The organism is Collimonas rhizosphaerae (assembly GCF_038896935.1).
Taxonomy (GTDB): Bacteria; Pseudomonadota; Gammaproteobacteria; order Burkholderiales; family Burkholderiaceae_D; genus Collimonas; species Collimonas rhizosphaerae.
In genome coordinates this window covers 1-57,671 of the sequence record NZ_JBANDC010000008.1, presented here as the reverse complement: position 1 = coordinate 57,671, position 57,671 = coordinate 1, and the positions used below count along the sequence as shown (strand labels likewise).

The 57,671-nt window shown below is 60.1% G+C and carries 46 protein-coding genes (1 of these 46 running past the window's edge); 29 read left to right on the top strand and 17 right to left on the bottom strand.

What is annotated here, in order from left to right:
• Nucleotides 1–3 carry the start of an alkyl hydroperoxide reductase subunit C gene (ahpC, locus tag V8G57_RS12900; RefSeq protein WP_092396014.1) on the bottom strand. 561 nt of this gene lie to the left of the window's left edge, so only the first 3 of its 564 coding nucleotides appear in the window; it begins with the start codon at nucleotides 1–3; its stop codon lies off the left edge, out of view.
• A gap of 447 nt (nucleotides 4–450) precedes the next feature.
• Here ahpC and V8G57_RS12895 point away from each other — a divergent pair, with 447 nt between their 5' ends.
• From V8G57_RS12895 to V8G57_RS12865, 7 genes are all read left to right on the top strand, one after another.
• Nucleotides 451–2,535: a bifunctional 2',3'-cyclic-nucleotide 2'-phosphodiesterase/3'-nucleotidase gene (locus tag V8G57_RS12895; protein ID WP_342829734.1), complete on the top strand. Its 2,085-nt coding sequence runs from the start codon at nucleotides 451–453 to the stop codon at nucleotides 2,533–2,535.
• A complete protein-coding gene (locus V8G57_RS12890) occupies nucleotides 2,532–3,275 on the top strand; it encodes a tetratricopeptide repeat protein (protein WP_342829733.1) in 744 nt (247 codons plus the stop codon). Before V8G57_RS12895 ends, V8G57_RS12890 begins: the two co-directional genes overlap by 4 nt.
• Before the next feature lie 171 nt (nucleotides 3,276–3,446).
• Nucleotides 3,447–4,262 carry a creatininase family protein gene (locus V8G57_RS12885; protein WP_092396016.1) on the top strand — a complete coding sequence of 272 codons (816 nt, stop codon included), beginning with the start codon at nucleotides 3,447–3,449 and terminating at the stop codon, nucleotides 4,260–4,262.
• A 55-nt stretch (nucleotides 4,263–4,317) separates the two neighbouring features.
• Nucleotides 4,318–5,490 carry a YncE family protein gene (locus V8G57_RS12880; protein ID WP_342829732.1) on the top strand — a complete coding sequence of 391 codons (1,173 nt, stop codon included), beginning with the start codon at nucleotides 4,318–4,320 and terminating at the stop codon, nucleotides 5,488–5,490.
• A gap of 68 nt (nucleotides 5,491–5,558) precedes the next feature.
• The gene (locus V8G57_RS12875) at nucleotides 5,559–6,275 is read left to right on the top strand and encodes an alpha/beta fold hydrolase (protein ID WP_342829731.1); all 717 of its coding nucleotides are present in this window, start codon (nucleotides 5,559–5,561) and stop codon (nucleotides 6,273–6,275) included.
• 133 nt (nucleotides 6,276–6,408) lie between these two features.
• Nucleotides 6,409–7,521 (top strand): alpha/beta hydrolase, encoded by a 1,113-nt coding sequence (locus V8G57_RS12870; protein WP_342829730.1) that lies wholly within the window; start codon nucleotides 6,409–6,411, stop codon nucleotides 7,519–7,521.
• A 98-nt stretch (nucleotides 7,522–7,619) separates the two neighbouring features.
• Nucleotides 7,620–8,414, top strand: a complete 795-nt coding sequence (locus tag V8G57_RS12865; protein WP_092396023.1) for an SDR family NAD(P)-dependent oxidoreductase — start codon at nucleotides 7,620–7,622, stop codon at nucleotides 8,412–8,414.
• 176 nt (nucleotides 8,415–8,590) lie between these two features.
• Here V8G57_RS12865 and gstA read toward each other — a convergent pair whose 3' ends face one another.
• Nucleotides 8,591–9,196 carry a glutathione transferase GstA gene (gene gstA / locus V8G57_RS12860; RefSeq protein WP_342829904.1) on the bottom strand — a complete coding sequence of 202 codons (606 nt, stop codon included), beginning with the start codon at nucleotides 9,194–9,196 and terminating at the stop codon, nucleotides 8,591–8,593.
• 127 nt (nucleotides 9,197–9,323) lie between these two features.
• Between gstA and V8G57_RS12855 the strand changes: the two genes are divergently transcribed.
• Genes V8G57_RS12855 through V8G57_RS12845 form a run of 3 tightly spaced genes read left to right on the top strand, consistent with a single transcriptional unit; the run spans nucleotide 9,324 to nucleotide 10,491 of the window.
• Nucleotides 9,324–9,674: a winged helix-turn-helix transcriptional regulator gene (locus V8G57_RS12855; protein WP_092396025.1), complete on the top strand. Its 351-nt coding sequence runs from the start codon at nucleotides 9,324–9,326 to the stop codon at nucleotides 9,672–9,674.
• 60 nt (nucleotides 9,675–9,734) lie between these two features.
• Nucleotides 9,735–9,872 (top strand): hypothetical protein, encoded by a 138-nt coding sequence (locus V8G57_RS12850; RefSeq protein ID WP_342829728.1) that lies wholly within the window; start codon nucleotides 9,735–9,737, stop codon nucleotides 9,870–9,872.
• A gap of 16 nt (nucleotides 9,873–9,888) precedes the next feature.
• Nucleotides 9,889–10,491, top strand: a complete 603-nt coding sequence (locus V8G57_RS12845) for an SIS domain-containing protein (protein ID WP_342829727.1) — start codon at nucleotides 9,889–9,891, stop codon at nucleotides 10,489–10,491.
• 57 nt (nucleotides 10,492–10,548) lie between these two features.
• Here V8G57_RS12845 and V8G57_RS12840 read toward each other — a convergent pair whose 3' ends face one another.
• The gene (locus tag V8G57_RS12840; protein WP_342829726.1) at nucleotides 10,549–11,265 is read right to left on the bottom strand and encodes a GntR family transcriptional regulator; all 717 of its coding nucleotides are present in this window, start codon (nucleotides 11,263–11,265) and stop codon (nucleotides 10,549–10,551) included.
• A 259-nt stretch (nucleotides 11,266–11,524) separates the two neighbouring features.
• Between V8G57_RS12840 and V8G57_RS12835 the strand changes: the two genes are divergently transcribed.
• The 4 genes from V8G57_RS12835 (at nucleotide 11,525) to V8G57_RS12820 (ending at nucleotide 17,992) form a co-directional block, all read left to right on the top strand.
• Nucleotides 11,525–12,742: a pyridoxal-phosphate-dependent aminotransferase family protein gene (locus tag V8G57_RS12835; protein ID WP_092396031.1), complete on the top strand. Its 1,218-nt coding sequence runs from the start codon at nucleotides 11,525–11,527 to the stop codon at nucleotides 12,740–12,742.
• Between the two features lie 108 nt (nucleotides 12,743–12,850).
• Nucleotides 12,851–14,134, top strand: a complete 1,284-nt coding sequence (locus tag V8G57_RS12830) for an MFS transporter (protein ID WP_342829725.1) — start codon at nucleotides 12,851–12,853, stop codon at nucleotides 14,132–14,134.
• 49 nt (nucleotides 14,135–14,183) lie between these two features.
• Nucleotides 14,184–14,960, top strand: a complete 777-nt coding sequence (locus V8G57_RS12825) for a 2-keto-4-pentenoate hydratase (protein WP_342829724.1) — start codon at nucleotides 14,184–14,186, stop codon at nucleotides 14,958–14,960.
• Between the two features lie 44 nt (nucleotides 14,961–15,004).
• The gene (locus V8G57_RS12820; RefSeq protein WP_342829723.1) at nucleotides 15,005–17,992 is read left to right on the top strand and encodes an FAD-binding and (Fe-S)-binding domain-containing protein; all 2,988 of its coding nucleotides are present in this window, start codon (nucleotides 15,005–15,007) and stop codon (nucleotides 17,990–17,992) included.
• 110 nt (nucleotides 17,993–18,102) lie between these two features.
• Here the strand turns inward: V8G57_RS12820 and V8G57_RS12815 are convergent, their stop codons facing one another.
• Both V8G57_RS12815 and V8G57_RS12810 read right to left on the bottom strand, forming a co-directional pair.
• On the bottom strand, nucleotides 18,103–18,279 hold the full coding sequence (locus V8G57_RS12815) for a hypothetical protein (RefSeq protein WP_254785014.1): 177 nt from the start codon (nucleotides 18,277–18,279) through the stop codon (nucleotides 18,103–18,105).
• Between the two features lie 386 nt (nucleotides 18,280–18,665).
• Nucleotides 18,666–19,238, bottom strand: a complete 573-nt coding sequence (locus tag V8G57_RS12810; protein ID WP_175500942.1) for an HNH endonuclease — start codon at nucleotides 19,236–19,238, stop codon at nucleotides 18,666–18,668.
• Between the two features lie 312 nt (nucleotides 19,239–19,550).
• Between V8G57_RS12810 and V8G57_RS12805 the strand changes: the two genes are divergently transcribed.
• From V8G57_RS12805 to loiP, 3 genes are all read left to right on the top strand, one after another.
• Nucleotides 19,551–22,325: a DUF2339 domain-containing protein gene (locus tag V8G57_RS12805; protein ID WP_342829722.1), complete on the top strand. Its 2,775-nt coding sequence runs from the start codon at nucleotides 19,551–19,553 to the stop codon at nucleotides 22,323–22,325.
• A gap of 2 nt (nucleotides 22,326–22,327) precedes the next feature.
• Nucleotides 22,328–23,719, top strand: coding sequence for a DUF3999 domain-containing protein (locus V8G57_RS12800; protein WP_342829721.1), 1,392 nt, complete (start codon nucleotides 22,328–22,330; stop codon nucleotides 23,717–23,719).
• A 182-nt stretch (nucleotides 23,720–23,901) separates the two neighbouring features.
• Complete coding sequence (loiP, locus tag V8G57_RS12795) at nucleotides 23,902–24,678, top strand: metalloprotease LoiP (protein WP_342829720.1); 777 nt, start codon at nucleotides 23,902–23,904, stop codon at nucleotides 24,676–24,678.
• A 42-nt stretch (nucleotides 24,679–24,720) separates the two neighbouring features.
• On the opposite strand, the gene V8G57_RS12790 is transcribed toward loiP, so the two are convergent.
• Entirely contained in the window at nucleotides 24,721–25,581 is an 861-nt protein-coding gene (locus V8G57_RS12790) for a CPBP family intramembrane glutamic endopeptidase (RefSeq protein ID WP_342829719.1), read from the bottom strand.
• Nucleotides 25,582–25,639: 58 nt separating this feature from the next.
• Nucleotides 25,640–26,557 carry a hypothetical protein gene (locus tag V8G57_RS12785; protein ID WP_342829718.1) on the bottom strand — a complete coding sequence of 306 codons (918 nt, stop codon included), beginning with the start codon at nucleotides 26,555–26,557 and terminating at the stop codon, nucleotides 25,640–25,642.
• A gap of 151 nt (nucleotides 26,558–26,708) precedes the next feature.
• On the opposite strand from V8G57_RS12785, the gene V8G57_RS12780 reads away from it, so the two are divergent.
• The 4 genes from V8G57_RS12780 (at nucleotide 26,709) to V8G57_RS12765 (ending at nucleotide 33,531) form a co-directional block, all read left to right on the top strand.
• Nucleotides 26,709–27,548, top strand: a complete 840-nt coding sequence (locus V8G57_RS12780) for a M15 family metallopeptidase (RefSeq protein ID WP_144740974.1) — start codon at nucleotides 26,709–26,711, stop codon at nucleotides 27,546–27,548.
• A gap of 302 nt (nucleotides 27,549–27,850) precedes the next feature.
• On the top strand, nucleotides 27,851–31,762 hold the full coding sequence (tssM, locus tag V8G57_RS12775; RefSeq protein WP_342829717.1) for a type VI secretion system membrane subunit TssM: 3,912 nt from the start codon (nucleotides 27,851–27,853) through the stop codon (nucleotides 31,760–31,762).
• Entirely contained in the window at nucleotides 31,759–32,745 is a 987-nt protein-coding gene (gene tagF / locus V8G57_RS12770) for a type VI secretion system-associated protein TagF (RefSeq protein ID WP_342829716.1), read from the top strand. Before tssM ends, tagF begins: the two co-directional genes overlap by 4 nt.
• A 3-nt stretch (nucleotides 32,746–32,748) precedes the next feature.
• On the top strand, nucleotides 32,749–33,531 hold the full coding sequence (locus V8G57_RS12765) for an OmpA family protein (RefSeq protein WP_342829715.1): 783 nt from the start codon (nucleotides 32,749–32,751) through the stop codon (nucleotides 33,529–33,531).
• Nucleotides 33,532–33,546: 15 nt separating this feature from the next.
• Here the strand turns inward: V8G57_RS12765 and tssA are convergent, their stop codons facing one another.
• Nucleotides 33,547–34,638 carry a type VI secretion system protein TssA gene (tssA, locus tag V8G57_RS12760; protein WP_342829714.1) on the bottom strand — a complete coding sequence of 364 codons (1,092 nt, stop codon included), beginning with the start codon at nucleotides 34,636–34,638 and terminating at the stop codon, nucleotides 33,547–33,549.
• A gap of 395 nt (nucleotides 34,639–35,033) precedes the next feature.
• Here tssA and V8G57_RS12755 point away from each other — a divergent pair, with 395 nt between their 5' ends.
• The 5 genes from V8G57_RS12755 to V8G57_RS12735 all read left to right on the top strand — a co-directional run bounded on the left by V8G57_RS12755 (nucleotide 35,034) and on the right by V8G57_RS12735 (nucleotide 44,716).
• Complete coding sequence (locus V8G57_RS12755) at nucleotides 35,034–35,537, top strand: hypothetical protein (RefSeq protein ID WP_342829713.1); 504 nt, start codon at nucleotides 35,034–35,036, stop codon at nucleotides 35,535–35,537.
• A 294-nt stretch (nucleotides 35,538–35,831) separates the two neighbouring features.
• Nucleotides 35,832–38,075 (top strand): type VI secretion system Vgr family protein, encoded by a 2,244-nt coding sequence (locus tag V8G57_RS12750; protein WP_342829712.1) that lies wholly within the window; start codon nucleotides 35,832–35,834, stop codon nucleotides 38,073–38,075.
• Nucleotides 38,076–38,098: 23 nt separating this feature from the next.
• Nucleotides 38,099–39,727, top strand: a complete 1,629-nt coding sequence (locus tag V8G57_RS12745) for a tetratricopeptide repeat protein (protein ID WP_342829711.1) — start codon at nucleotides 38,099–38,101, stop codon at nucleotides 39,725–39,727.
• A 13-nt stretch (nucleotides 39,728–39,740) separates the two neighbouring features.
• Complete coding sequence (locus V8G57_RS12740; RefSeq protein ID WP_342829710.1) at nucleotides 39,741–44,330, top strand: RHS repeat-associated core domain-containing protein; 4,590 nt, start codon at nucleotides 39,741–39,743, stop codon at nucleotides 44,328–44,330.
• A 2-nt stretch (nucleotides 44,331–44,332) separates the two neighbouring features.
• Complete coding sequence (locus tag V8G57_RS12735) at nucleotides 44,333–44,716, top strand: SMI1/KNR4 family protein (protein WP_342829709.1); 384 nt, start codon at nucleotides 44,333–44,335, stop codon at nucleotides 44,714–44,716.
• Nucleotides 44,717–44,769: 53 nt separating this feature from the next.
• On the opposite strand, the gene V8G57_RS12730 is transcribed toward V8G57_RS12735, so the two are convergent.
• From V8G57_RS12730 to V8G57_RS12690, 9 genes are all read right to left on the bottom strand, one after another.
• On the bottom strand, nucleotides 44,770–45,138 hold the full coding sequence (locus V8G57_RS12730; protein ID WP_342829708.1) for a hypothetical protein: 369 nt from the start codon (nucleotides 45,136–45,138) through the stop codon (nucleotides 44,770–44,772).
• A gap of 12 nt (nucleotides 45,139–45,150) precedes the next feature.
• Nucleotides 45,151–47,853, bottom strand: coding sequence for a type VI secretion system ATPase TssH (tssH, locus tag V8G57_RS12725; RefSeq protein WP_342829707.1), 2,703 nt, complete (start codon nucleotides 47,851–47,853; stop codon nucleotides 45,151–45,153).
• Nucleotides 47,854–47,877: 24 nt separating this feature from the next.
• Nucleotides 47,878–48,960, bottom strand: coding sequence for a type VI secretion system baseplate subunit TssG (gene tssG, locus V8G57_RS12720; protein ID WP_342829706.1), 1,083 nt, complete (start codon nucleotides 48,958–48,960; stop codon nucleotides 47,878–47,880).
• On the bottom strand, nucleotides 48,924–50,768 hold the full coding sequence (gene tssF, locus V8G57_RS12715) for a type VI secretion system baseplate subunit TssF (RefSeq protein WP_092396086.1): 1,845 nt from the start codon (nucleotides 50,766–50,768) through the stop codon (nucleotides 48,924–48,926). Before tssF ends, tssG begins: the two co-directional genes overlap by 37 nt.
• A gap of 1 nt (nucleotide 50,769) precedes the next feature.
• The gene (gene tssE / locus V8G57_RS12710) at nucleotides 50,770–51,261 is read right to left on the bottom strand and encodes a type VI secretion system baseplate subunit TssE (RefSeq protein ID WP_092396088.1); all 492 of its coding nucleotides are present in this window, start codon (nucleotides 51,259–51,261) and stop codon (nucleotides 50,770–50,772) included.
• A gap of 62 nt (nucleotides 51,262–51,323) precedes the next feature.
• Nucleotides 51,324–51,815 carry an Hcp family type VI secretion system effector gene (locus V8G57_RS12705; RefSeq protein ID WP_092396090.1) on the bottom strand — a complete coding sequence of 164 codons (492 nt, stop codon included), beginning with the start codon at nucleotides 51,813–51,815 and terminating at the stop codon, nucleotides 51,324–51,326.
• Nucleotides 51,816–51,838: 23 nt separating this feature from the next.
• On the bottom strand, nucleotides 51,839–53,326 hold the full coding sequence (gene tssC, locus V8G57_RS12700; protein ID WP_342829705.1) for a type VI secretion system contractile sheath large subunit: 1,488 nt from the start codon (nucleotides 53,324–53,326) through the stop codon (nucleotides 51,839–51,841).
• A 1-nt stretch (nucleotide 53,327) separates the two neighbouring features.
• A complete protein-coding gene (gene tssB / locus V8G57_RS12695; protein WP_014004068.1) occupies nucleotides 53,328–53,837 on the bottom strand; it encodes a type VI secretion system contractile sheath small subunit in 510 nt (169 codons plus the stop codon).
• Between the two features lie 66 nt (nucleotides 53,838–53,903).
• Nucleotides 53,904–54,494 carry a tetratricopeptide repeat protein gene (locus V8G57_RS12690; protein WP_144741013.1) on the bottom strand — a complete coding sequence of 197 codons (591 nt, stop codon included), beginning with the start codon at nucleotides 54,492–54,494 and terminating at the stop codon, nucleotides 53,904–53,906.
• A 261-nt stretch (nucleotides 54,495–54,755) separates the two neighbouring features.
• On the opposite strand from V8G57_RS12690, the gene tssJ reads away from it, so the two are divergent.
• The 3 genes from tssJ (at nucleotide 54,756) to icmH (ending at nucleotide 57,542) form a co-directional block, all read left to right on the top strand.
• The gene (gene tssJ, locus V8G57_RS12685) at nucleotides 54,756–55,355 is read left to right on the top strand and encodes a type VI secretion system lipoprotein TssJ (RefSeq protein WP_092396096.1); all 600 of its coding nucleotides are present in this window, start codon (nucleotides 54,756–54,758) and stop codon (nucleotides 55,353–55,355) included.
• A gap of 67 nt (nucleotides 55,356–55,422) precedes the next feature.
• The gene (tssK, locus tag V8G57_RS12680) at nucleotides 55,423–56,769 is read left to right on the top strand and encodes a type VI secretion system baseplate subunit TssK (protein WP_092396098.1); all 1,347 of its coding nucleotides are present in this window, start codon (nucleotides 55,423–55,425) and stop codon (nucleotides 56,767–56,769) included.
• Nucleotides 56,766–57,542: a type IVB secretion system protein IcmH/DotU gene (gene icmH, locus V8G57_RS12675; protein ID WP_092396100.1), complete on the top strand. Its 777-nt coding sequence runs from the start codon at nucleotides 56,766–56,768 to the stop codon at nucleotides 57,540–57,542. The genes tssK and icmH overlap by 4 nt, the downstream gene beginning before the upstream one ends.
• The last annotated feature ends 129 nt before the right edge of the window (nucleotides 57,543–57,671 follow it).

The following is a 57,671-nucleotide window of genomic DNA, read 5'->3' as shown; positions in this document are numbered from 1 at the left end:
CATAGGGTTTTCCTTACTAAGGCTGGGGTTGAAGAAATCTAGGTAGCAACGATAAACCAGGTTGGTTCATTTGTATAATTGATTTAATTTTGTGTTTCGATCCAAAATAACTATCGATAACGGGTGAAATCCTCCTTTGGATACGGTTTTGCCCTGGTAGAAATCATACTTTCAAGGCAATCAATAGAAAAGCGCCAGAAATGAATGGACGTTTTACCGGGCAATAAGTTTAAGCATCTTGCCCGGATTCGTCATGCCGAGATCACGGTTGTGGAACAAAACCCTGCCGCCGCGCAAGGTGCCGGCGTATGTAACGTAATGTAATGATCAGGAAATATTTCCAAAATATAATTTCCGCCCGGAACGCCTCAAAAAGCGCGTAACAGTGGCGCCAGCTTCTTATCAAGACAAGCCCCGACAATATTTCCGAAAGTTCCCATGCATAAAAAGATGTGTCTGACCGCCCTCGCTGCCTTGGCAGTTTCCGCCTGCGGCAGCAACGGCAGCAGCAACCTCGGCGTCAATAATCCCGACAATGCGATTCCCGAAGGCACGGTGCTCAAGCTGGGACTGCTGGAGACTACCGACATTCACCAGAACGTGCTGAGCTACGACTATTACGGCTTGAAGGCCGACACCAGCCTCGGCCTCGAGCGCACCGCAACCCTGATCAAGGGCGCGCGCCAGGAAAATCCCAACAACCTGCTGCTGGACGACGGCGATGTCATCCAGGGCACGCTGCTCGGCGATTACCAGGCGGTTGCCGCGCCGGTGACCTGCAGCGGCACGCTGGCGGTGCACAAGGTGATGAACGCCCTGAAGTACGACGGCGCCGGCATGGGCAACCACGAATTCAACTACGGCCTGGATTTCCTGAGCCAGATCACCAATACCGACTTCGGCGTGCCGGGCGTGCAAAAAGGCAGCAGCTGCGGCGCGCCCAACTTCCCGCTGGTGTTGTCCAACGTGGTCGGGGTGTCGTCCGACAAGCCGATCTTCAATCCCTATGCCTTGATCGCCAAGCAGTTCACCGCCACCAAGCCTGACGGCGGCAGCATGAACGTGGCGCTGAACGTCGGCATCATCAGCTTCGTGCCGCCGCAGATCATGGACTGGGACCAGAAAAACCTGGCCGGCAAGGTGATGGTCAACGGCGTGCAGGAATCGGCGCTCAAATATGTGCCGGAGATGCGCAGCAAGGGCGCCGACCTGGTGGTCGCCCTGTCGCACGGCGGGCTGGATGCTTCGCCTTACAGCCCGAAGATGGAAAACGGCAGCCTGTACCTGGCTACTACCGGCATCGACGCCTTGATGCTGGGCCATTCACACCTGATTTTCCCGCAAGCGCGTGAAACCGGCGCGCCGGCCATCGACGCTTCGCTGGCAGCCCTGCCGAGCACCCTGGTGGATACCGGCAAAGGCTTGGTCAACGGCATTCCGGCAGTGATGGCGCAAAGCTGGGGCCGGCGCCTGGGCATCATCAAGATGGTATTGAAATACCAGGGCGGCAAATGGGTGGTGCAGAAAGACCAGACCAGCGTCGAAGCGCGCGGCTTCAAATATGCCGACGGCAAGACCAATATCGACGCCGATCCTACGATTGCACCGCTGGTCGCCGCTGAACACCAGGCTACCCTGTCTTATGCCACGCAGCCGCTGGGCACCACGACCGATTTCGAGATGTCCGCCTACTTTTCGCTGGTGGGCGATGTCAGCGCGATCCAGATCGTCAACCAGGCCCAGATCGACTATGTGAAAACCTTCCTCGCCAGCTCCACCGATCCGGTGCTGGCGAGCTACAAGTCGATCCCGGTGATTTCCTGCAGCGCGCCGTTCAAGGCCGGCCGCAACGGTCCGACCGACTTTACCGACGTCGCTCCGGGCGCGTCCGCAGCAGCCCCGTTTGGCCTGCAGGTACGCAATCCAGGCGATCTGTACTTGTACGGCAACAACAACCTGCAGGCAGTGAAGATCAAGGGCTCCGATTTGAAAAACTGGCTGGAAACCGCGGCCAAGCAGTTCGCCACGATCAATCCGGCCAGCACCGGCGAGCAAGACCTGGTGCCGTCCTACTCGACGATTTTCAACTACGACGTGTTCTATGCCGAAAACAACGCGATGCAGTACCAGATCGACGTCACCAAACCGGCCGGCAGCCGCATCGTCAACCTGACGTACGCCGGCAAGGCAGTCGCCGATACCGACGATTTCATCGTCGCCACCAATGACTACCGCGCGGGCGGCGGCGGCAACGTGCCGGGCATAGACGGCAGCAAGACCATCATCAAATCGCCGGACGCCAACCAGGCGGTGGTCAGCGCTTACCTGAAAAAACAGGGCAAGGTCACCAATGCGGCCAACGGCAGCGGACAAAGCTGGAGTTTCGTCAAGGTGAGCACGCAGGGGCCGGTGATCTTGCGCTCTGCGCCGGGCAAGCTGGCGGTGGCGCAAGCGCTGGGTTTGGGCCGGGTAACGGCGGAAGGCGCGCTGGACGCCAGCGGTTTTGCCAAATACGCCATCGACCTGAGCAAATGATGGTTATCAAAAAACCGTTGGCGATAACGCTCTTGCTGCTGGCCGCGTCGCTGGGCGCATGTACCAGCGAGGTAGTGCCGGACAATGCACGGATCGAATCGGTCGGCATGCTTGCCCTGCACGGCCGCCAGCCCGGCGCGATTGCCCAGCTGCAGGCCTGGGCCGCGGCTGGCCGGCCGGTGGCGCAGCGTGAACTGGCGCTGGCGTTGGCGTCTATGCCCGACCAGTCCGCGCAAGCGGGCGCATGGCTGCAGAAAGCGGCGGTAGCCGGCGACCCGGAAGCCCGGTTCCAGCTGGCCCAGGCTTTTTACCAAGGCAACCTGGGACTCAAGCTTGACCAAGCCCAAGCCTGGAGCTGGTATGAGCGTGCCGCCGCGTCGGGCAATGCAAAAGCCAGCTTCATGCTGGCCCGCATGGCGAAATACGGCGAAGGCGTGCCGCGCAACCTGCAACTTTCGGCCACATGGCTGCTGGAAGCCAGCAAGCAGGGCAACGCGCAAGCGATGTTCCTGCTGTCGAACGCCTATGCCGCGGGCGAAGGCGTAGAGCAGAATCCGCAGCTGGCCCGCGTATGGCTGGAACGTTCGGCCGAGGGCGATTTCCCGGTGGCGATCCAGGCCCTGGCCATGAGCCTGGAGAGCGGCGGCGACCAGCACGGCGAGCGCGATCCCGTGCGGGCGCGCCACTTGATCAAGGAAGCCACCGACGAGCGCAGCATGCGCTGGAATAATTACCAGTAACCGCTGCAGGCCGGGCGCTCCAGGACGCCCGGATTTCTCCCGTACCTATCCTCATATCCGGCAGAGTAGAATTAGCCAGGAACCTGTGTGCCGATCCGGCGTCATATGCCGGTTGCCAGCCTTGCGCCGGCAGCGCACACACCTGCCCCGGATTTTTCATGAGGAATGTTCATGCTCTTGTCACCACGACGGATTTTCGTTGCCGCCCTTTTCCTCACCGCCGCACAGATTGCCTTTGCACAAACGCCGAAAACCGTCTTCCTTGAAGAGCTGACCTGGACCGAGCTGCGCAGCCAGGTCCAGGCCGGCAAGACCACCATCCTGATTCCCATCGGCGCGACCGAGCAAAGCGGCCCCGATGTTGCGCTCGGCAAACACAACGTGCGCGTGAAGATCCTGTCGCAGCGGATCGCGGAAGGATTGGGCAATGCGCTGGTGGCGCCGGTGATCGCTTACGTGCCGGAAGGCAATTTCGCGCCGCCGACGTCGCATATGCGCTTCCCCGGCACCATCACGATCCCGGACGACGTCTTCCAGAAGACCCTGGAATCGGCCGCCAACAGTTTCAAGGTCCACGGTTTCAAGAACATCGTGTTCCTGGGCGACCACGGCGGCTACCAGAACGATGTCAAGAAAGCCGTGGCGCAGCTGAACAAGAGCTGGGCCGGTTCGCCGGCGCGCGCCATCCTGCCGCCGGAATATTACGCCGCCAGTTCGGACGGCTACGCCGAGATACTGCGCAAGCGCGGCTATCGCGACGATGAAATCGGCACCCACGCCGGACTGGCCGACACCTCGCTGCAGCTGGCCGTGGCGCCGCAGATGGTGCGCCAGGACAGCCTGCGCAGCGGCCCCAGGCTCGGCCTGGCCGACGGCGTGTACGGCGGCGATCCGCGCCGCTCCAGCGCTGAAATCGGCCAGCTCGGCATCGACAACATCGTGACCCAGACCGTCAAGGCGCTCAAGGCCGAGACGGCTGCACGCTAAACCATCACTTCAATCACCGACATTACTTTGCTGCTTATTTAATCAAGGAACCATCATGCAATTTCGTTCTTGCCGTCTGTCGCGCCTCGCAATCTCTGTCAGCGGTGCCCTGGCCATGCTGTCCCTCGCCGCCGGCGCCTCCGCCGCGCCCGCCATCGCCACCGTGGCCGGCATGCCGCCCGTGGTCAATCCCGCCAACCTGTACAGCGAAGCCGGCGCCGGCCACCTCAGTCCAGTAGTAGCTGACGCGCTGCCGCGCATTTATGTGCCTAACCTGCGTTCCAACGATGTCTACGTGATCGATCCGGCGACCTTCAAGGTGGTCGAGAAATTCCGCGTCGGCTACAGCCCGCAGCACGTGGTGCCGGCCTGGGACCTGAAGACCCTGTGGGTAGCGAACAATGCCGAAGGCCGGCCCGACGGCAGCCTGACGCCGATCGATCCCAAGACTGCGAAGCCGGGCAAGGAAGTGGCGGTGGACGATCCCTACAATATGTATTTCACGCCCGACGGCAAGGAAGCCATCGTGGTGGTGGAAGCCCATGCCCAGCTGGATTTCCGCGATGCGCATACGATGGCGCTGAAGTCGAGCCTGCCGGTGCCGGAATGCAAGGGCATCAACCACGCCGATTTTTCGATCGACGGCAAATACGCCCTGTTCACCTGCGAGTTCGGCGGCAAGCTGGCGAAGATCGACATGGTCAACCGCAAGGTGCTCGGCTACCTGCTGCTCGACAAGAAAGGCATGCCGCAGGACATCCGTATTTCGCCGGACGGCAAGGCGTTTTTTGTGGCTGACATGATGGCTGACGGCGTTTATGTAATTGACGGCGACAGTTTCACCAAGACCGGTTTCATCAAGACCGGCACCGGCACCCATGGCCTGTACCCGAGCCGCGACGGCAGCAAGCTGTACGTCTCCAACCGCGGCTCGAACAAGGTCCACGGCGGCCGCCGCGGCAAGGGCAGCATCTCGGTGATCGACTTCGCCACGCGCCAGGTGGTGGCGAACTGGCCGATCCCGGGCGGCGGCAGCCCTGACATGGGCAATGTCAGCGCGGACGGCAAGATGCTGTGGCTGTCCGGCCGTTTCGACGATGTCGTGTATGCCATCGACACCACCAGCGGCGCGGTCAAGTCGATCCCCGTCGGCATGGAGCCGCACGGCCTCACCGTCTGGCCGCAGCCGGGCCGTTATTCGCTGGGCCACACCGGCAACATGCGCTGATTTTTCTCGACCGCTGCCCGGGCTCCCGGTCCGGGCAGCCTGCGCCTGACACTTATTTTCCGCCGATCATGCAAGCCATAGAATCCTTTGAAGTTCCCTACGAAAATTTCTTGCTGAAAGGCGATTTCCATCCCGCCGCTTCGTCTTGCCATGCCTTGATATTGCACGGCGCCGGCGCCAGTTCGCGCGCCACCGCCAGCCGCTCGGGTTTGCGGCCGGCGCTGCAGGCGCGCGGCGTGGCCAGCACCTCGTTCGATTGCATCGGCCATGGCGATACCGGCGGCTTGCTGGAATATTCTTCGGTGGCCAGCCGCACGCGCCAGGCCGAAGCGGTGATTGCGGCCCGCAAGTTGGCGCAGCCGCTGGTGATATTCGGCAGCAGCATGGGCGCTTACAACGCCATCAAGCTGACGCAAACGCAGCAGGTCGCCGCCTTGGTCCTGATCGTGCCCGGGGTGTATGAACCCGCCGCCTACGCGCTGCCGTTCGGCCCGCGGTTCTCAGAGATCATCCGGCGCCGCCGCAGCTGGGCCGACAGCGACGCCTGGGCAATCCTGGCCGGATTCACCGGCAACTTGCTGATTATCGCGGCCGAGCACGATGCCGTGATTCCCCTGGAAATACCGGAACGGCTGCTGCAGTCGGCGCAAAAAGCGCGTTCGCGCCAGCTGCGGATAATCGCCGGGACCGACCACCAGCACCTGTTTCCGCTGTTGAGCGCAGAACGCCCGGATGAATTTGACGAACTGATGCGCCTGATTGTCGATTGCGCCAAGGGTTCCTAGCGTTGTCCGGATGCTTCACAGACGACGCCGCTGGGAATACAGGGCGTTGCTGATATATCCCCTGTCGGGATGGAAGTTAATTTGCTAGCATCCTGCTGCTGCTCTTACATCCACCCCCATCAGGAGGATTTGCATGAAGATTGTATGGTTAGGGTGCCTTATCCTGGCTTTGACTTCCACCCACGCTAGCGCGCAACAACCTGCCGACGCGGCAGCCTACAAGAAGGCAAAAGAAGTGGTCCGCGACCTGGAGCGCATCGTCGCGCCGTCCGGCATCCAGGAGTCCTATAAAACCGGCATTGGCGGCATAGACCAATGGCTCAATGTCCGGGGCCAGGACCAGGCCAACCCTATCATCCTGTTTATCCACGGCGGCCCGGCCTCGCCCTTGACACCCACCATCTGGCAGTTCCAGCGGCCGCTGGAAGAATATTTCACCGTGGTCAACTGGGACCAGCGCGGGGCCGGCAAGACCTATGGCGAGGCCTATGGCGAGGCCGATCCGCAAGCCATCGGCGACAGCATCCATATCCCGCGCTACGTCGACGACGCCATCGAAGTAGCCGAATACGTCCGTAAGCGATACCACAAGAAAAAAATCATCCTGATGGGACACAGCTGGGGTACGGTCATCGGCATGAGTGCCGCGCTGAAGCGCCCCGATCTTTTTTATGCCTACGTTGGCATCGGACAGGTCATCAGCACCAGGGAAAACGAGCGCATCAGCTTTGAATACGCGCTGCAGCAGGCAAAAGCGCATGACAATGCGCCTGCCCTGAAGGAACTGGAGTCGATTGCGCCTTACCCGGGCGACCAGCCTATCACGCGCGAGCGCATCATTGTCGCCAGGAAGTGGCCCCAGTTCTACGGCGGCTTGAGCGCATTCCGCGATACATCCACCTATTATTTCGACGCGCCGCTGCTATCGCCCGAGTATGACGAGGCCGATATCCGCGCCATAGACCAGGGCAGCCTGCTTACTTTGGACAAGATCCTGCCCGAGTTCGTCAATGTCGACTTTTCGAATGTCCACGCCTTTCCCATACCTGTAGTGATGTTCATGGGGCGCCATGACTACACGACCCCAACCTCGCCTACCGCCGCCTGGCTGGACCAGGTGCGCGCACCCTACAAGCAAGGCGTCTGGTTTGAGCATTCGGCGCACATGATTCCGTGGGAAGAGCCCGGCAAAACGCTGGTCAGCCTGCTGAAATATGTGCGGCCGCTGGCGGAGGGCGCCAACTAGGAGCCGCGATCGGGTGGGCGAAAATGCCGATCCAGGATTTCCTCTATGATTCCAGTGCAGCGGCAAGTGTGCATTGCGTAACTTACGGGGAGAATTCCATGAAAATCGATCTAAGCGACAAACATGCAGTAGTGAGCGGCTCGACCGCCGGCATCGGCCTGGCGATTGCGCTCGGCCTGGCGCAGGCGGGGGCGACGGTGGTAGTGAACGGCCGCACCCAGGAACGGGTCGACCAGGCCCTGGAGCAGATCCGCGGCAAAGTTCCTGCCGCCCGCCTGCAAGGCATCGCCGCCGACCTCGGCACCGCGGACGGCGCCGCCCTGCTGTTCAAGCAAGTGCTGGAAACCGACATCCTGATCAACAACCTGGGCATCTTCGAAGCCAAGCCTTTCTTCGATATTACCGATGAAGATTGGCAGCGTTTCTTCGACGTCAACGTGATGAGCGCGGTGCGCCTGTCGCGCCACTACGCGCCGGGCATGGTCAAACGCGGCTGGGGCCGGGTGCAGTTCCTGTCGAGCGAATCGGGTTTGCAGATTCCCAAGGAAATGGTTCATTACGGCATGACCAAGACAGCCTTGCTGGCAGTTTCGCGCGGCTTGGCGGAAACCCTGGCCGGCAGCGGCGTCACCGTCAACGCGGTGTTGCCGGGGCCGACCCGCTCCGAAGGCGTAGGCGATTTCTTCGCTTCGATGGCGCGCGACCAGGGCATCGCAAGCGAAGAGTTGGAACGCGACTTCCTGAAAGAACACCGCCCCAGCTCGCTGATCCAGCGCCTCGCTACGGTGGAGGAAGTCGCCAACATGGTGGTCTATCTCGCTTCGGTACAGGCTTCGGCTACCACCGGCGCCGCCTTGCGTGTGGATGGCGGCGTGGTGCGTTCGATTTCCTGATTTGCCTGGGCTCTAGCAGCCTGTCGGACTTAGGATGATCGGCTGCAAAAATACCTGGACGGACCATATTTCACCGGCTTCTTGGTCAATAGCTAGGCTATTGACACTGCGAATCCGGCAAAATCTGTCCTCGCCCAGCTATTTTTTCGCTTCGATCCCCTAAGTCCGACAGGCTGCTAGGCAGCAGTTTCCGCCGCCAGCGCCGATTTCACCGTAGCGCGGGAGCCGATGTTTTCCATATAACGGGCGATGGCCGGCCACTCGGCCAGGTCGATCGAAAACAATGCCGTCCAGCGCAGCACCGTGAACAGGTAAGCATCGGCCACGCCGAACTGCGCGCCGAGCAGGTAGTCGTGCTGCTCCAGGGTCGATGCGACCTGGTCCAGGCGCCGCCGCAGCTTGTCCTTGAAGACGGTCTTGACGCCATCCGGGAGCGTCGCGTTGAACAGCGGGCTCAGTCCCGCATGGATTTCGCTGGTGATGAAATTCAGCGATTCCTGCAGGCGCACCCGCTGCCAGCTGCCGTTGGCCGGCGCCAGTTTTGCTTCCGGCCTGAGATCGGCGAGATACTGCACGATTGCCGGCCCCTCCGTCAGCACTTCGCCGTTTTCCAGCTGCAGCGCCGCCACGTAGCCTTTCGGATTGACGGCCAGGAAATTCTGGCCGTCGGCGGTGCGCTTGGTCTTGTTGTCGACCTTCACCAGTTCAAACGGCAAGCCCAGTTCGCGCAGCACGATGTGCGGCGACAGCGAACAAGTCTCGGGGGCAAAATACAGTTTCATCATCCGCTTCTCCTGTGGGATCGCAGCCGTACGCTGCAGGTGCAGGAGAGTATGGTGATGGTAGTTACTATTGTAAAGAAGGGAGATTTTTGTTATATAGGTACATAAATTATACTTAGGTGGCTGCATGAAAACGAATGTCTCGGGCTGCTCGGTGGAGGAAGCCATGCTGCTGCTGGGCGGGCGCTGGCGCATGCTGCTGGTGTCTTACCTGCTGGATGGCCCCAAGCGCTTCAACGACTTGCGGCGCGACGTGCCGAATATCTCCCAGCGCATGCTGACGCTAGACCTGCGCGCCCTGGAAGCGGCGGGACTGGTGCAACGCACGGTTTACGCCGAAGTGCCGGTGAAAGTGGAGTACTGCCTTACCGCCGACGGCCAGCGCTTGCGCAAGGTGGTGGAGGTGCTGAAGGAGTTCGGGCTGTGGCTGAAACAGGAACAGCAGCAAAACCCGGAACAGGCTAAGCTGGCGCCCTGACCGGAACATTTCACTGCACGGCAGGTCTGTTAGAGCTACCATTCACCCCTTGAGACGACGATGCACCTACTGTTTCCCCTGATGACAATCCTGCTGCTGGCAGCCTGCGGCCATGTCACATCGCCTTCCGGCGACAGCGGCACCACCATCACCCCCTACGGCGTGATCGATGCCGGCGTCACGCGCAGCAATCGTTAACTAATCCGAACGGAGTATGCAATTGAAGCAACACATTAACGCCAGCCTGGCCGAAGCGCAGCAAGCGCTGGAAGCCCTGCTCGCCAACGACACGGCGCTGCAATCGATCGAACGGGCGGCTGCGCTGCTGATCGATGTGTTTGAACGCAAGGGCCGCGTGTATTCGTGCGGCAATGGCGGTTCGATGTGCGACGCCATGCACTTCGCCGAAGAACTGACCGGCCGCTACCGGCTGGACCGGGCGGCGCTGGGCGCTACCGCGATCAGCGACGCCGGCCACCTGACCTGCGTCGGCAACGACCATGGTTATGAACAAGTGTTTTCGCGCTATATCGAAGGACACGGCCGCGCCGGCGATTGCCTGGTCGCGCTGAGCACCAGCGGCACCAGCAAGAACATCATCCGCGCGGCGCAAACCGCACGCGACCTCGGCATGCATGTGATTATCCTGTCCGGCAAGCAGGCGGAGCTGCTGTCGTCCCTGAGCGATGTCTATATCTGCACGCCGGGCGGCACGTTCGCCGATCGCGTGCAGGAATTGCACATCAAGGTGCTGCACATCCTGATCGAACTGATCGAACGTCATTTTTTCCCGGAGAATTACGCCGATAAGGCTTGATGCCTGTCGCGCCGCGCTCGGTAAGCGAGCGCGTGGCTGGCCGTCTCCCCGCGCACATCAAGCCAGCGGTTCGGCGCCCGGCACAGCGGCAGCGCTGAGCACCGCGTCGCGCTTGTCCAGCAAGTGCTGGCGCAATATTGCCGCCAGCCGTTTGCCGTCGCGCGCTTCCAGCGCTTTCACCATTTCGTCGTGATCATGCGCGGCGCTATCCCACTTGGTCGGCTGGAAATTCGACTTGAAGCGCAGCGCCTTCAGGCGCCGGTTCAAGCCCAGGTAAGTCTGGCGCAGCACTGAATTGCGGGCGGCGTCGTTGATCTTGTCGTGTATCGCCTGGTTGCGACTGTAGTAGCCAGGCAAATCGTTCTGCGCCTTGCACGCCAGCATCGCATAGTGCAGGGCCTTGATCTCGGCCAGTTCGACCGGCGTGATGCGCTCGCAGGCCAGCTCGCCCGACATCGCTTCCAGGCCGCTCATCAGTTCGAAGGTTTCCCAGATTTCCGTTTCCGACATCTTGGAGACTGAGGCGCCCCGGTTCGGCGATATCTCTATCAAGCCTTCGGCCGCCAGCACCTTCAGCGCTTCGCGCAAGGGAGTGCGCGAAATGCCCAGCGTTTCGCACAACTCCCGTTCGTTGAGTTTGGTCCCTGGTGTCAACACCGCTTCGACGATCAGGTTGCGCAAATGGTCAACCACCGTGTCATGCAGGCGCTGGCGCTCCAGTTTGGGCACCAGGGGAGCGGCTTTTTCTTTCTGTCCAATTATCGCATTTTGCATTCAAAATCCTTTTCCACGCATTTGTCTGTATTTTAACATCAAATACCAGGCGCAATAATCGATGGCTGTGGTTATCCGAAGTGAATGTAAAAAAGAATAAATCAGCTAAAAATCACTATATTTCATTGATTATTAAGGGTTTGAAGCGGTTTTAAGCCGATTCCGCCAGTCAGGTATTGTTAAAAATCCCTTTACGGCTGAGATTTGGACTGATAAAGTATTTTGAATGCAAAATACAATTTGTTCAAAGGAGGCATACATGTTGACACTAGATTTCCATCCGGCCGGCCGTCATTTCCTGCAGATCCCGGGTCCCAGCCCGGTGCCTGACCGGATCCTGCGCGCCATGAGTTATCCCACCATCGACCACCGCGGCCCGGAATTCGGCGCGCTGGGCCTGCAGGTGCTGGCAGGCATCAAGAAAATCTTCAAGACCGTGCAGCCGGTAGTGATCTATCCGGCCTCCGGCACCGGCGCCTGGGAAGCGGCACTGACCAATACCCTGAGTCCGGGCGATACGGTGCTGATGTACGAAACCGGGCATTTCGCCACGCTCTGGAAAAAAATGGCGGAGGCCTTGGGATTGAAGCCGGAGTTCCTCGGCTTGCCCGGCACCGAAGGCTGGCGCCAAGGGGTGCAGGCCGACCGCATCGAACAGCGCTTGCGCCAGGATCGCGAACATCAGATCAAGGCGGTGTGCGTGGTCCACAATGAAACTTCAACCGGCGTCACTTCGGATATCGCCGCCGTACGAAGGGCGATAGACGCCGCCGGCCATCCGGCCTTGCTGATCGTCGACACGATTTCCGGCCTGGCCTCGGCGGATTATCGCCACGATGAGTGGGGTGTCGACGTTACCGTGTCCGGATCGCAAAAAGGTTTGATGCTGCCGCCCGGCATCAGCTTCAACGCGGTATCGCAGAAAGCCATCGCAGCCGGCAAGAACGCCAGGTTGCCAAAAGCATTCTGGGACTGGACCGACATCATCGAGATGAACCAGGCCGGCTACTGGCCCTACACGCCCAACACCAACCTGCTGTACGGATTGTCGGAAGCGCTCGACATGATCCTGGGCGAAGGCCTGGAGCAGGTGTTCCTGCGCCACCAGCGGCTGGCAAGCGCCTGCCGCGCCGCGGTGCGTGCCTGGGGCCTGGAAATCCAGTGCGCCGATCCGGCGCTGTACTCACCGGTGCTGACCGGCGTCATGACGCCACCCGGCTTTGATGCCGATGCGATCCGCAAGACCATCTATGAAAACTTCAACATGTCGCTCGGCACCGGCCTCGGGAAAATGAAAGGCGGCATGTTCCGCATCGGCCACCTGGGCGAAGCCAACGACCTGACGCTGATGGCGACCCTGGCCGGCTGCGAAATGGGCCTGAAGCTGGCCGGCGTGCCCCTGGCCGGCAGCGGCGTAGTGGCGGCGATGGAAAACCTGGCGGCGCAGAAGAGCAAACCGGTATTGAAGGCGGCGTAGAGAGCGAAACAGCGAAAACAGCTCCGGCACCGTCCCGCAGAGGACGGGGGGAGCAAGGATAAAGATGTCCTGCGGCGCTTGCCGACCACCATGATATTGGAGACAACAATGAAACACCTGCGTTTGCGCGCGACCACGGTCGTGCTCATCATGTTATGCCTGATGTATTTCATTACCTACCTGGATCGCGTCAACGTCAGCACCGCCGCGGCCGGCTTTGCGAAAGAATTCGATCTGTCGAAAACGCAGATCGGCCTGGTGTTCTCGGCCTTCGCCTATCCCTACCTGGTGTTCCAGATCATCGGCGGCTGGGTCAGCGACAAGTTCGGCGCCAAACGCACCCTGATCTATTGCGGCATCTTGTGGGGCATCGCCACCATCCTGACCGGTTTTGCCGGCGGCCTGTTTTCGCTGCTGCTTGCCCGGCTGCTGCTCGGGCTGGGCGAGGGCGCCACCTTTCCGGCAGCCACCAGCGCCATGTCGCGCTGGGTCGCCAAGGAAAACCGCGGGATTGCCCAAGGTGTCACCCATGCCTTCGCCCGTATCGGCAATGCGGTCGCGCCGACACTGGTGGTGTTCATCATGGCGACCCATGGCTGGCGCGAATCGTTCTATATCTGCGGGGTGATCAGCCTGGTCTGGGTACTGGTGTGGGCATTCGTGTTTACGGAACATCCGGAGAAACATCCGCGCATTACCCAGGAAGAGCTGGCAGTGCTGCCGGCCGTCAAGAAAAACACGCCGAAGATTCCATGGGGACCGCTGTTCAAGCGCATGCTGCCGGTGACCATCGTGTATTTCTGCTATGGCTGGACGCTGTGGCTGTTCCTGAGCTGGATCCCGCAATATTTCCTGCACAGCTACGACCTGGACATCAAGAAATCCGCCCTGTTCGCTTCCAGCGTGTTCTTCGCCGGCGTGGTCGGCGATACGCTGGGCGGCATCGTCAGCGACAGGATCCTGAAACGCACCGGCAACCTGAAGCGGGCGCGCAGCCAGATGGTGTCGGTCTGCATGCTGCTGACGTTGCTGTCGCTGCTGCCGCTGCTGGTCACGCACAACGTCTACGTCTCGATACTTTGCCTGAGCGCCGGTTTCTTTTTCGCCGAAATGACGATCGGCCCGATGTGGGCGATTCCGATGGATATCGCTCCGCAATATTCAGGCACCGCCAGCGGCATGATGAATACCGGTTCGGCGCTGGCGGCGATCATCTCGCCGGTGCTGTCCGGTTACCTGATCGACCGCTTCGGCAGCTGGGAACTGCCGTTCGTCGGCAGCATGATCCTGATGGGATTCGGCGTGCTGCTGGCGTTCCGCATGCAGCCCGACAGCAAGTTCGAGCATAGCGTGGGCGACGGCGCGGCCAACCCGGTGAAGGCCGGCGCCTAGAAGCGCCTGCCGATCCGGCCATGCAGACATGGTTATAACCAGGGGTTTTATGAATTCTTCGCAATCTCCGCAATCTTCACAGCAGCGGCTGGCGCATCTGCTGAGCAGGGCATACGGCAATCATGCGACAGTCGAATGCATTCCGCAGGAACTGGAGCCGGTTAGCGCCGACGCTGCCTACCTGGTGCAGCACGCGTTCCTGCAGCACCGGCAGGCCAGGATCGGCGGCTGGAAGATAGGTGCAAAATCGGCGCAGGGGCCGATACAGGGTGCGCCTTTGCCGGCGGAGCGTATTTATCCCGCCACCACGCTCATCGAGCGCTCCGCTTACCCGGTGCTGGGCATCGAGCTGGAAATCATGTTTTGTTTCGACATCGATTTCCAGCCCGGCGCGGCGCCGATGCCGGAACCGGAGGTAATGCGCCACATCGGCAGCATGGCGGCGTCGATCGAGATCGTTTCCAGCCGCCTTGCCGGCTGGCCGGAAGTGCCCAAGCTGAGCCAGTTGGCGGACCTGCAAAACCACGGCGCCCTGGTCAGCGGCGAGTTCATCGCCTATGACGCCGCTTTTCCTTTCCTGAAGCCGGAGGCGCACCTGACCTTGAACGGCAAGGACATATTCAAGGGCAGCGCCGGCAATCCCGCCGGCGATCCGCGGCGCCTGCTGGGCTGGCTGGTGAACCATTGCAACACGCGCGGCATAACCCTGCCTGCCGGCACGGTAGTCACAACCGGGTCCTATACCGGCATCCACTTTCCGGATGAACCGGGCTTGGTGATCGGCCAGGTTGCGGGTTTGCCGCCGATTCATTTCGAGCTGGCCTAAGCCGGGCATCGGCAATTTTTTCAAGTTTTTGACAGGACTCCATCATGTTGGTCAAGCCTATCCACCTGGTCCCTCGCAGTCCATCGCTGGCGACGCCGCTGGCTGCGCAGCTGCGGCGCGAACTGAAAGGTGAAGTACTATTCGGTCGGGCTGACCGCGGCCGCTATGCCACCGACGCTTCGATCTACCAGATCATGCCGCTTGGCGTGGCGGTGCCGCGCGACCAGGACGACCTGCTGCTGGCGCTGGACATCGCCCGCAGCCACCAGGTCCCGGTGCTGGCGCGCGGCGCCGGCACCAGCCAGTGCGGCCAGACCGTAGGCGAGGCGCTGGTGATCGACAACAGCAAATGGCTGAACCAGGTCATCGATTTCGATCCGGCGGCGCGCACCGTGACGGTGGAGCCAGGCATGGTCCTCGACCACCTCAACGCCTGGCTCAAGCCCCACGGGCTGTGGTTTCCGGTGGACGTATCGACCGCAGCCCAGTGCACGATCGGCGGCATGGCAGGCAATAATTCCTGCGGCTCGCGGTCGATCGAGTACGGCAACATGGTGCACAACGTAGCCGCCATCGATGCGGTGCTGGCTGACGGCACGCAAGGGCGCTTTCAACGCCTGGACCGCATGGAGCAGGGCGGCCGCATCGGCGACATCACCGCCGGACTGCAGCGTATCGCCCAACGCGAACAGGCCGAGATCACGGAACGCGTACCCAAGGTGCTGCGGCGGGTCGGCGGCTACAACATCGATATCTTCGATTGCCAGAATCCGCGCGCCTACACTGACGACGGCATCGCCAACCTGGCGCATATCCTGGTCGGCTCAGAAGGGACGCTGGCGTACAGCAGGCAGCTCACCCTGTCGCTGGCGCCGCTGCCGGCGCACAAGGTCCTGGGCGTGGTCAATTTCCCGACCTTCTACCAGGCGATGGACATGACGCAGCACATCGTCAAGCTCGGTCCGACCGCGGTCGAGCTGGTCGACCGCACCATGATCGACCTGTCCATGAGCAATCCGGCATTCAAGCCGGTCATCGAAAAAGCCCTGGCAGGGCAGCCGCAAGCGATTTTGCTGGTCGAGTTCGCCGGAGACGATCGCGCCGCGCTGCTGAAAAAACTGGCGAGCCTGGACCAATTGATGGCCGACTTGGGCTTACCCGGTTCCGTGGTGCAAATGAGCGGCGCGGCCGACCAGAAAGCATTGTGGGATGTGCGCAAGGCAGGCCTGAACATCATGATGAGCATGAAGGGCGACGGCAAGCCGGTATCCTTCATCGAAGATTGCGCCGTGCCGCTGGAGCACCTGGCCGAATACACCAGCCAGCTGACCGAAGTGTTCCACAAATACGGCACCGAAGGCACCTGGTACGCGCACGCCAGCGTCGGCACCCTGCATGTCAGGCCGATACTCGACATGCGCCGCGGCGGCGCCAAGGACATGCGCGAAATTGCCGAAGCTGCCTCGGCGCTGGTGCGCAGATACAAAGGTGCTTATTCGGGCGAACACGGCGACGGCCTGTGCCGCGGCGAATGGGTGGCTTGGCAATACGGTCCGAAAATCAATGCCGCCTTCACCGAAATCAAGGAACTGTTCGATCCGCAGAATCGCTTCAACCCGGACAAGATCGTGCGCCCGCCCAAGATGGACGATGCCAGCAACTTCCGTTTTGCCCCAGGCTATAGCGAGTTGCCGCATCGTCCTTTGCTGGACTGGTCGTCCTGGAACGTCCGGCGCAATCCGCTGACCGGCGAAGAAACCGCAGCCGGCAGCGGCGGCGACAAGAGCGGCGGCCTGGCCAAGCTGGTTGAAATGTGCAACAACAACGGCCATTGCCGCAAATTCGACGCCGGCACCATGTGCCCCAGCTATCGCATCACCAAAGATGAAAAGCACGTCACGCGCGGCCGCGCCAATACCCTGCGCCTGGCGCTGTCGGGCCAGCTCGGCAGCGAGGGCCTGGCCAGCACCGAGGTCAAGGAAGTGCTGGACCTGTGCGTATCGTGCAAGGGCTGTAAGCGCGACTGCCCGACCGGCGTCGACATGGCCAAGATCAAGATTGAAGCGCGCGCGGCATGGGCCGGCAAGCATGGCCTCAGCTTGCGCGACAGGCTGGTGGGATTTGTGCCGAAGTATGCGCCGTACGCCAGCGCTATCGGCGGCCTGATCGCCTGGGCCGATGGCATTCCTGTGCTGTCCGGCTGGCTGAAAAAGCAGATAGGCCTGGCGCCGCAACGATCTTTCCCGCGCTTCAAGAATGCTTTCCTGAACAATGCAAGATCGGCTGCAGAAGGCGAACGGGAAGTCTTGCTGTTCGTCGATACCTTCAACAATTACATGGAACCCGAAAACGCCCGTGCCGCGCAAGCGGTGCTGGAAGCCGCCGGGTACAAGGTGCACTTCAATGCGGTGGCAGGCCAAAAACCCTTGTGCTGCGGCCGTACCTATCTGTCCGCCGGCCTGGTCGAACAGGCAAAGGCGGAAGCACGCAGGACGCTGGATGCATTGATGCCCTTCGTTGAGCGCGGGATCGCCATTGTCGGGCTGGAGCCTTCGTGCCTGCTGTCCTTGCGCGACGAGTTTCTCAATTATGGTTATGGCGAAGAGGCAAAGAAGCTGGCGGCGTCGGCCTATCTTTTTGAGGAATTCCTGGTGAAAGAAAAAAAGGCCGGCCGTTTCCATCTGGACCTGAAGCCGCTGCCTGGCAACAAAGTCCTGGTGCACGGGCATTGCCATCAAAAAGCCTTCGACGCTTTGCGTCCGGTGCACGCGGTATTGCAATGGATCCCGCACATTGAACTGGACTCGGTGGAATCTTCCTGCTGCGGCATGGCCGGCAGTTTCGGCTATGAAGCCGAGCACTACGATGCGTCGATCGCCATGGCCGAGCTGGCGTTGTTGCCGGCTGTCCGCAAGGCTGGCAAAGACAGCATCATCGTCGCCGACGGTACCAGCTGCCGGCACCAGATTCACGATGGAGCGGATACGGTTGCGCTGCATGTGGCGCGTGTCCTCGCCATGTCGCTACCGTGAATTGAGCTGGGCTTTCGCATTGCTACAGCGATGCACAACCGTAGCAGTCCTGGCTGCTTCCTGCCGGAGCTACGCGCATCTTGCTTTCGCACGTCACCTTAAGCCTGTCGTCACCCATCGTCGCCACCATTCCTGGTTCGCCCTGAAAGCAGCAGGTTCAGGTTTTGTTTTTCGATACGGCGTATCCGGCGCGCGGGATCATGCGCGGCATGCGCCCCTGCTTTCCTTGCCCTGGCCGGCGCAACCAGCGGATTGCGCGGTTTCGGCACTTTGATCGTTATTTTCATCTTCATCCTTTCATGCAGATGACCAGGCGCAGCGTGTGCGCCACTGTTTGTCATGCCGGCATTTCTGCTGCGGGCCGGCCAATGCCTGGCCCGGAAAAGCAAAAACCCCGGCGAGTTTCCTCACCGGGGTTCATGGTTGGAACGACCGGCTCGGGTCGGCAATATCGCCGAAGGCCCCGAGCAGTCATGCGCGGGGCTATTTATTGTTCAAATTGTTGATAGCCGTCCGTGGCATGGCCGTTCCTTTCCTGTAAAAAATGCGTTGGTCAAAATGCTGAGTTGCGATTCTGCGCCCGATGAAAACGCGGTGTCAAACGTTTCGTCGATACACAGCCGTGTTCTGTTGTTTTTTGTGCGGGTGCCCGCGATGGGCATGGCTGCGCGCTTCAGTTCAAGTCGCGCATCCTGCTGTGCTTGGGCAGCCTGGCCGCCAGGTAGTCATGCTGGTCGGCCAGCACATTCCTGCCGCTCAGCAGATAGTGCTCGGCGCGGCATGGCACATAGGGCACGTACAGCAGCGGGCGAAAGCTTTCCAGCGGCTTGTTGCCCTTTTCCTGGTTGCAGTCCTTGCAGGCGGTGACGCAGTTCATCCAGGTGTCTTTGCCGCCGTGGGAGCGTGCATGGATGTGATCGCGCGACAGTTCGTTGTGCGGAAAGCGGCCGCCGCAGTATGCGCAAGTGTAGCGGTCGCGCCTGAACAGCAAGTCGTTGTGATGGCCCAGCGGCAGCTCCATGTGCAGCATGCGCGCCATGATGGCGCTGCCGGCGATGGCGATGATAGGTTTGACGGCGATGCGCGATTGTACGCCGGCGCGGGAATAGCCGCCGCGGAAAACGATGTCGCCATCTCCCAGTTCCCAAGCCACTTTCCCGCTCGCATAATAGAGCACAGCATCTTGCGGCGAGATCCAGTCGAATGGATTGCCTGCGATATCGAGAGTCAGAATATGGGAGATCATTTTCTTCACCTTTGCTGCTGATTATAACCAGCATCTTCAGGTTACGGAAACCCCTTCGCGCCGCCGGGCCGAACCAGGAAATCCTGGCGCCCTACATGCATCGGTCACGCATCTGTCATTTATTTGAGCGTCCGCAAACCTTGTATTACATGCTGGCCAATTCGAATCATTGCATCAGGCAGGCACATAACAGACAATACCAGAGCTAATCACAACAAGCGAGCTAACACTATGATTATGTGGGGAATTTTGTGCGGAGCTGTGCTGGGTTGGCTATGGCCGAGCTCGGGATACGGTGACTTCGGCATCTTTTTGGGCGGCGGTCTCGGTTTGCTGGCGGGATTGGGATTGCAGCATGCGATCCGCAGCGAGATGCGCAAGTCGAACGAAAAATTGCGGCTGCAGATGCTGGAACTGTTGAAATCTCGCGGCGACAGCACAACTGTCCCTGACTCAACGCCGGCCGGCAAGCCCGCGTTGGCAAGCGCACCTGACACTCCGGTAGCGGCAGCAGCGCCGGCTGCAACCGCTGCTCGGCCAGTTACTCCGGATATCCCACCCGCTACGCAACCGGCGGCGCCACCCGCACCTCCCCGCGTCCGTCCACCCGCTGAACCGAATGCCGTCGAGCTGGCTTTCGCCGCGGCCAAGAACTGGCTCCTTGGCGGCAACACCATAGTGCGTATCGGCCTGGTGATCCTGTTCATCGGCCTGTCTTTCCTGTCCAGCTACGCGGCGGCCGCCGGCCTGTTTCCGGTCGAGCTGCGGCTGGCGGCCGTCGCTCTTGCCGGAATTGCGCTGCTGGCTGTCGGTTTCGTCAAGCGCCAGGCCAGGCCGGCTTTTGCACTGGCATTGCAGGGCGGCGGCGTGGCGGTGATCTATCTCACCGTGTTCGCCGCTTTCCGCCGCTTTGACCTGGTTGCGCCCTTGCCTGCTTTCGGCTTGATGATCGTGGTGTGCGCCTTGAGTTGCGCGCTGGCGCTGCTGCAGGATTCGCGCGCGCTCGCGGTGGCGGCTTTTGCCGGTGGTTTTGCGGTGCCGCTGCTGCTTTCCACCGGAGGCGGCAGCAGTGTCGCCCTGTTCAGCTATTACACGCTGCTTAACCTGGCGATCCTGTTCATTGCTTATAAACGTTCCTGGCGCGTGCTGAACATGGTGGGTTTTGCCGCGACCTTTGGCGTGGCTACGTTGTGGGGCGTGCTCAAGTACGAGCCGGCGCATTACATGAGTTCGCAGCTGTTCCTGATCGTATTCGTGCTGATTTATGTGGCGGCGGCGATCCTGTATGCACGCAACACGCCGACCCGGCTTGGCAACGCGGTCGACAGCACGCTGATGTTCGGCACTGCGCTGGTCGGTTTTGGCTTGCAGGCCGGCCTGGCCGACCAGTTCAAGTTCGGCGGCGCCTTTTCGGCGCTGGGATTTGCCGCCTTGTACCTGGTGCTGGCAGCGGTGCTGATGCGCCGCGGACGGGATAGCTATCGCCTGATGATCGAATCCATGATCGCCATCGGCCTCGGTTTTGTAACCCTGGCGGTGCCGCTGGCGCTGGACATGCGCTGGACATCGGCAGTGTGGGCGCTCGAAGGAGCCGGCGCGTTCTGGGTCGGCATGCGGCAGGCGCGCTGGATGCCGCGTGCGTTCGGGCTGTTGCTGCAAGTGGTGGCGGCCGGCGCTTTCCTGGCGGGGATCGAGGACAATGTGTCGGCCTGGCCGCTGGCCAATCCGATGTTCATGGGCGCCATGTTTATCGCCTTGCCTGCATTCGCCATCGCCTGGTGGCTGCGCGGCGTGCTGCCGCACAGCGATTCGCGCTGGGCCAGGGAATTTGCCAAGGCCGAAGCCATGCTGTCGCAGCCGGTCTACCTGTTTGGTTTCGTGTTCTGGTGCCTGGCGTGGATAGTCGAGATAAACCGCGAGCTGCCCGGCAGCGAAACCGGCATGGCAAGCGTGCCCGTTTTCAGCGACGGCACCCAGCAGTTGCTGACGGTGCTGGCGCTGGTGGCGAGCGCATGGCTGTCGCTGCTGCTGGCGCGCAAGAGCAGCTGGACGGTAGCCGCCTGGCCCAGCCGTTTCACCTTGCTGCCGCTGGCGCTCGGGTTTATCGCGCAGGAGCTGTCCGGGGAGCGTGTCCTGTACACACCAGCCTGGATCATCTGGCTGCTGGCCCTTGGCTTGCATTACTGGATGCTCTACAAGAACGACACGCAAACCCAAAACAATATCGCCACCCTCAAGCTGAATCGCGCGACACATGTCGGCAGCGTCTGGCTGCTCACGCTGTTGCTGGCCGACTGCCTGTGGTTCGGCATCGAGCGCGGCAATTTGTGGCAGAGTTCCTGGGCCAGCGTGGTGCTGCTGGTCAGCGCGATTGCGGTATTGCTGTGTTTGTCGGTGTGGGCCGGCAGGGCCAACCGCATTGCGCTGCTGCCGGCGTTCAGGTGGCCGCTCGGCACGCATGCTGTCGCCTACTACTGGTATGCGGCTTTGCCGCTCACAGTGCTGGTGTTTTTCGGCGCGCTGCTGATGGCGCTGCTGTCGTCGGGACATACGGCGCCGCTGCCGTATGTCCCGTTGCTTAATCCTACCGACCTGGCGCTGGCCCTCGCCCTCGGCGCGCTGGTATTCTGGCGCCGCGCGATTGTCGCGGCCCAGCCCTTGCCTGCCGGCGCCGGCTGGGTACCGCGCAAACAGACGCTGCTGGCGCTGGCCGCGTTGGCATTTGTCTTGCTCAATACCGTCTGGCTGCGCACCGTGCATCATTTCTTCGGCGTGAGATGGGACAGCGCGGCGCTGTTTGACAGTTTTGTGGTGCAGACCGGCTACGCCATCTTGTGGACGCTGCTGGCGCTAGGCCTGATGCTGCTGGCGCACCGGCGCGTGCAGCGCGGTTTGTGGCTGGCCGGCGCGGCATTGCTGGGCCTGGTGGTGGTCAAGCTGCTGCTGGTCGACTTGTCGAATGCGGGCGGCGCGGAACGCATCGTCACCTTTATCGCGGTGGGCGCGCTGATGCTGGTGGTTGGTTATTTTGCGCCGCTGCCGCCGAAAGCCGCAGCGGCGGATGCCGGTACTGTGAAGGAAGCGTAGAGATGAAATATTTCCCGATGCACGCTGCCGTGTGCCTGGCTGTCATGACGGCAGCCGGCGCCGCCTGGCCGGCGTCCGACCCGAATGACGCGCAGTCGTATGCGCTGCGCCTGCCGCTTGCCTTTGCCGCGGATGCGCCGTTGCAGCGCTTGGTCCTGCCGGCGCAGGCATTGGTGAGCCTGCAAACCGGCGGCCTGAGCGATGTGCGGGTTTTCAACGCCAAGGGCCAGCCTTTGGCCATGGCCCTGTCCGACAGCGCCAGCCTGCGGCAAACCGAGAAGCGCAAGATCGAGCTGAAGTCGTCGCCAATCATGGGCAGCGCCGACCTTGCCGACATATCGGCATCCTCGCTGCGGATCGAAGAGCAGCAAGGCAAGCGCATTGTGCAAATCGACAGCAACCCGGCAGATGCCGGCGCGCCCCGCAAAAAAGTGCTGGGCGCATTGCTCGACACGCGCGCCATCGACGATCCGGTGGTGGACCTGGTGCTGGACGTGGATTTGCCCGACGCACAGCCGGTGACCTTCGACCTGCAAGCCAGTAAAGACCTCAGATACTGGCGTCCACTGGCGCAGACCGTGCTGTACCGCGCCGAAGCGGGGGCCAGCGGGCTGGGCAGCGACCATGTCGAACTGCCTGCCGCCGATCTCAAGGACCAGTACCTGCGCGTCACCTGGACCGACGCCGCGGGACGGACCGCGCCGGTAACCATGCGCAGCGCGACATTGACTACCGCCCGTGGCGTCACCAGCAGCGCCCGGGTCACGGCCGCGCTGGCCCAGCCGGTGCTGGACAACCCCTATACGCTGCGGTTTTCGCTGCCTTTCGCGACGCCGGTGGCGGCGTTGAAAATCAGGCCGGCGGGCGACAATGTGCTGCTGCCGGTGCGGGTGCTGGGCCGCCAGGAGGCCGGTCAGCCATGGACCTTGATGACGGCCAGCGTCATTTATAAATTGCAGACCGGCGGCAAGCTGCAAACCAGCGCAGCCATCGAACTGCCGCCGACCGCATACCGCGAAATCAAGATCGAAGCAGACAAGAAAACACAGGGATTCTCGGCGCCGCCGGAGATCAGCCTGGAATTCGAACCGATGCAGATCGTGGCGCTGGTCAATGGCCCGGCGCCGTTCACCCTGGCGGCCGGCCTTGCCAACGCCAGCAGTCCTTATCTGCCGATGCAAAGCCTGATGCCAGGTTACCGCCCGGCGCAAGAGAACAGCTTGCCGCTGGCGAAAGTGGACGGCGCGGCGACGCTGGTGGCCGCGCCCGCCGGGCGCGATGGCACGCCGACGCGCAACATCATTCTGTGGGCGGTATTGCTGCTGGCGGCTTCGGCCTTGGGCGCGATGGCCTGGGTCCTGCTCAAGCAAAATGCCAATCCGCCTCGGCAATGAATGTGCAGTTTGTTGTTTTTGGGAAACAGAATTGCCTAAAATTTATTGGCATTCTAGAAAGTAAGTTATTGTGTTATCCGACTGTTATTGGTGATTTTAGTAACGTTCCTTACCAATTAACTTTCTAACTTTCACTTACTTTCGTTATTGACCAAAACAACGATTTCACAGAGGGGATTCAGATGAACATGAAATTTAAGCTGTTGGCGTTAGCTGCGACCACGGCATTGGGCGGTTGCGGAGCGGCAGGTGGCGGCGTCGCCGGCGTGAACGTGGACGGCATGATGGCAGCAGGCGGTACCGCACTCAAGGCAGCGTCCTTGAGCGATACCGATGTCAAGACCATGTCGGACGACGCTTGCGCCGCCAGCGACAAGCAAAACAAGATTGCGGCGCCGAAGAGCAAATACGATGTGCGCCTGAACAAGGTGGTGCAGGGTTTCAGCCCCAGCCTCAACGGCGCGCAGACCAATTACCGTGTCTACATGACGAAAGACGTCAACGCCTGGGCCATGTCGAATGGCTGCATCCGGGTGTATAGCGGCTTGATGGACATGATGAACGACAGTGAATTGCGCGGCGTGATCGGGCATGAAATGGGGCACGTGGCATTGGGCCACACCAAAAAAGCCATGCAAACCGCCTATGCCGTGACGGCTGCGCGTACTGCCGCAGGCGCGACGGGCAACGCAGTGGTCACCAACCTGTCGGCATCGCAGCTGGGCGAGCTGACTGAAAAAATCATCAATGCCCAATTTTCCCAGGTGCAGGAAAGTGCCGCCGACGACTATTCGTTTGACCAGCTGACCAAGATGAACATGGATCGCAAAGGGCTGGTGACAGCATTACAAAAGTTGGCGAAGCTGGACGGCGGCGCCGGCGCCAGCATGCTCAGCTCGCATCCGTCGTCAACCGACCGCGCCCAGCATATCCAGCAACGGATCGATCAGAACAAGTGATCTGAGGCAAGTATCGCAGACGCTGCGCCTGTCCTCATCGGGTCAGTTGAGGTGGGGATAGGTGAAGCCGATGAAGTGGACCGTGTTGACCGCGAAATGGACGATGATCGCAGCCTCGATGCGTTGCGTGACGTAATAAGCATAGGCATAAGCCAGGCCGGCAACCGTAGCCAGCAGCACGTAGGCGCCGCCCCCGGCCACGTGCGCCGCGCCGAACAAGAGCGCCGAGCAGGCGACTGCCAATAGCGGGCCATGACGAAAGCGCGCCAGCGGCAAGGCCAAGCGGTCTTGCAGCAAGCCGCGGAAAAAAGCTTCTTCCGCTACTACCGTAAAGAACAGGTTGGTGAACAAGAACAGTGCGGTCACCTGGCTGAGCTTGAAGTCCGGTTTGACATAGCCGATAGCGGTCGCCAGGCCGAGTACGGCAATGACTGCAACCAGCGCGATGGGCCAGGTTTGCTGCAACAGCTTGCGCCATTCAGCCGCGGAACTGGCGCGGCGGCACAGGAACGCCAGCAGGACCAGGCCGGCGGCGCCTTTGTCGAAGTTGGCATATTGCGTGAAGGGCACGGAGTCGGCAGACAGGCGCAGCTGGGAAATCAGTATCGGATTATTGAACCCAGGCAACCGATGCAAGGCCAGCGCCAGGGCCAGGAGGGCTGCCGCCATGCCGAACAGGAGGCTGGTTTTGCGCTGAGTGACCGCCGCCAGGTAAGCGGCCAGGAAAAACATCGCGAGCGCGAGCACCGCAACGGGACTCAGGACGGCGGCAGCCAAGCCGCTGACCACCGCGCCGGCGGCGATTGCCATCCACGGCGGCAGGAGGAAGCGGTCAGTCAGCCGGAGGGGTTTGAGCCAGGCCGCGGCAATCGCGATGGCGAGCAAGGCAAAGGTAAGCGGCATCAGTCCTGGCGCTCCGCGATGGCAGTCAATCCAGGACCGGTAACGAACGGGAGTGCGCCTACCGGTTTACCTTGCATGCGGTATCGGTATCCCAGCGTCCGGAGCAGATGCGCCAGCGGCACAATTCACCTTCGATCATGCCCAGCTGCTTGCAGCGTTGCAGCAAGCCTGCCGTGTTGTTGTCGCCGGCTTTGCGTTCAACGATGTCAGGTCCGTCGGAGACATTTTGCGCAAGTACAGGCTCTGCCGCTTTCTTCTTGGCTTGTTGCCTGGACTTCGCGGTTTCCTTGGCTTTTGGCGGTTCGTTCACGCTGTCGCCGTGAGAAACCAGCGCCGTCAATATATTGACATCGCTGTCGCTAGGCTGGGCGCCGGCTTTCGGTGCATTCGGCGCTTTTGGCGGGGCGACTTTTTTCTCTGGGACATTGCGATTCACCAGCGGTGCATTCACGCTCTTGGGAGCCGGCTTTGGTTTCGATGCCTTGGGTTCTTCCAGCGCTTTCTTTAGCGCGGTCGAGCTGACCGGCACGCCGGCTTCCAGGGTCTCCGTCAATTTGGCGCGAGGATCGGCCGACGCTTCATCGGCTTTATCGGCATGCGCGGCTGGATCGTTTTCGATCACCGCAGCTTGCGATTCCGTTTTTTCTGCGGATGCGGCATCGTTGGCGGCAAGGGCTGGCGCTGGAGTGCTTGGCGGCAATTCCTTCGGCGCCGGCGCACTGGCCGCGATCGCGGTTTCGGGCTGGCTGCCGCGTTGATTCAAGGCAAAATAACCGCCTGCGCCGATCGCCGCCAGCAAGACGACGACCAGTCCCGCACGCAAGGCGCCGGAGTTTTTTTGTGCGCTGGCCTTTGAAGGCGATTCCTTGCCTTCCAGGGCATTCAGGATGCTGCCGCTGCTGTTTTCTGTCGCCGTCGAGCCCGATAACAAATTCGGTTTTACGGAGCCGCGCGCAGTTTCTTCAGATGGTTGCAAGACACAAATCTCCAAATGTCAGTTATTGAACACAGACCGACGTGACGCCAAGTTTGATAAGGTATACTCTCTGACAACTAAATATGTCAACTGGCAATATATTACCAAAAAAATATAATTTATCTTTGGTAATATTCACGAGAAGGTTTTTGTGTTCGTCTTAGTCGTCGCCCTTTACTTTCTGCTTGCATGCGGCGTCGCCGGGCTGCTGTTGTTCCCGGCCGCCCGCGAGATTGTTTATTTGGCATTGGTCAAGCGCCGGCAGCAGATTGGGGCACAGGTCCAGAACTGGCGAGACCGCCGGTCCGAGACCACAAGATCCCTTTCGCAAAACCTGCAGGCATCCAGGCTCTCAAGCTGGCAGTTCATCAAGCGGCACCAGTGGATCCTACTCGCCGGAATGGCGGTTGTGCTGGTCCCGCCTTTGACTGCGTGGATGTTGAGCGGTAAAACCATGCTGGGTAGCTATGATGATTCCGGGCAAGTAGTTAACCAGCAGATTGCCGCGTTGCTGGAAGGGGAGCAATTAGTACCGCCGCCGCCGCTCCCGCCTGAGGTGTTTACCACGCAGGAAGTAGCGCAAGTGCGGCCTATGCTGGATACCGCCAGCCGTAACTGGCAGGCGCTGGATGCCGATTTCACCCAGCGCTTGCTGATGACTTTCAAGATCATGAAAGAGAAGCACGGTTACGACATGGTCATTATTGAAGGGTATCGTAGCCCGGAACGGCAGAATGCCCTGGCGCAAATGGGCGGCAGCGTGACCAACGCCAAGGCGTTCCAGAGCTACCACCAGTACGGCCTGGCAGCCGATTCTGCGTTCATGCGCAGCGGCAAGCTGGTGATTACAGAGAAAGACCCGTGGGCCATGCGCGGTTACCAGCTGTATGGCGAAGTGGCGGAATCGGTCGGACTGACGTGGGGCGGACGCTGGAAAATGATGGACCTGGGCCACGTGGAATTCCGCAAGCCGGGCGTAATGAAAAGATAAGAGAAAATATAAAATCGTTGTATCTGCGCAAAAAAATCGACAAAAAGAGGGATGGCATGGCGAGGCGATTGATAGTATCGGGCAATAAAATTTCAGGTGGCGGGATCGCCGTCCGGCGGGCGACGCCCCTTTTTTGCAATGCAATCCTGGTCCTTTGTTCAGGCTGACACAGTCATGCAGCACAGCTTGCTCAGCGGCCGAAGCAGTCATTACGCTGTTGTGAACAGGCAACAATTTGTGGCCGTCGGCACACGCCGTTAGCATCCCTTCCAAAAGAATCAACCATTTAATTACTGATACCTATGCAACGAATTTGGCAATTCCTGACGAATACACGAACCTTGATGGTGGTCGGTTTTGTGGCGCTGGCCTGCTTTCTCTTTCTCGCCGCGGATGCTTTGCAAATCGATGGCATCTGGGTCGTGGTTTTCCTGGTTGCGATCCTGCTGATATGGGGACTGGTCGTGCTGTACCGCAAGCAGCGCACCAAGACAGCGTCGCAAAATTTCAGCTCCATGCTGGAAGGCCAGGCCGAGAAGGGCAGCGACAAGACCAGCGCTGTCGGCCGCGATGAAACCGAAACCATCCGCAAGCGGATGCTGGAAGCGATTTCGACCATCAAGAATTCCAAGCTTGGCGAAAAGTCCGGCGCTACTGCTTTATATGAACTGCCGTGGTACATGATCATCGGCAATCCGGCCGCCGGCAAAAGCACCGCGGTCGCCAATTCCGGCCTGCAGTTTCCGCTGGCTGACAAGAACAGCAATATAGTGCAGGGCGTGGGCGGCACCCGCAATTGCGACTGGTTCTTCACTACCGACGGCATCCTGCTGGATACCGCAGGGCGCTATTCGGTGCATGAAGAAGACCGTGCAGAGTGGTTCAGTTTCCTCGGCCTGCTGAAAAAGCACCGCAGCCGCGCGCCGATCAACGGCATCATCATCGCCGTCAGCGTCGCCGAGCTGGCGGGCAACCGGCCGGAGTTCGGCATCAACCTCGCCAAGAACCTGCGCCAGCGCGTGCAGGAACTGACGGAAAAGCTGGAAGTGTTTGCGCCGGTGTATGTCATGTTTACCAAGGCCGACCTGATCACCGGCTTCACCGAATTCTTCGTCGACATGGACCGCGGCGAAAAAGACCGGGTCTGGGGCGCAACCTTGCCTTACAGCAGGAAGACCAGCAGCCAGGATGTGCTGGCGTATTTCGACGAACGCTTCGACGAGCTGTTCGAAGGCCTCAAGGAAATCAGCCTGGCCAACATGGCCTTGAGCCGCGGCGATCGTTTGCCGCCTGGCGTGCTGACTTTCCCGCTCGAGTTCGCCGCGGTAAAGAGTTCCCTGCGCGCGTTCATCGCCACCCTGTTTGAAGAAAATCCGTTCCAGTTCAAGCCGGTATTCCGCGGTTTCTATTTCACCAGCGCCTTGCAGGAAGGCAGCGGACTCAGCACTTCGTCGGAACGGATCGCCGAGCGTTTCGACCTCAAGCTGCAAGCGCTGGAGCGGCCGGAGATCCATTCCAAGCACGGTTTCTTCCTGCTCAACCTGTTCCGTAAAGTCATCTTTGCCGACAAGGACCTGGTTTCGCAATACGCCAGCCGCCACAAGACGCGCTTGCGCTACACCATGTTTTTCGCCGCCACTGCCTTCGTCGGCCTGGCTTTGGCCGGCTGGAGCTGGTCCTACATCGGCAACCGCCAGCTGACCGCCAATGTCCAGGCGGACCTGGACAAGGCCATCAAGCTGCAGGAAAAACGGCTGGACCTGCAATCGCGCTTTGAAGCGATGGAGATCCTGCAAGACCGTATCGAGCAACTGCAGAAATACGATAACCGCCGGCCTTTGTCGCTCGGTTTCGGCCTGTACCAGGGGGAATTGCTGGAGCAGAAACTGCGTGAGGAATACTTCGCGGGCATCAAGGACATCATGCTCAAGCCGGTGACCGCGAATATCGAATCCTTCCTGTCTGAAATGAATGCCCACGCAGGTTCGCTGGAACCGATGTCGCGTCCGGTGCAGCTGGCCGGCGCCGCCCAGCCGGCTGCGGGCGCTGCAGCAGCAAGCGCGGCGGCAGCCGCCGCTCCGGCCGCCAACGCCGGCAGCACCCAGCAATACAAGGATTCGTCGCCGACCAATGTGGAAGACGGCTACAACGCCTTGAAGACTTACCTGATGCTGAGCGACCGCTCGCGCGCCGAGTCCAGCCACCTGAATGACCAGCTGACCCGTTTCTGGCGCGGCTGGCTGGAAAGCAACCGCGGCAACATGACGCGCGAACAGATGATCCGCAGCGCCGAACGCCTGATGAGTTTTTACCTGTCGCAAGTCAACGATCCGTCCTGGCCTACGATTGAAAGCAAGCTGACCCTGGTCGACCAATCGCGCGACAACCTGCGCCGCGTAGTGCGCGGCATGGCGGCCCGCGACCGGGTCTATGCGGACATCAAGGCGCGCGCCTCGACGCGCTTCCCGTCGATTACGGTGGCGAGCATCGTCGGCGACCTGGACAAGGAACTGATTGTCGGCAGCTATGCGATCCCGGGCACATTCACCCGCGACGCCTGGGAAAAATTTGTCCAGGGCGCGTTCAAGGAAGCCGCCAATAAAGAACTGCAAAGCGCCGACTGGGTGCTGAAAACCGCCTCCAGCGACGACCTGACGCTGGAAGGCAGCCCGGAGCAGATCCAGAAAGCCCTGGTTACCCAATACAAGACCGAGTACGCCAAGGAATGGCAGAAGTTCATGCAGGGCGCCAACATCGCCGACCTCGGCGGGTTTGACAACGCGGTCAAGGCGATGAACCGTTTCGGCGATCCGTCCACTTCGCCGATCAACAAGTTCGTCAGCGCGGTCTACCAGCAGACATCCTGGGACAATCCGTCGCTGCTGAACACCGGCCTGGGGCGCGCGCAAAGCGGCTTCATCGCCTGGTTCAAGCAAACCATCCTACGCCAGGCGCCGTCGGGAGTGAACGTCAACGTCAACCTGAACGCCAATACCGATCCAACCGCCGCGCCCATGGGCCCGGTCGGCAAGGAGTTCGCCGGCGTCGCGCGCCTGGTGACGGCCAAGGACAAAGACGCCACGCTGATGCGCGGCTACATGGAAAGCCTGTCGAAACTGCGTACCCGCTTCAACCAGATCAAGAACCAGGGCGATACCGGCCCCGGCGCCAACCAGCTGATGCAGCAGACCCTGAACGGCAGCGGATCGGAATTGGCCGACGCGCTCAAGTATGTCGACGAACAGATGCTGGTCGGCATGAGCGATACGCAGAAACAGGCGATCCGTCCGATCCTGGTGCGGCCGCTGATCCAGGCTTTCGCCGTCACCATCAAGCCGACCGAGGCGGAGATGAACCGCACCTGGCTGGCGCAGGTTTATTCTCCGTTCGAGAAAACCCTGGGCGAAAAATATCCGTTTGCCGCCAATTCGAAAATCGAAGCGACCAGCGCCGAGATCGGCCAGACATTCGGCCCGGACGGCAGCATCGCCAAGTTCGTCAATTCCTCGATGGGGCCGCTGGTGGTGCGCCGCGGCGATACGCTGGCTGCCAAGACCTGGGCCGACATGGGCATCACGCTGTCGCCTACCATGGTGTCGAGTTTCGCACGCTGGGTAGCGCCGCTGGGCGCCAGCAGCGCAGCAGCCGGCGGCAGCGCCGGCGGAGCGGATGCGCAAACCGTGTTCCAGATCCAGGCGCTGCCGGCTGGCGGCACCACGGAATACACCATCGAAATCGATGGCCAGCAGCTGCGTTACCGCAATACCCAGGCGCAATGGACCAACTTCGTGTGGCCTAATCCGCAAGGCGTGGCCGGCGCCCGCATCACGGCCGTCACCTTCGACGGACGTACCGTTGAAATCGCCAACCAGCCTGGCCGTTTCGGGCTTGAGCGCCTGATCAACACGGCGGTGCGCAAGCGCAAGGACGGTAACTTCGAATTGAGCTGGACCAATGAAAACATCACGGTGCCGATCAACCTGAAGATCATCAGCAGCCCGCAAGTCAGCGCCAAGTCGCCTGACGGCGGCGCCCAGCAAGGCCAGGGTTTCCGCGGCATGAGATTGCCGGAAACCATTGTCGGCACGGCGGCGAGTCCGGTCAGCACTCCGGCGGCGGCGCCTGCGGCCGGCACATCGGCCGCTGGTACGCCGGCTGCCGCGCCTGGCGCAACGCCGGTTGCTGCAGCCAGTGCAGGAGGGACCGCACAATGAGCGTAGGAGAAAAATTGGCTAACATCGGCTATTTCGGCAAGATCCCCAGCCGCGGCGATTTCATCAAGGCTACCGACAACATGCCGCTGGTGTCGATCCTCGATGACTGGCTGGCGCAGGCAATGGACCTGCTGTCTGCCGAGCCGCGCTGGAAAATCGCCTACGACGCCGTCAGTCCGCTGCACTTTGCTTTCATCGGCCCGCGCAGCAGGCGCGCCATCGCCGGCCACCTGATTGCCAGCAACGACCAGGCTAACCGCCGTTTTCCATTCCTTGCCGTCAGCACCATGGAAATCGACGAGCCGCAGGATTTTACGGCGAAGAGCCCGATGGCGTTTTCGCGCCTGTGGAACCGGCTGGAAACCCAGGCTTCCGAAGTGATAGCCGCTACCGATCCGGCGATTTCCCTACAGAACCTGACCGCCACCGGCATTCCCTTGCAGCTGGGCAGCGGCGCCTACCACGCGGCTTTCACCGACTTCATGGAAATCCAGACCATAGGCGGGCTGGAAAACATGCTGCACAGCGCCGGTTTCAAGGGCTCCTTGCGGCACCTGGTCCTGGCGCTGGGCATCTTGCTGCAGCCGGTGATGGCGAGTTCGTCGTCGCGCCTGGAAAAGAGCCTGGTGATGCCGTTGCCGGTCGATCCCATGTATCGCAACCTGGTGGCGTCCTACTGGCTGCACCTGATTACGCCATTCCTGCTGCGCGGCAATTTCGAGCTGGCCACTTTTGTTACCAGGATCAACGACCGGCCATCCATGGTGATCGGCTTCAGCGGCGCTTCGCCGCGCACCTTGCAAGCCATCATGGATCCCCAGGTCGCGCTCGAGCACCACATTTCTTTCGAGGACGCCAGCTGGGTCGAAGAACAGGTCAAGTCGGATTACAGCATCACGAAGATCGCCAGCTACCTGGCGCAACCCACCCTATCTTTAAAATCGGCTCATGATTCGTTTCGTGACGCATTTATTGGAGCCTGACGCATGCGTTATCTGAGCATTGCCCTGACATCGTTATTCATGTCGAACCTGGCGCTGGCACAAAATGTCGCGCCGCCCGTGGCTACCCCGAAACCGGGCCAGATCCTGGTCAGCGGCACGGTGCCCGACGAAGCCAGCAAGCAGAGCGCGCTGAGCAAGCTGCAGGAACTGTATGGCGCCGACCGTGTGGTGGACCAGATATCGATCGGTTCGGTGGTGTCGCCGGCCAACTGGAACGGTTATGTGCAGAAGCTGATCAGTCCGAGCCTGAAACAGGTCAGCCGCGGCCAGCTGAAGATCGACGGCAATACCGTCACCATCAACGGCGAAGTCAGCAACGAAGCGCAGCGCCAGCAGATCGCCAGTGAAATCGCCGGCAACCTGAATCCGACTTACACCGTCAAGAACGGCTTGCGGGTTTCTGCTTCGGAGCAAAATATCCTGGACCAGACCCTGGCCAACCGCACCATCGAGTTCGAAAGCGGGCAAGCCACGCTGACGCCTTCCGGCATGCATATCCTGGATGAAATGTCGGCTGCGCTGCTGAAGGTGAAAGACAAGAAAGTGGAAGTCATCGGCCATACCGACAACCAGGGTTTGCGGGCGCGTAACGTTTCGCTGAGCAAGGCGCGCGCCGATGCAGTGAAGGATTACCTGGCGCAGAAGGGCATCAACCCGGACAGCATCGTGACTTCAGGCCAGGGACCGGACCGGCCGATCATGACCAACGACACCGCCGACGGCCGCTCGCGCAACCGCCGTATCGAGTTCCGGGTATCGCAGTAAGCCGGGACGGCGCTTTTAGTTGTTGTCGTTTTGCTGGCTGTCGCCGTGCAGCCCCAGCAGTTCTTCCACGTGGGCCAGCGAGCCTGGATCCTTGATGACCGTGCGCAGCCAGTGGTGCAGCGGCAGGTCGCCCCAGCTGGCGGCCTTGTCCGCCAGGTAGGCGACCGGGCTGTGCGGTTCGGTGCGGCGGAAAAAATCGGCCACATGGCGCAGCTGCGCCAGGGCTTGGGCGCGGTTCTGTATCGGGCCGTTCAGCGTGGTCTGTGCTTGCTCCACCTTGCTTACCTCCTGCTGCACCGTGGGTGCGGTTTGTGTCTCGTTGCTGCCGGCTTTCGGCGCGGCGCCTGTGTTGACTCCGGCTTCCTGTGCGAAGCGGGTGATGACCGCAATCACGTTTTCCAGCGCGTCCTTGGCCGATGAAAATGCCGGTCCATCCTGGCCTACCCGGAAATCGATCGATTTTTCCAATTGCAGCAGCGCTTGCTGGCACAAGTTGGCGTCCGCCAGCAATGTTTCATAAAATTTCGGCGACGATTTGCGTTTTGCCGCTTCGATGTCGGCCAGCTTGACGCCGTCGCTGCTGACGCTCTCGCCGTTGGCCCGGTCCCGTTCTTCACTGGCCGCACGGATGCGCGCCGACTCGAAATCCACGCTGGAAAACGCAGTGCCGCGGCCTTCCGTGATCGGGATCTCGCGGATCAACTGCACTGAGCGCGACAGTAGCCAGCTCAAGTTGCCGACCCGCAATTCCTGGTCGTCATCGTCCGGCACCGGATGCAAGCCTTCCCAATACCTGTCGCTCAGGCCGGCCAGCAACAGGTAGCCGTCGGCCAGGCCGCTGAAATGGCGGATTTTGGCATTGGCCTCCGCCAGCCAGACCGCCAGCCGCAGATCCTTGCTCTGGGTTTCTATCAGCCGCGCGCAATTGTCGACGACGAAACCCCAGTCCGCCTCCTTGAGCTCGGTGACCCATTCGCCCTGGTCCAGCGACGGATCGTCAAAACGCCGGGCGTTGGCGATCGCATCCAGGTCGCTTGAGAAAGACAGGTCGGCGCCGCATGGTGCGGCATCGCTGACGGGATTGAGTAATTGATCGACAGAAAACATAAATGACAAACCCAAATAAAAAGTGGTTCAAGCCGGAAGGCGGCGACGCTCTTGCGAGATATTCATCGGAATTTCCTTGGCACAATCATACCCTAGCGTTTCAAAAAAGGAATCTTAGTTGCACTCCTGATGTCGCGCAAACCAGGCATCGGAGATGCCTGGCGGATATGTCGAAATGTCAAAGGAGATGTTTCCGTAGTAACATGTGTCCTGAATGCATCCCCAAAAAAGCGTCGATATCCCGCATTGGCCACAGTTGATACCTGCTGTGGCGATTGTTATATTTGCAATGGCTGTGCCGTGCCTGCCCAGGTCTTAATATTTTCAGGAAAGTGAGTAAAGCTATGAAGCTTTGGAAAACCAAGTTGGTCTGCAGTGTCGCTTTAACATGTTTGATGGTCCCATTCGCTGCATCTGCTGCTCCTGCCGCTGTGCCGGATACGGCTCAGAAAAGTGCGGCCGACCAGGAAATCCAGGTGCTCAAGGATGTGGCGCAAGCCCGTCCGACCGAAAAAACGCCATGGGTGCGCATGACCCAGATCAAATACGACGCCGGCAGCTATGGCGACGCGGTCGCCTATGCATTGCAGGTATTGCAACGCGATCCGGCCGACAAGTACGCCAAGGGCGTGGTGGCCTTGGGCAGCCTCAAGCTGTCGATCAAGGCCCTGAACGACTTGAGTGCGCAAAGCGACCTGAACGGCGGCGTGCTCAGCGATGCGCAAAACCAGACCAGGTTGCTGCGCGAAAGCCTGGGCGAAACCGTGGTCGACCCGGCCGCAGTGGCCGACACCAAGCCTAAGGCGGCTCGCCCGCTGAAGAAAAAGACGACGCGCGCCGCCAAAGCCGCGACGCCGGATGCCGGCGGCGAGGGCAAGCCTTTCGGTGCTTTGCAGTAAGCCGGGCAAACACCAGATATTGATCTTAAAGTAATGTAAATACCACCGCGGTCCGGCTCAGCACGCCGGACGCCGCCTCGCCGCCGCTGTCACTCGCTGGCAACCCCAGCGCTGTAAATTATTCAGACACGGCGCCGCGACCACCTTAAATACCGATATAATTTCAGATCGGCAATATTTCTTTTGCGTAATTGTTCGCGGTTATCACAGGCAAAGCCGACGTCCTTATCCAGGATCGCGGCTTAAATAGCAGCTCTATGCAAAGCCATTCCTTCTGCAAAACGGAGAGTGCCAATGTATCCAAACCCTTCTGCAATGCTGGCCCGGGTAGGCCGCTTCAACCAGGACCGGCGTCTGGTCCGTATCAAGACACCGCTCGATGCCGATCTGCTGCTGGTGCACCGGATGTACGGCAGCGAAGCCTTGTCCAAGCCGTTCCAATTGACCCTTGAATTGCTGTCGCCCTACGACCAGCTTGAACTCAAGCAGCTGGTCGGGCAGCCGGTGCTGCTGACCATGCTGACCGCAGCCGATGAGCGCCATTTCCACGGTTTTGTCCAGGAGTTCAGCCGTACCGGCAGCGACGGCGGGCTGGCCACTTACCAGGCGCAGCTGGCGCCGTGGTTTTCCTTCCTCGACTATGCCAGCAACTGCCGCGTGTTCCAGGACCTGTCGGTGCTGGAAATCACACAGGAAGTATTCAGCAAGTACGGCCAGCTGGCCGACTACCGTGTCGACCTGGTCTCCGGCCGTTATCCGAAACTGCCGTACTGCGTGCAGTACAACGAATCCGATTTCACCTTCGTCTCGCGCCTGCTGGAGGACGCCGGCATCTACTACAGCTTCGAGCACAGCGAGAGCGGCCACAAGCTGGTGCTGGCCGACGATTCGACCCAGTGCCAGCCGCTGGCAGGCGACGCCACGGTGCGTTTCCAGCCCAACCAGGAATTGCAGGCCAGCGACGTGCTGGACGACTGGCGGCCGCGGCGCCGGGTCGGGCCTTCCGTGCACAGCATCAAGAGTTTCGATTTCAAGCAGCCGCGCAATCCGCTCGCGGTCGAACTGAAGAACGATGCTCCGCGCGGCACCTTGCCCCAATTCGAGCGCTATGCTTACGACGGCGCGGCCAGCTACGGCAACAGCTCGGTCGGCGAGCAGCTGACCGCGGTGCGCGCCGAGGAAGCCGGCTGGCAGACCAAGCTGTTTGAAGGCGCCGGCACTACCCGGGAGCTGGTGGCCGGCCGCTATTTCGACCTGGCCGGCCATTTCGAGCACGAAGGGGACGATCCGACCGAACACCGTTTCATGGCGCTGCGGGTCAGCCACGACGCCCGCAACAATTTTTCCAGCGATTTCGGCGAAGCCCAGGATTGCATGTACCGGGTCGAGGTCAGCGCCCTGCGCCGCAAGATTCCCTACCGGCCCTTGCGCGACACCGCCAGGCCGCGCATGCCGGGGCCGCAGACGGCGACCGTGGTGGGACCGAAAGGCGAGGAGATCTGGCACGACAAATTCGGCCGCGTCAAGTTGCAGTTCCACTGGGACCGGCTGGGCCAGTTCAATGACCAGAGCTCTTGCTGGGTGCGGGTCGCCAGCCCCTGGGCCGGCAGCGGCATGGGCGGCGTCTCGGCGCCGCGCGTGGGGCAGGAAGTGGTGGTCGATTTCCTCGACGGCAATCCGGACCGGCCCATCATCACCGGCCGTGTCTACAACGCCGACAACATGCCGCCGTTCGGCCAGGAAGTGAGCGGCATGCGCTCCAAGACCGTGCGCGGCGGCGGCTTCAACGAAGTCACCATGCACGACACCGGCGGCAGCGAACTGCTCAACATGCATGCCCAGCGCGACATGGCGGTGACGGTGCTGAACGACCATAACAGCACCGTCAACAACAACAAGGCGACCAAGGTTGCCGTTAACCACAGCCTGAATGTCGGCGCCAACCAGGATATCTCGGTGGGCGGCAACCGCGGCGCCACGGTGGCCGGCAACGATACCCGCACCGTCACCGGCACGTCCACCGCCACCGTTACCGGCGCTGTGACGCAGACCTACCAGGCCGGCCAGAAACGGACCATTACCGCTGCGGGTTATAACGAAAACATCACCGGCGATTACGGCAGCAGCCTGGTCGGCAACTATAGCGGCAGCACCAGCGGCAATTGGAAAAGGGATATCACCGGTACGCTCACCCATACCGTTATCGGGGCGGTCAGCGATACCATGCACGCCGGCCGCGAAGTGAGCGTGACCGGCACCGACAAGCGCACGGTCGCCGGTCCGGTGGAAGACGGCAACACGGGCCCGCGCCTGCTGTCGGTGACCGGCAACATGCAGCACGAAGTGTCCGGCACCCACACGGTGTATTCCGGCTCCGACCAGACCATTGCTTCCGGCAGCAAGGTCGACCTTGTCGTCGGCGGCGCCGGCATCAGCATCGACGCCGGCGAAATCACCATCACGGCAGGCGGCTCGATCATCAAGATCAACGGCGGCGGCGTGTCGATCAACGGCAGCAAGATCAACCTGAACAGCTAAGACCTTACCGAAAGGACGCCAGCATGGCGAAGAATCCTGTCGAAAAGCGCGTCGACACCCTGCGCAACCTGTGGCTGGAACACACCGACGATCCGCAAATGCGGGTGCTGGTGTGGCGCATCCCGGGCAATGCCGACCGCATGCTGCAAGCGTTTTTCGAGATGCAGCAACATCCTGGCGACTGGACCACGCCGGACCTGTTCCTGCGCTTCGATGCGCCGTTTGACACTGGCTTTGGCTACAGCCGCGCATTGCGCCAGGCCCTGGCCGACAGCTATATCGACAGCAAGGACAGCCTGCGTGAGCAAGGCGTGGCGGCAGACTGGCCATTCACCCAGTTGCCTCATCACGATTCGGCATCCGGGACCATGGCCGTGCTGGCTTCATTCGCGCAGCATCACCAGGCGCAGCTAGCGCATTTGCGCTACGTGAACGCGGTGCTGGCGCCGAATGGCGTGGCCAGCCAGGACGCCTGGGAAGCCTGGCTGGATGCCGCGCTGCATAGTCCCGGCCTGGCGTCGGATGCGAGCCGAGTACGGCTGACGCTGGTCGACACCTTGTCCGATCGCCGCTGGCAGGCGCTGGCGCAGCGCCATGGCGCCCGTGTCCGCGTAGTGGAAGCGCCGATCGACATGTTCGACATCGCCCGCGAAACGGTGGCGCAAGCTGGCGGTTCAGGACCGACGGTGGCTTACCGCCAGTTGCTCACCGATGTCATCACCCTGGTCGAGAAAGGCAGCGCGGCGCAGACAGCGGCGCGCGCCGAAAAAGCCATGCAGATCGCGCAGCGCGAGCAATGGCCGGATCAGCAGGTAGTGCTGCAGATGGCGGTGGCCGGCGCCTATGTAAAAGAAAAGAACTATGCCGACGCCATCAAGCGCTATCGCGACGCCCGCACATGCGCCATCCAGGCGGAGCAGGACCAACACCCGATGGCGGCCGATCTGATCATGCAGACCTGGTTCGGCGAAGCCGGCGTATGGCTGGTCGCGAAGCAGCCTGAAAAAGCGGCGCAAGCCTACCGCAGCGCCGCGGAACAGGCGCAGCGCGTACCCAATCCCATGTTTGAAATCGAAGGTTTCCGCATGGCCGGCTACTGTTATGCGCAAGCCCGGCAGGAAAAACCGGCGCGCGATCACGGCGCCCTGGCATTGCGCGCCGCAAAATCCATCGACCCGGCCGAGCGTCAGCTCACCACCATGGCGCTGGCTTTGCAGGACCTGCTGCGGCTGCAAGACCCGGGACGCACCGAAAAGCTGGAGCGCTGCGCGGCCGATTACCAAGCCGCCGTCGCCGCAGCGCACCTGCAAGCCGAACAGCAGGCCGGCAAGCTTGGCGCACAGCCTTCGCCGGCCGACCTGGAAAAAATCGAAAGCACCATGCACGCGCGTTTCGAAAGCGGTTTCCAGCGCCAGCGCCAGGAACGCGAACACCTGATCGCAGGCGGCGACGAATTTTTCCGCAAAGTGGTGGCGCTGGCGCGCGAGCTGCTCAATCCGCTCTGGAATGGCCTGCCCGAGGTCAAGCATCCGCTCGACAAGGATGTGCCGGAATGGAGCGAGCCGCCGCAATTCACCAAGCTGCCCGATCCATCGGGTCTGATCAATGATGCCGCTCCAGTACAACCGAGCGCCTCTGCAGTGACAGCTTGAGGAAGACAGGTCCATGACTAACGCCGCCAAGCATTTCGATCCGCAAATCGGGATCGACATCCACATGTACGAACTGGTGCCGGGAACGCCGCCGGTGCCGCTGCCGACCGCGCACATCTCGATGGTGCTCGATCCCTTCGATTACCTGCCATTCATCGGCGCCACGGTGCAGGTAGCCGGCGTCAAGCGCGCCACCGCGGGGACCGGAGGATTGTCGGTGCATATCCCGCTGGCGCTGTGGGTGCCGTTCCTGCGCGCCCCAGGCGGACCGCAGTTCGATGATGAGCTGTTCATGGGCAGCAAGACCGTGCTTGCCGACGATTCGCCGTTCTCGCGCCTGGGCATGCCGGTGCTGGATTGCAGCGTAGTCGGCATGGTGCCGCCGTTCCGCCTGAAAAAGCCATCCAAGCCGCATCTGTCGATGACTTTGCCGACTTCGGTCAACCTGGCGATACCGGATAGCGTGTTTGTCGGCGGGCCGCCGACGATTTCCTTGATGGGGATTGCATCCAAGCTGGGATTTGCAGCCTTGGGCAAAGGTTTGAAGGCTTTACGTCGAACCAAGGGTTTTCAGCGGGTAGGAGAGGCGTTCAAAAAGGCGCGCCAGAAGCTGTTCAAGAATATGGAGCCCGGCTTCCTGAAATGTAAGGTGTTGCGTGCTGAACCGGTCGATATCCGCGATGGCAGCGTCGCGGTTTTCCATGAAGATTTTTCCATACCAGGCCGCCTGCCGTTGATCTGGAGCCGCGGCTACTCCTCGAATAACAGCCATGATGGCATCTGTGGATATGGCTGGCAGACGCCCGCGGATTTTCGATTGGAAATCGAACCGGACGGCATGGTGCTGTTTTTCGCGGCGAGCGGCGCGGCGGTATTTCCTCAATTACCCGAATCCACAGGCTCGAGCCACGCCGTGATGGAATTGGTTGACGGCGCAAAGTTGCATTGGATCAGAAGCGATGATACGGATGAATTACATGTCGTGACCAAAGACGATCTCCGCTACGTCTTCCGCAAACCCGCGCCGAACGTCGCGCCGTTGCGTCAAGCCTTGTACTTGCAGATCGAAAGGATCGAAGATCTGTGCGGCAATCATTGGCACTTTGAACGTGTCGATGGTCATCTGACACGAATCATAGAGAGCGGTATCGGTGAACTTCCTGGCCGTTTTGTCGAAGTGCATGAATACGACGGTAAAATTCATCAGCTCAGCCTGCACGATCCTGGTACCGGACTGAACTATCCGCTGGTGACATACAAGTACCAGAACCGCGATATGGTCGCAGCATTCGACGTGCTTAACGCTGCTCGCACCTTTGATTATGATCATCATCGCTTGGTGCGCCATGCGGACCGCCTCGGCCTCTCCTTCTATTATGCCTATGACGATGAATGGCGCGTTATACGCGCCTGGGGTGAAAACGGCCTGCATGACAGCCGTTTTGCGTACAACACGGTGTTGCGCGAGATTGAAGTCACCGATTCTCTCGGCAATATTTCGTTGATCAAGTTCGACGAAGATAATTTACCTTTGTGCGAAATTGACCCGCTGGGCGGTGTTACGGTATTCGAATACGATGAATTAGGACGGACTACAGCAGTGGTTGATCCTATCGGATCACGTACGGAATTTGAGTATGACGAGCGGGGCAATTTGCTGAAACTGCTGGATGCTGAGGGCAACGCGACCGTCATGGTGTTCGATGACGCTAATCGTATTACCGAAGTGGTCGACCCGCTTGGCAAGCACTGGCGCCGCAGCTGGAGCGAAAACGGTTTGTTGCTCGAACAAAGTACGGCAATGGGCGCGCGTTCGCATTTTACTTACGATGCTTACGGTCAGCTGCTTACCTTGGTGAATCCGCGCGGCGCTGTTACGGCGTTGGCGTTTGACCGTTACGGGAATCTTTCTCATTTGACAGATGCGCTCGGCCGTCTTAGCTATTTCGAGCACGATGCCCTTGGATATCTGAAGCGTATTACAGATCCTGTCGGCGGCGTTACCGAATATCGCTACGATGCCAAAGGACGTTTGTTGCAGACACTTGATGCGGATGGCGCGAGCTCCTTTTGCGACTATGACGCGGAGGACCAGTTGGTCAGCTACACTTCCCAGGACGGCGCGAGAACCATTCTGGACTATGCTGGCACGGGCAGGCTCGCAAAGCGCCTGCATGCAGACGGCCAGACTGTCGAGTATTTGTATGACACTGAGCAGCAATTGGTTGGAGTGGTAAATCAGCGCAAGGAAACTTACCGGCTCAAGCGCGATGCTTTGGGCCGTATTGTAGAAGAGAGCGATTATTGGGAGCAGTCGCGTCAATATCGCTACGACGCCAGGGGCGCTTTGTTGAGTAGTTGCGATCCTTTGGGGCGGACGATCAGTTACGCCACTGACCGATTGGGTCGGATTACCAGGAAAACGCTGCCGGATAACGATGATCTCGCGCGGCAAATGCAGGAAACGTATAGCTACGACAGGAATGGCGCTTTGATCGAGATGCGCAATCCATATCGCCACGTACTGCGTAAATTCGATGCCGACGGCAATCTGAGTGAAGAAAGCCAGGATGGTTTCAAGATCGAGAATCGCTATGATGAAGTCGGCAATCGCTTATCGCGGCAAACTAGCGCCGGCAATAATGTCGTTTGCACCTTCGATTTGTGCGATCAGGTGGCAAGCGTGGCCATCAACTCGGAGCCCCCTATCCTGATTGAACGCGACGCTCTTGGACGCGCTACGAAAGAATACCTGAGCAGCAAGGTCCAGCGTCATCTCAGCTACAACGCGGCCGGCCATTTGAGCGCTCAAACGGTGTTGCGCGACCAGATGCCGCTGTTCGATACCAGTTACGATTACGACCATGCCGGCAACCAGACGCGACGCAGCGACAGCGACCACGGCAGCAGCCTGTATCAATATGACCCGCTAGGCAATCTCTTGCAACATACCGATCCTGCCGGTCGCGTCACGAAATTCCTCTGCGATCCGGCGGGTGATAGCTTGCGTACGCAGATCCGGGAAATCGCAATGCGGCAGGCTGCGGGTGCTGAAAATCAGGCAGAGATAACCTGGAGCCGCGAAGGTGATCACGAGGGACGGCATTATGTATTCGACCGCGTCGGCAACCTGATACGACGCGAAACTGGTTCGGCTGCACCTAGTACCGTATCCCTGCAACTGCGCTGGGATGCTAACCAGCGCTTGATCGAAAGCCGCAATGGCGGCCAGTCGACCCGCTATGGCTATGATCCGCTAGGGCGCCGGGTGTTCAAGCGTAATCAAAACCACACCACCTGGTTCTTCTGGGATGGCGACGCCCTATTGGGAGAAGTCCGGCAGTCTGACGATACCGGCAACTTCGCGGATATATGGTCAGCCGGAAACGTTGCAGATTTTATGGCTGCGCGCCGCCGCCTGAATGCTCTGAAGGAAATGCATAGCCAGGTAAGAGAGTTTGTTTATTATCCTGCCACGTTTGTGCCGTTCGCATTGATTGATCGTCCGGCTAAAGAGAGTACGGCGAGCGGCATTGGTGCAGCGGCAGAGAAAAATATGTCCGGTGCTGCTGCGCGTGCACCTGAAACTTTGAAGGCAGGTGCGCCCGCCGCCGGCGGTTTGGGAGGCTTAGGCAGCGTAAAGCTCGGCGTTTTAGACGGTCCCGTATCGCCAGCGCATGAAAACCGGATCTTGGCCAGCCTCGGCAGCCGGCAGCAGTTGGACAGCACCGGATTGGGAGCGGGAATACAGCTGGGCGGCAACGCGGGCGCGCCATCGCTTGCGCTCATGCCGGCATCTGGAAACACGCCAGCAATTCCGGAAATGGATGCGGGCGCAACAGGATCGAACGGAAGTGCGGCGGCTGGGCATGTGTTTCACTATCACGTTGATCCCAACGGCTGTCCGACAAGGCTGACGGATGCTGACGGAACAGTGGCGTGGTCGGCCGGCTACACGGCAATGGGAGCGGTGCGGCAGATGCATGCGCAGACCGTGGATAATCCGCTCCGGCTGCAAGGTCAGTATTTTGATACTGAAACCGGTATGCATTACAACCGCTATCGGTATTACGACCCGGATATCGGACAATTTATCGGGCAGGATCCAATAGGGCTGGATGGGGGGATAGCCCTGTATTCCTACGCACCCAATACCTTCGCCTGGATAGACCCGCTTGGCTTGACCATTCGTCCTGGTGGGGCCCAGACGCATGATGTCGGATCTCACAGCGAGCTGAGTCCAGGTGTAAATCGTGCTGCTGGACATACCAATACCTTGCCAGACCTACGCGTTCAGTCACATCATCCTGTCCAGGACGCCTGGGCTAAGGCAAACATTGCAAACTACAACAGTGGTGACGCTCCTACGATATTATTGAGATCTTCCAGCGGTTACGAGCATGCTCAGGTCTCGGCGGCGCAAAGAGCGTGGCGGACACGGTTGTCGGCACTGCCGGGAGGAAAATGGGGATCAACTACGCTCAGAGAAGAAATGAATACCGGTTATAAGCAGCTGATTGACGCCGGTGTTCCCGTTGGCCGAGCACGCAGAGCGATTGCCAGTTCTTACAAATATTTCACTTCTTTAGGATGCCGGATTTAACGATGGATATCACAAATATTATTGCTCTGGGCGCAGCCGTGGCGCCTGCCTCGCAGGTAGAAATAGATCAGATGCGGCAACAGCTTGGACGGCAGATTCCAGCGCAGCTGGAGGATTTTTATCGTAGTACGAATGGTTTTATTACACCGCAAGGGGCGACACTTTACGATACCGCATCCATGCTGGAACGTAACACGACATATGAGATAAGCACCTATTGTCCGGAGTATCTGCTGGTCGGCGACGATAGCGGTGGCCGCGGCTTCCTGATCCGGTCAGAGTCGGACGATTTGGCCATCTACAGTTCTGATCTTGGGGACCTGGGGCCGGAGGATTTCGAACAAGAGGCAACTTCGTTGCAGGACTGGATTTCATCGTTGCGCTAAAGCCTTCTGACCGGAAGGGCTCTAGCGCATTGTTTGAGCGGTTTTCGTAGAGGCTATCCGGTAATCTGGATAACATGCAACCCAGGCTGTTCCTTGCAGCGCAAGTGATAGCTCTTGTCCCCCACCTTCAGCGTGATGTGCAGGTTGTTGTCCACGCCGCGCTGATTCCCGGTCCCGCCTTCATGCGCCGTCGCCGACGGCAGCCACGGCCGTCCCTGCATCAGCTGCAGCAGCAGGCGCGCCTGTGAACGCGCCGATGCGGAAGCCGTATCGAGCAGGTCGATGATGTCCGCAGGCGTCAGCTTGACGTAGTTGCGGACATCGGTGGCCTTGTCCTGGTACTGGAATTTGCGGCTGTATTTCTCGTCGAAGCGCTTCGAATAGCACTGCTTCAGGATTTTCTGCTTGGTTGCTGCATCCATGTTTTCTCCGTTCTATTTGATCGCGTATTTGAATTGGCCCTGCTTGTTGGCGGTGACCTTGATCTTGGCGATGCTGCCGCCTTCGGCCATCTTGGCCAGCACGGTTTCGGCAATTTCCGGCAGCAGCGTGCCGTTGAGGATATTGTCGACATTGCGGGCGCCGGAATCGACTTCGGTGCAGCGCGCCAGCACCGCTTCGACCAGCGGCTCGTCGTAGCTGAACTCGGCCTTGTGGTTGACGGCGATGCGTTTCTGGATACGTCCCAGCTTGAGGTTGATGATCTCGACCAGCACGTCGTCCGAAATCGGGTAGTAAGGAATGACTTTCAGGCGTCCCAGGAAAGCCGGCTTGAAGGCTTTCACCAGCTGCGGCCTGATCGCCTGTTCCAGGTCGTCGGTGCTCGGCAGTTCCGCCGCCGCCTTGTTCAGGCAGCTTTGCATGATCAGGCTGGAGGCGACATTGCTGGTGAGGATGATGATGGTGTTCTTGAAGTCGATTTCGCGGCCTTCGGCGTCGTCCAGCACACCCTTGTCGAACACCTGGAAGAACAGTTCGAGCACGTCCGGGTGGGCTTTCTCCACCTCGTCCAGCAGCACCACGCTGTACGGATTGCGCCGCACCGCCTCGGTCAGGACGCCGCCTTCGCCGTAGCCGACATAACCCGGCGGCGAGCCTTTCAGGCCGGAGACGCTGTGCGCTTCCTGGTATTCGCTCATGTTGATGGTGACCAGCTTGCGTTCGCCGCCGTACAGCACATCGGCCAGCGCCAGCGCGGTCTCGGTCTTGCCGACGCCGGACGGGCCGACGAACAGGAACACACCCTTGGGTTTGTTCGGATCGTCCAGGTTGGCGCGTGAAGTGCGCACGCGCTGCGCCACTGCTTCGATCGCGTGCGACTGGCCCAGCACCCGTTCATGCAGCAGGGCGCCGAGGTTGATCACGGTCTTGATTTCATCCTTGACCATCTTGCCGAGCGGGATGCCGGTCCAGCTGGCGACGATTTCCGCCACCACCAGGCCGTCGACCTGCACCGGGACCATCGGTGTTTCGCCTTGCAGCGTTTTCAGTTCCTCGATCAGTTTCGCCAATTCCTGGGCTTCCTTGCTGTCCTTGGCTGCTTTCCTGGAAGGCTTGGCCGCATCGTCGGCTGGGGTCTGTTCCGCCGCCGGCGTTGCTTCGAGTTCCGTGCGGGCGGCCTTGATGCGGTCGGTCAGGGCTTTTTCCTTTTCCCAGCGTTCGCTGTGGAGGGCCAGCTCCGCAGTCAGTTTCGCCTGCAGTTCGCGCAATTCTTTCAAGCGTTCAGCGTGCTTGCCGCCGGCATTCGATTCGCGTTCCAGCGAATTCAGCTCGGCTACCAGGCGGTCCAGTTTCTTGACGATGTTTTCGATCAGGGCCGGCGTGGCGTTCTGGCCCAGCGCAACTTTGGCGCACGCCGTGTCGAGTACGCTGATCGCCTTGTCCGGCAGCTGGCGGCCGCTGATATAGCGGTGCGACAGGCGCACCGCTTCGGTGATGGCTTCGTCGAAGACGCGCACGCCAAAGTGTTTTTCCATCAGCGGCGCCATGCCGCGCAGCATGGCGCAAGCCAGTTCTTCGCTCGGTTCCTCGACCTTCACTACCTGGAAACGGCGCGCCAGGGCGGCGTCTTTCTCAAAATATTTCTTGTATTCGCTCCACGTGGTGGCGGCGATGGTGCGCAGTTCGCCGCGCGCCAGCGCCGGTTTCAGCAGGTTGGCGGCATCGTTCTGGCCGGCCTGGCCGCCGGCGCCGATCATGGTGTGGGCTTCGTCGATGAACAGGATGATGGCGTGCGAGCTTTTCTTGACTTCGTCGATCACGCTTTTCAGGCGGTTTTCAAACTCGCCTTTGACGCTGGCGCCGGCTTGCAGCAGACCCATGTCGAGGGTGTGCAGCTCCACGCCCTGCAGCACGTCGGGCACGTCTTTTTGCGCAATCCGCAGCGCCAGGCCTTCCACTACCGCGGTCTTGCCGACGCCGGCCTCGCCGGTCAGGATCGGGTTGTTTTGCCGGCGCCGCATCAGGATGTCGATGGTCTGGCGGATTTCGGTATCGCGGCCGATCACGGGATCGACCTTGCCTTCGCGTGCGCGCTGGGTCAGGTTGGTGGTGAATTTGTCGAGCGAAGGAGTTTTCGAGGCTTCGCCCTTGGCGGTCAGGTCCTGCACCGGATCGCCGCCCTGGTCTTCAGCCGTGGCGCCGCCGCCATCCGCGGACGCGCTTTCCTGCGAGCCTTCGGTCAGTTTTTCCAGGTCGTGCTTGAGGTCGTCCAGCTTGAACTTGATGAACAGCTTGGAGCCGCGGTACGCCAGCTGCACCAGGTCCGGCTCGGTCAGCAGCGCCAGCAGCAGGTGGCCGCTGCGGATGCGTCCCGACTGGTTGTCCAGCGAGGCGATCAGCCAGGCGTGTTCAAACAGCTTGGGCAGGTGCGGCGAAAATACCGGGGTGCGTGCGTTGCCGTTCTTGAAGCGGTCGATTTCGCCCTGCAGGTCGCTTTCCAGCGCAGCGAGGCTGATGCCGGATTTGCGCGCAATCACCGCAAAGTCGCTCTTGGGCTGTTCCAGCAAGGCCAGGAACAGATGTTCGATATCCACTTCATATTGGCCACGGCCGACGCAGATGTTTGCCGCGCGTTCCGCTGCCAGGCGTGAGGTGTCGTTCAGTTTGCTGATTAAGGTTTTGAGATTGATGCTCATTGAAGCCTTCCCATCCATGCATGGTCAAAGTGAGTGAATTTCGTAACAGACATCGGTGCGGTCGTTCTCTTCCGGTTTGCTGGTGACGAAGGTATCCCAGCCCAGCCGCCCGCTTTCAGGGTCGGAACCGAGGCTGACGCTTTGCACCTGGTCCGCGCGCAAGATCAGCTGTATTTCATATTCCAGGAAGACGCTGGTAAACATCGCCAGTATTTTTTGCAGCCCGACAGCAGCCGCGCCGCCGGGCAAAAAGCTTTCAAATTTCTTTTTGGCCAGCGGGCCGATTTTCAGGCGCATGCGCAGGTCGCGCTGCCATACCCGTTCGCCCACCATCGCCACGCTGCCCAGCAGGGCGTTGGTCGAACCCAGTACGGTTTGCTGGTCGACCGGCACGTTGTACCAATGGCCGACAAACTGCTCGATCGTGATCGGCACCGAAAAATATTCGCGCAAGACCCGCTGCATGTACGCCGCGGACGGCGGCCGATGCCGGATGGCCGCGGCAAAATGCCCGAGCGATTCATCCAGCAATCCAGCGCCGTCTTCCGACATGCGGCCGCGCAAAGTGCGGTGGCCAAGGCCGGCCAGCGACATCAGCAGCGGCAGGAAACTGTCCTTGCCGTCGACCTGGTACTTGAATTCCAGCCGGTACTTGCGCCAGGCCTTGAAAAACAGGGCCACGCTGCGGTTCGAGAAAACATCCAGGAAAGCGCGCGGGCCGTGGTCCTTTTCATACAGCTGGTGCGCGGCGATACGCTCCGAGTAGTGACTGGGAAGCGTGCCGTTGCTGCCTAAAAAGCCGATGAACGCCGGCGTCAGCGCGATGTTGTCGAGCTGGTTGGTCTGCAGCGCTTCCAGCAGTTCTTCCACCGATTGCCGGGTCAGCTTGGGCGACACTTCCAGCGCTTCGATCTCGCTCGGCGGAAAGTTCAGCGACACCGTGTTCTGGAAACGCAGGAAATCGCTGACCGCTTCCTCATGCGGGACGCCGTTCTGCTTCAGCCACAGCTCCAGCATCATCACCGCCTGGAAGAACTGGAAACGATGCGGCTTGTCGAGCAGGCGCTGGATTACGCTAGGTTCGAATCTCCGCTGCGCGGTAAGCATCGCAGTATCTCCTCACCTGTTCGTTTTGAAGCTATCACCAATTGCGTAAAGCTGTTGGCATGCACATACAGGCCGAGGAAGCGATCCAGGACATTGGCAAATACATGGATGCCGCTGCCTACGAAACCTTCTTCGTCCAGTGTCACCTTGATCTCGATGCCGCGCACCAGCGAGGCGAACGGATTGCCCGGCAGCCAGGCGGTGGCGGCCTTGTGCTCGATGCCGACCACGCTGCCGATCTGGCGCTGCGAGATGGCCGAACGCGGCAAGTCGTACAGGCTCAGGGTTTCCTGCAGGGCTTCCAGGCCGCCCTTGGCCAGCGACAGGTGATTCAGCGCCAGATGGGAAATCAGGCGCCAGTGGGCGCCGCGGCCGCGCTCGAAACGGCAAGGTTCGGAAGGCTTCCGCAAGAAGCTGATGGCGTTCACCAGCGAGCCGCCTTCCAGGAACAGGTCGCCGCCGGCCAGGCCGTATGCCAGCGAAGCAGGCAGGTTGCGGTTGCAGCAGGTCAGCTCGATGCTCAGGGTGTCGGTTTCGATGGCGGCCGGGTCGAAATCGATGTCGACGATGGAAATTTCGGTTTCATAGCCGGGGCTGCGCGCCGCGACCATTTCGTCGCGCCGCATGGCCCAGTAATGGCCGGCCTTGTCCGCGCTTTCGCCGTGGCGCAATGAATAGAACGGCCGGAATTCGGTAATCGATTCACCTTCCGGCGTTTGCCGCACCAGCTGCACCGAATCGATCGAATGCACTTCATAGGCATAGGCGCGGCGCGAGTCGCCCACTACCGGGTAATAGGCGCTGGTATGGGTCAGGCGGATCGGGTCGCCGCGCTGCTTGAACAGGTTGATGACCGGGGTGCAGCCCAGCAGCAGGTTATTGGTCGACAAGGTGCCCAGCATGCGCGCGGTGTTGGAATCGGCGCGCAGCCCGGACAGCACCAGGTGCAGGGTGAATTTCTTGCAGCCGGCCGGCAGCAGCTTTGTGATTTCGGCAACATCGACGTCAAAGAAATTGAATTTCTCGGGATAGGAGAAATACTCGGTCAGCAGCCGGTAGGCGGGATGCGAACGTGCCGGAAAGTCGATCAGCGATTCGTCTTCTTCAAAACCGACCGGCGTCACCGGGATCTTGTTCACGGCATGCCACCGGCCGCTCTTGCCGACTTCGACATAGGCGCGCAGGGTGCGCATGAACAAGGTGTCGCGCAAGGCGGCGCAGAACGACGGTTCGCCGTCGATGAAGACGCGCAGGGTCTTGACGCCGAGTTCGGCAAAACCGGCTTGCTCTGCGGTGCTCTCGAAGGTGATGCCGATGCGCGAGCTGGCGGTAGGCGGCAACAGTACGGCGTCCGGCGGTTCGATGATGGGATCGAACACCGCGTGCGACAGCAGCACCGGCGCCACCGTGACTTCATAGGTTGTCTTGAATTTGCAGGCCACGCCCTTGACCTGGCGCGTCGTCAGTTCGGTGCCGCGCGGCACCGGCATGGCGGTAGTCAGCTGTGCGGCGGCGACGCTGTAGTCCATGCGCGCGATCGAGCAGGAAGGAAACGGCCGCAGGTAGTGCGGATACAGCACCTCGAACAAGGCTTCGGTAAATTCAGGGTAGTCGTCGTCCAGCCGCTTCGAGGTGCGGGCATTGATCAGCGCAAACGACTGGATCATGCGTTCGATGTGCGGATCTTCCGATACCTCGCCGGACATCAGCAGGCGGCCTGCAATCTTCGGGTAGCGCTCGGAAAACTCGCGCGAATAGCGCCTCAGGAAACCGAGCTCGCGCTCGTAATAGGGAAGTAGTTCGTCCACGTTAACCGTCCATCCGCGCTGCGCGGCGTGCTCTGCTGATTGAGTATTGCAAGGTCGAGGGCTGCAGCACGGCGTCGAAGCTCACGGCTTCCTTGGCCGGCCCCACCACCAGCATGGCTGCAATCGCAAAATTCAAGCGGTTGATCGATCCTTCGCGCAGCTCGAGCGAGGCGCGGACATTGCGCAGGCGCGGCTCGTGGCGCGCAATGCCTTGCTCCAGGCACTGGCAGATATAAGCGCGGTCATCCAGGCTGGCCAGGCTCATGCCGGAAAAATCGTTCAAGCCGTAAGTCAGGATCGACTTGCTGCATTCGGGGAAATTCTTCAGCAATTCTTCGGGAATCACAGTGCGGGTATTCAGCATGGCCTCCAGGTCGCGCGCGACCGTGTCTTTCAAGGCATCCATCGACAAACGCACCACCAGGTCGGATTGCGCAGGCGTGCCGTCGCCGCCCATCAATCGGTCAAACAATCCGGGAGTGAAACCTTTCATCGCTTACCATTCAAGAGAAAAAAAGAGCCGCAGCATGCGGCTCTTTTATCGATACAGGAAAATTACACGATTTTATTGGTCGACAGATCCCAGCCGCCGGAAGTGTTGCCGCCCGAACCGCCGCCGATTTTTTGCTGTGTGTACTTCCATTTGACCTGGGAGTATTTCAGGCTGACGCTTTCGCTCAGCACGTCGCCTTCCTGGACCGATGGCGTGACATCTGAAATCAGCAGGTTGACCAGTTCGATTTCGAAGTACTTGATGCGGTCGCCCTTGCCGTCGGCGCGCAGGAATTCGAACTTGGCCTTTGGAATGGTCTTGCCCGACGAGCAGTTTTGCAGCAGCAGCGGTGTCGCCAGGTCGGCGATCTTGGTGATCACGATATCCTTGTGCTCGCAGCGTTCGGCTGTGTGGCCGCCGCCGGTCGATGCAGTCGCCGACTTCGGCTGCAGCACTTCCCACTGTACCGATTTGCATTCGATCCAGTCTTTGTGCGCGCTGTCCGTGGACTCGCCCTTGATGCCGTCGATTTGCAGATAAACGTCTATTGCCATGGTGATATCCCTCGTGAATTAAGTTAAGACTTGGTTGACGCCGGTAATTCTGCAACCAAGCGCAATGAAACTGAAAGTTCGTCAAGCTGGAAGTGCGGGCGCAGGAACGACACCGCACGGTAGACGCCCGGACGACCCGGCACTTCGGATACCTGCACCGAGGCTTCGCGCAAAGGAAACTGCGCTTTGGCTTCCTGGCTGGCATTGTCATCGAGCAGCACATACTGGGTCAGCCAACGGTTGAGGAAGTCTTCCACGTTGCCTGCCGAAGCAAAGCTGCCGATCTTGTCGCGCATCATCGATTTCATGTAATGCGCAATACGCGATACGGCAAAAATGTACTGCAGCTGGGCTGACAGCACGGAGTTGGCGTTGGCCGAATCGGTATTGTATTTCTTGGCTTTCTGCGTCGACTGGGCGCCGAAGAAGGCCGCATAGTCGGTGTTCTTGCAATGCACCAGCGAAATGAAGCCAAGGTCGCTCAATTCTTTTTCGCGGCGGTCGGTAATGGCGATTTCGGTCGGGCACTTGAGTGCGACTTCGCCTTCGTCGGTCTTGAAGGTATGGGTCGGCAGGTCTTCCACCAGGCCGCCGCCTTCGACGCCGCGGATTGCCGCGCACCAGCCGAAATCTTCAAACGCCTTGGTCAGCTTGGTGCCGAAGGCATACGCTGCGTTACACCAGAGGTATTTGGAATGGTCGGTGCCGTCGACATCTTCCACGAAGTTGAAACCTTCGACTGTCTGCCCGTCTTTCGGATTGAACGGCAGGCGGCCCAGGAAGCGCGGCAGGGTCAGGCCGACATAACGGGAATCTTCCGATTCGCGGAACGACTTCCATTTGGCATATTCGACGGTCTCGAACACCTTGGCCAGGTCGCGCGGCTTGCCGAGTTCGCTGTAGGTTTCCAGGCCGAACAGTTCAGGCGAGGCCGAGCTGATGAACGGCGCATGGGCAGCTGCGGCGATATGCGACATCTGTTCGACGAAATACATGTCTTCCGGCTGCCGGGTGATTTCGAAATCGCCTATCAGGGAACCGAACGGCGCACCGCCGAACGTGCCGAACTCTTCTTCGTAGACTTTCTTGAAGATCGCGCTCTGGTCGAACTCGAGGGCGCTCTGGAAATCCTTGACCAGTTCCCGCTTGGTCGCGTTCAAGACCTTGATCTTGAGGTTCTGGCTGGTAGTCGAGTTGAACACCAGGTAGTGCAGGCCGGTCCAGCTGCTTTCCAGTTTCTGGAATTCAGGCGCGTGGATCACGGCGCTGACCTGGGCCGAAATCAGGCGGTCCAGCTCGGCCACGCGGGCGTCGATGGTAGCCGACAGGTTGGCCGACACCACCACGGTGCCCTGCATGACCTGGTTCACCAGTTCCGAAATGATGTCTTTGGCGCGGTCGTGCTCGGCGCCGGACTTGGCGACTTTGCTCTGTTCTACGATCTGGTCGAGCAAACCGGATTCTTCTGCGGCCGCCCCTGCGGCTGGCGCAGAATTATGCTGAAAGGACATCTCAGTCTCCTTGCTTCTTGGTTTGCTTGCTTAACGCCGCCAGCTTTTCGGTGCTGTTGAGCACATCGTTGAGGATGTCTTCCAGCTTGTCGTTGCCGGCCAGCTTGTTGCGCAGGTCGGCCAGTTTGGTGCGGGCTTCGAGCAGCTGCTTGAGCGGCTCGATCTGCTGCACCACCGCTTCCGGACGGAAATCGTCGATCGACTTGAATTTCAGGTCGACCCCGAACTCGCCGCCGGCGTCGCTCAAGTGGTTCGGCACGCGGAAAGCGGCTCTCGGTTCGACGCCTTTCATCACTTCATCGAAGTTGTCGTTGTCGATGTTGACGAACTTGCGGTCCTTCAGCTTGGTCTGGGCTACCTCGGACTTGCCGCTGAAATCGCCGATCACGCCCATCACGAACGGCAATTCCTTTTGCTCGATGGCGTCGCCGATTTCAACGTCGTAGGTCATTTGCACCCGTGGTGGACGGACTTTCTGCAAACGTTTTTGAGTACTCTCTTTTTTAGCCATAAAACCCCCGCTGATACCGAATAATCAAGCCCCGATCCCGCCTGGCGGGATCAGGAATCATATGAGTTACTGCAACGATCCGAATGGATTGGCGCCATCGCCGCTAGGCTCAGGCGAGCCCGGTTTGGCTGCGACAGCGCCTTTTTTGGCGGCCGCTGCTGCCGGCGCCGGGCGTGCAACTACTTTTGGACGGGGCGGCACCAACACTGTCTCGCCCAGGCTTTCACGCAGGATCTTGGCCAGTCCCTGTGCTTCGTTGCGGACATTGCCGTTCAAATCGTTCTGTGTGCGCAGGTCGTTCAGAGCCTTGGTCGACAGCCGCAGGCCGCCTACCGCGACTATGCTGTTGGCAACCTTGTCTTTCGGATCGCGCTGCAGGCCTTCCAGCGCATACGAAATGGCGTCGCCATAGTTTTCCGCATCGAAACGGATTTGCGCCAGGCGTATCCATGGTGTCTTGTCTGCAGGAAACGCGCCGGTCGCGTCTTTCAGTAATTTAACAGCCTTGTCGGTCTGTCCGGCTTTTTGTGCGGCGTCGGCTTCAGCCACTATGGAATCCAGTTTTGCTGCGGGATCGACCGCAGGTGGGGTTGCGCAGGCGCTTACCAGACACGCCAAGGCCACGCCGTAGATAATTTTGCTTTTCCATTGACTCATCGTAAACTCGCTTTCTATGTGGCAACTTTTAAATAGCCGAATCTTAACAAAACCCGGCAGATGCAGATATCATATTGCCAATCTACATCAAAATTTGTGAACTTTGGTTACACCATTGCAACAAGTTTAGTCCAGACCCATACTATGTGTCTAGGCGACAACTGAGATTGTTATTATTTTGTACAATATTATCAAAAAAATATTATCTGAGACCTTATTGTTTATCCGATAATTTTGCAACCCAAATAAAGATCGACTTTAATGCGCCCCTTATCTCTGTTAGTTTCGCTGGCCGCAATACTGAGTCTGGCTGGTTGCGCCGCAGGCGCCGTTTCCGCACTTGGCTCTGTCGCCAGCTCTGTACTGGAGATGTCGGGCATCACCAAGCCAGAGGTTCCCGACGCGCAAAAACCGCCCCGTACCATAGCGATCAAGCTGCATGCAGGCAGCAATTTGAATGCCGACAGCTCCGGCACGCCGCTTGCCCTGGTCGCCAGAGTATATAAGTTACGACAAAATGGCGCTTTCCAACAGGCAACATACGATACATTTACCAATCCGCAGAAAGAAAAAGACGTATTGGGCGCCGACCTGCTCGAAGTCAAGGAAATAACACTGGTGCCGGGACAGCGCTATGAAGTCAGCGAAAAGGTCACCAGGGAAGCGGGTTTTGTCGGCGTCGTGGCCTTGTTCCGCAAACCTGCGGCGCAACGCTGGAAGATGACTTTCCCGACCGAACCTGCTGAAAAATCGGGCATTACCATCGGCGCGAACGCCTGTGCGCTGACAGTCGGCACCGGCGTCACGGTTGCGGAAACCGCCGCCGCGACTAAACTTTTAACCCCGGCCCCATGCGGCTAGCGTGGTCCAGCTAGCGCCACGCGGATTTTGCGTGATGGTTTGAATAAAATGACATGCGAGTAAATACGTGAATCGAACATCGAAAATTCTATGGGGCGAGGGCCTGTTTTTACGGCCCCAGCATTTCCAGCAGCAGGACCGGTATCACGAAAACCGTCTGCATGAGACCACCAACGCCTTGCATCCGTATGCCTGGGGCGTGATGACGGTGCAGCTGGACCGCGATGCGCTGGCCAACAATACCTTGCGGCTGTCCGAGCTGTCGGTGATTTTCCAGGACGGCGAGATCTATAACGCGCCTGGAGACGACGACCTGCCGGAAGTGGTCGACCTGAGCGATATCCCGCATGCGCAGCAAACCATTACCTACTACGCAGCCCTGCCATACATGAAAGGCTTCGGCGGCAATTTTTCGCCCCTGGGCCAGACCAGCAACTCGACCCGCTACGCCCAGAACAATTCGGCCACGCCGGACCTGTTCACGCAAGCGGCGGAAGCCGAGCTGACCTACCTGAAGAAATCGGTGCGCCTGGTGTCGGAACTCGATCCGCGCGATTCGCTGATCAGTTTTCCGCTGATCAAGCTGCGCCGCATTTCGACCGGCGGCTTCGAGCCGGACCCGACCTTCGTCGCGCCGAGCCTGACGATCCGCAGCGCACCGGCGCTGTATATCCAGTTGCGGCGCCTGATGGATGCGCTGCAAGCCAAGGTCAGCGCCCTGTACGGCCACCATCGCGAGCCAAGCAAGAATGTCATCGAATTCCGTTCCGGCGATATCTCTTCCTTCTGGCTGCTGCACACCGCGAGTTCGGCGTTTGCCGGACTGACGCACTATTTCCACAATCCGGCGTTTCATCCGGAACGGCTGTACGAACAGCTGCTGAGCCTGGCCGGCGCGCTGATGACGTTTTCCAAGAGTTATGCGCTGTCGGACCTGCCGGTATACCAGCACCAGGATCCGGGACCGTGTTTCGCCAAGCTCGACAGCATCATCCGCGAGCTGCTGGACACCGTGATTTCCTCGCGCTATTTCTCGATCGCCCTGTCGGAGAACAAGCCTTCGCATCACCACGGCATGCTCGACTCCGGCAAGATCGACGACAAGACCGCGTTTTACCTGGCGGTCAACGCCAGCATGCCGGCCATCGAACTGGTCGATATCGTGCCGCTGCGCTTCAAGATCGGCGCGCCCGACGACGTCGATAAATTCGTCCTGTCGGCCATGCCCGGGGTCAAGCTGTCGCACTCGCCGCAAGTGCCGGCGGCGTTGCCGGTGCGGCCGGACACTTATTATTTCGCCTTGGAAAACAAGGGAGCCCTGTATGATCGCATGCTGCAGGCGCAGTCGATCTCGATTTATGTACCATCCGGCATCAACGACCTTAAACTTGAGCTCTTAGCGGTTACATCATGAACAGACCATCAGCCCCTTCCCTGCTCGGCGACAGCGCCGCCGGCCAATACGTAGCGGCGGACACCAGTTCCGCCAATTCGCTGCTCGACCTGATGTACGACGGTTTCTACGCCTTGTTCCTGTTGAAGAACCGCTGTGCGCCTGTCGACGAAGCCGGTTTCACGTCGAAGATGCAGCGCTTCCTCAGCGATTTCGAGCGCGGCGCAAAGAAGCTGGATGTATCGGCTGAAGACGTCCACGCTGCAAAATACGCATTCTGCGCGGCAGTCGACGAGAACATCCTGCATTCGCAATTCAATATCCGCGATGCCTGGGCGCGCCGGCCTCTGCAGCTGATCCTGTTCGGCGACCAGCTCGCCGGCGAACACTTCTTTACGCGCCTGGAAGACTTGCGCGCTAAGGGCGCACAGCACCTGCAGGCGCTGGAAGTGTTCCATATGTGCCTGCTGCTGGGTTTCCAGGGCAAGTACATCATCGAAGGCCCGGAAAAACTGAACTACCTGACGGCCCGCCTGGGTGACGAGATCGCGCGCATGAAAGGCAAGAGCGCCGGCTTCGCGCCGCACTGGGAACGGCCGGACCAGGTCAGCCACAAGCTGCGCAATGAAGTGCCGCTGTGGGCGCTGTGTTCGGTGTTTGCCCTGATCGGGCTGGGCGGCTATTTTGCGCTGAACACCATGCTGTCGCGCGCTACCGCATCGAGCATCAGCGGCTACAGCGACATCGTCAAGCTGGCGCCGCGCGCGTCCTACCTGACCATTACCCTGCCTTGATCGGATTTGCCTGAGGCATTAACTATTTAATGCCCGGCATTCCGGGCACGTTGGGACACGCATGAGCAACGTACTCCAGAGCCTGCAAAGCCTCATCGGCGGGCGCCAGACCAATCGGATCCTGCGCCT

What these genes read in the sequence shown, in the direction of transcription:
- V8G57_RS12895 (WP_342829734.1), top strand. Translation starts at nt 451, where the DNA reads ATGTGTCTGACCGCCCTCGCTGCCTTGGCAGTTTCCGCCTGCGGCAGC.
- V8G57_RS12890 (WP_342829733.1), top strand. Translation starts at nt 2,532, where the DNA reads ATGATGGTTATCAAAAAACCGTTGGCGATAACGCTCTTGCTGCTGGCC.
- V8G57_RS12885 (WP_092396016.1), top strand. Translation starts at nt 3,447, where the DNA reads ATGCTCTTGTCACCACGACGGATTTTCGTTGCCGCCCTTTTCCTCACC.
- V8G57_RS12880 (WP_342829732.1), top strand. Translation starts at nt 4,318, where the DNA reads ATGCAATTTCGTTCTTGCCGTCTGTCGCGCCTCGCAATCTCTGTCAGC.
- V8G57_RS12875 (WP_342829731.1), top strand. Translation starts at nt 5,559, where the DNA reads ATGCAAGCCATAGAATCCTTTGAAGTTCCCTACGAAAATTTCTTGCTG.
- V8G57_RS12870 (WP_342829730.1), top strand. Translation starts at nt 6,409, where the DNA reads ATGAAGATTGTATGGTTAGGGTGCCTTATCCTGGCTTTGACTTCCACC.
- V8G57_RS12865 (WP_092396023.1), top strand. Translation starts at nt 7,620, where the DNA reads ATGAAAATCGATCTAAGCGACAAACATGCAGTAGTGAGCGGCTCGACC.
- gstA (WP_342829904.1), bottom strand. Translation starts at nt 9,196, where the DNA reads ATGAAACTGTATTTTGCCCCCGAGACTTGTTCGCTGTCGCCGCACATC.
- V8G57_RS12855 (WP_092396025.1), top strand. Translation starts at nt 9,324, where the DNA reads ATGAAAACGAATGTCTCGGGCTGCTCGGTGGAGGAAGCCATGCTGCTG.
- V8G57_RS12850 (WP_342829728.1), top strand. Translation starts at nt 9,735, where the DNA reads ATGCACCTACTGTTTCCCCTGATGACAATCCTGCTGCTGGCAGCCTGC.
- V8G57_RS12845 (WP_342829727.1), top strand. Translation starts at nt 9,889, where the DNA reads ATGCAATTGAAGCAACACATTAACGCCAGCCTGGCCGAAGCGCAGCAA.
- V8G57_RS12840 (WP_342829726.1), bottom strand. Translation starts at nt 11,265, where the DNA reads ATGCAAAATGCGATAATTGGACAGAAAGAAAAAGCCGCTCCCCTGGTG.
- V8G57_RS12835 (WP_092396031.1), top strand. Translation starts at nt 11,525, where the DNA reads ATGTTGACACTAGATTTCCATCCGGCCGGCCGTCATTTCCTGCAGATC.
- V8G57_RS12830 (WP_342829725.1), top strand. Translation starts at nt 12,851, where the DNA reads ATGAAACACCTGCGTTTGCGCGCGACCACGGTCGTGCTCATCATGTTA.
- V8G57_RS12825 (WP_342829724.1), top strand. Translation starts at nt 14,184, where the DNA reads ATGAATTCTTCGCAATCTCCGCAATCTTCACAGCAGCGGCTGGCGCAT.
- V8G57_RS12820 (WP_342829723.1), top strand. Translation starts at nt 15,005, where the DNA reads ATGTTGGTCAAGCCTATCCACCTGGTCCCTCGCAGTCCATCGCTGGCG.
- V8G57_RS12815 (WP_254785014.1), bottom strand. Translation starts at nt 18,279, where the DNA reads ATGAAAATAACGATCAAAGTGCCGAAACCGCGCAATCCGCTGGTTGCG.
- V8G57_RS12810 (WP_175500942.1), bottom strand. Translation starts at nt 19,238, where the DNA reads ATGATCTCCCATATTCTGACTCTCGATATCGCAGGCAATCCATTCGAC.
- V8G57_RS12800 (WP_342829721.1), top strand. Translation starts at nt 22,328, where the DNA reads ATGAAATATTTCCCGATGCACGCTGCCGTGTGCCTGGCTGTCATGACG.
- loiP (WP_342829720.1), top strand. Translation starts at nt 23,902, where the DNA reads ATGAACATGAAATTTAAGCTGTTGGCGTTAGCTGCGACCACGGCATTG.
- V8G57_RS12790 (WP_342829719.1), bottom strand. Translation starts at nt 25,581, where the DNA reads ATGCCGCTTACCTTTGCCTTGCTCGCCATCGCGATTGCCGCGGCCTGG.
- tssM (WP_342829717.1), top strand. Translation starts at nt 27,851, where the DNA reads ATGCAACGAATTTGGCAATTCCTGACGAATACACGAACCTTGATGGTG.
- tagF (WP_342829716.1), top strand. Translation starts at nt 31,759, where the DNA reads ATGAGCGTAGGAGAAAAATTGGCTAACATCGGCTATTTCGGCAAGATC.
- V8G57_RS12765 (WP_342829715.1), top strand. Translation starts at nt 32,749, where the DNA reads ATGCGTTATCTGAGCATTGCCCTGACATCGTTATTCATGTCGAACCTG.
- tssA (WP_342829714.1), bottom strand. Translation starts at nt 34,638, where the DNA reads ATGTTTTCTGTCGATCAATTACTCAATCCCGTCAGCGATGCCGCACCA.
- V8G57_RS12755 (WP_342829713.1), top strand. Translation starts at nt 35,034, where the DNA reads ATGGTCCCATTCGCTGCATCTGCTGCTCCTGCCGCTGTGCCGGATACG.
- V8G57_RS12750 (WP_342829712.1), top strand. Translation starts at nt 35,832, where the DNA reads ATGTATCCAAACCCTTCTGCAATGCTGGCCCGGGTAGGCCGCTTCAAC.
- V8G57_RS12745 (WP_342829711.1), top strand. Translation starts at nt 38,099, where the DNA reads ATGGCGAAGAATCCTGTCGAAAAGCGCGTCGACACCCTGCGCAACCTG.
- V8G57_RS12740 (WP_342829710.1), top strand. Translation starts at nt 39,741, where the DNA reads ATGACTAACGCCGCCAAGCATTTCGATCCGCAAATCGGGATCGACATC.
- V8G57_RS12735 (WP_342829709.1), top strand. Translation starts at nt 44,333, where the DNA reads ATGGATATCACAAATATTATTGCTCTGGGCGCAGCCGTGGCGCCTGCC.
- V8G57_RS12730 (WP_342829708.1), bottom strand. Translation starts at nt 45,138, where the DNA reads ATGGATGCAGCAACCAAGCAGAAAATCCTGAAGCAGTGCTATTCGAAG.
- tssH (WP_342829707.1), bottom strand. Translation starts at nt 47,853, where the DNA reads ATGAGCATCAATCTCAAAACCTTAATCAGCAAACTGAACGACACCTCA.
- tssG (WP_342829706.1), bottom strand. Translation starts at nt 48,960, where the DNA reads ATGCTTACCGCGCAGCGGAGATTCGAACCTAGCGTAATCCAGCGCCTG.
- tssE (WP_092396088.1), bottom strand. Translation starts at nt 51,261, where the DNA reads ATGAAAGGTTTCACTCCCGGATTGTTTGACCGATTGATGGGCGGCGAC.
- V8G57_RS12705 (WP_092396090.1), bottom strand. Translation starts at nt 51,815, where the DNA reads ATGGCAATAGACGTTTATCTGCAAATCGACGGCATCAAGGGCGAGTCC.
- tssC (WP_342829705.1), bottom strand. Translation starts at nt 53,326, where the DNA reads ATGTCCTTTCAGCATAATTCTGCGCCAGCCGCAGGGGCGGCCGCAGAA.
- tssB (WP_014004068.1), bottom strand. Translation starts at nt 53,837, where the DNA reads ATGGCTAAAAAAGAGAGTACTCAAAAACGTTTGCAGAAAGTCCGTCCA.
- V8G57_RS12690 (WP_144741013.1), bottom strand. Translation starts at nt 54,494, where the DNA reads ATGAGTCAATGGAAAAGCAAAATTATCTACGGCGTGGCCTTGGCGTGT.
- tssJ (WP_092396096.1), top strand. Translation starts at nt 54,756, where the DNA reads ATGCGCCCCTTATCTCTGTTAGTTTCGCTGGCCGCAATACTGAGTCTG.
- icmH (WP_092396100.1), top strand. Translation starts at nt 56,766, where the DNA reads ATGAACAGACCATCAGCCCCTTCCCTGCTCGGCGACAGCGCCGCCGGC.